General features: G+C 32.4%; 48 protein-coding genes (2 of these 48 only partly in view). 24 read left to right on the top strand and 24 right to left on the bottom strand.

What is annotated here, in order from left to right; genetic code table 11:
- On the top strand, nucleotides 1-181 hold the end of the coding sequence (locus Q0829_RS05325; protein WP_298540755.1) for a conjugal transfer protein TraO. 374 nt of this gene lie to the left of the window's left edge; only the last 181 of its 555 coding nucleotides appear in the window; the start codon falls outside the window, past its left edge; its stop codon occupies nucleotides 179-181.
- A gap of 73 nt (nucleotides 182-254) precedes the next feature.
- Nucleotides 255-2,372: an immunoglobulin-like domain-containing protein gene (locus Q0829_RS05320; RefSeq protein ID WP_298540753.1), complete on the top strand. Its 2,118-nt coding sequence runs from the start codon at nucleotides 255-257 to the stop codon at nucleotides 2,370-2,372.
- Nucleotides 2,373-2,460: 88 nt separating this feature from the next.
- Here the strand turns inward: Q0829_RS05320 and arsC are convergent, their stop codons facing one another.
- Both arsC and prfB read right to left on the bottom strand, forming a co-directional pair.
- A complete protein-coding gene (arsC, locus tag Q0829_RS05315) occupies nucleotides 2,461-2,802 on the bottom strand; it encodes an arsenate reductase (glutaredoxin) (RefSeq protein WP_298540751.1) in 342 nt (113 codons plus the stop codon).
- A gap of 16 nt (nucleotides 2,803-2,818) precedes the next feature.
- Nucleotides 2,819-3,917 (bottom strand): peptide chain release factor 2 gene (prfB, locus tag Q0829_RS05310; RefSeq protein ID WP_298540749.1). Its coding sequence is split into 2 segments (ribosomal slippage): nucleotides 2,819-3,853 and nucleotides 3,855-3,917, totalling 1,098 coding nucleotides; the frame shifts between segments, so codons are not numbered across the junction.
- A 107-nt stretch (nucleotides 3,918-4,024) separates the two neighbouring features.
- Between prfB and Q0829_RS05305 the strand changes: the two genes are divergently transcribed.
- Together Q0829_RS05305 and Q0829_RS05300 are read left to right on the top strand one after the other, a co-directional pair.
- Nucleotides 4,025-6,436 carry a zinc-dependent metalloprotease gene (locus Q0829_RS05305; RefSeq protein WP_298540746.1) on the top strand — a complete coding sequence of 804 codons (2,412 nt, stop codon included), beginning with the start codon at nucleotides 4,025-4,027 and terminating at the stop codon, nucleotides 6,434-6,436.
- A 51-nt stretch (nucleotides 6,437-6,487) separates the two neighbouring features.
- A complete protein-coding gene (locus tag Q0829_RS05300; RefSeq protein ID WP_298540744.1) occupies nucleotides 6,488-7,501 on the top strand; it encodes a GntG family PLP-dependent aldolase in 1,014 nt (337 codons plus the stop codon).
- Between the two features lie 67 nt (nucleotides 7,502-7,568).
- On the opposite strand, the gene Q0829_RS05295 is transcribed toward Q0829_RS05300, so the two are convergent.
- Nucleotides 7,569-7,889 carry a YegP family protein gene (locus Q0829_RS05295; protein ID WP_298540742.1) on the bottom strand — a complete coding sequence of 107 codons (321 nt, stop codon included), beginning with the start codon at nucleotides 7,887-7,889 and terminating at the stop codon, nucleotides 7,569-7,571.
- 234 nt (nucleotides 7,890-8,123) lie between these two features.
- On the opposite strand from Q0829_RS05295, the gene Q0829_RS05290 reads away from it, so the two are divergent.
- Nucleotides 8,124-9,227: an OmpA family protein gene (locus tag Q0829_RS05290; RefSeq protein WP_298540740.1), complete on the top strand. Its 1,104-nt coding sequence runs from the start codon at nucleotides 8,124-8,126 to the stop codon at nucleotides 9,225-9,227.
- Between the two features lie 74 nt (nucleotides 9,228-9,301).
- Here Q0829_RS05290 and Q0829_RS05285 read toward each other — a convergent pair whose 3' ends face one another.
- On the bottom strand, nucleotides 9,302-9,625 hold the full coding sequence (locus tag Q0829_RS05285; RefSeq protein WP_298540738.1) for a YbaB/EbfC family nucleoid-associated protein: 324 nt from the start codon (nucleotides 9,623-9,625) through the stop codon (nucleotides 9,302-9,304).
- Nucleotides 9,626-9,769: 144 nt separating this feature from the next.
- Here Q0829_RS05285 and Q0829_RS05280 point away from each other — a divergent pair, with 144 nt between their 5' ends.
- The 3 genes from Q0829_RS05280 (at nucleotide 9,770) to Q0829_RS05270 (ending at nucleotide 14,372) form a co-directional block, all read left to right on the top strand.
- On the top strand, nucleotides 9,770-11,830 hold the full coding sequence (locus Q0829_RS05280) for a S9 family peptidase (RefSeq protein ID WP_298540736.1): 2,061 nt from the start codon (nucleotides 9,770-9,772) through the stop codon (nucleotides 11,828-11,830).
- Nucleotides 11,831-11,921: 91 nt separating this feature from the next.
- On the top strand, nucleotides 11,922-12,962 hold the full coding sequence (locus tag Q0829_RS05275; protein WP_298540734.1) for a cysteine synthase family protein: 1,041 nt from the start codon (nucleotides 11,922-11,924) through the stop codon (nucleotides 12,960-12,962).
- Between the two features lie 150 nt (nucleotides 12,963-13,112).
- Nucleotides 13,113-14,372, top strand: coding sequence for an aminotransferase class I/II-fold pyridoxal phosphate-dependent enzyme (locus Q0829_RS05270; RefSeq protein ID WP_298540731.1), 1,260 nt, complete (start codon nucleotides 13,113-13,115; stop codon nucleotides 14,370-14,372).
- Nucleotides 14,373-14,454: 82 nt separating this feature from the next.
- Here the strand turns inward: Q0829_RS05270 and Q0829_RS05265 are convergent, their stop codons facing one another.
- The 6 genes from Q0829_RS05265 to Q0829_RS05240 all read right to left on the bottom strand — a co-directional run bounded on the left by Q0829_RS05265 (nucleotide 14,455) and on the right by Q0829_RS05240 (nucleotide 23,447).
- Nucleotides 14,455-14,649, bottom strand: a complete 195-nt coding sequence (locus Q0829_RS05265; protein ID WP_298540727.1) for a hypothetical protein — start codon at nucleotides 14,647-14,649, stop codon at nucleotides 14,455-14,457.
- Between the two features lie 132 nt (nucleotides 14,650-14,781).
- The gene (locus Q0829_RS05260) at nucleotides 14,782-15,900 is read right to left on the bottom strand and encodes a GNAT family N-acetyltransferase (RefSeq protein WP_298540722.1); all 1,119 of its coding nucleotides are present in this window, start codon (nucleotides 15,898-15,900) and stop codon (nucleotides 14,782-14,784) included.
- A gap of 211 nt (nucleotides 15,901-16,111) precedes the next feature.
- Entirely contained in the window at nucleotides 16,112-17,422 is a 1,311-nt protein-coding gene (locus Q0829_RS05255; protein ID WP_298540720.1) for a RagB/SusD family nutrient uptake outer membrane protein, read from the bottom strand.
- Between the two features lie 10 nt (nucleotides 17,423-17,432).
- A complete protein-coding gene (locus tag Q0829_RS05250; RefSeq protein ID WP_298540718.1) occupies nucleotides 17,433-20,585 on the bottom strand; it encodes a TonB-dependent receptor in 3,153 nt (1,050 codons plus the stop codon).
- Nucleotides 20,586-20,868: 283 nt separating this feature from the next.
- A complete protein-coding gene (locus Q0829_RS05245) occupies nucleotides 20,869-21,573 on the bottom strand; it encodes a FadR/GntR family transcriptional regulator (protein ID WP_298540716.1) in 705 nt (234 codons plus the stop codon).
- A 236-nt stretch (nucleotides 21,574-21,809) separates the two neighbouring features.
- The gene (locus Q0829_RS05240) at nucleotides 21,810-23,447 is read right to left on the bottom strand and encodes a transporter (RefSeq protein WP_298540714.1); all 1,638 of its coding nucleotides are present in this window, start codon (nucleotides 23,445-23,447) and stop codon (nucleotides 21,810-21,812) included.
- A 100-nt stretch (nucleotides 23,448-23,547) separates the two neighbouring features.
- Here Q0829_RS05240 and Q0829_RS05235 point away from each other — a divergent pair, with 100 nt between their 5' ends.
- From Q0829_RS05235 to Q0829_RS05220, 4 genes are read left to right on the top strand one after another with little or no spacing between them, the layout of a single operon-like run.
- Nucleotides 23,548-23,817 carry a DUF4834 family protein gene (locus tag Q0829_RS05235; RefSeq protein WP_298540712.1) on the top strand — a complete coding sequence of 90 codons (270 nt, stop codon included), beginning with the start codon at nucleotides 23,548-23,550 and terminating at the stop codon, nucleotides 23,815-23,817.
- Between the two features lie 31 nt (nucleotides 23,818-23,848).
- The gene (locus Q0829_RS05230) at nucleotides 23,849-26,287 is read left to right on the top strand and encodes a YfhO family protein (RefSeq protein ID WP_298540708.1); all 2,439 of its coding nucleotides are present in this window, start codon (nucleotides 23,849-23,851) and stop codon (nucleotides 26,285-26,287) included.
- Between the two features lie 3 nt (nucleotides 26,288-26,290).
- Nucleotides 26,291-27,583 carry a glycosyltransferase family 4 protein gene (locus Q0829_RS05225; RefSeq protein WP_298541212.1) on the top strand — a complete coding sequence of 431 codons (1,293 nt, stop codon included), beginning with the start codon at nucleotides 26,291-26,293 and terminating at the stop codon, nucleotides 27,581-27,583.
- Between the two features lie 9 nt (nucleotides 27,584-27,592).
- Nucleotides 27,593-29,047, top strand: a complete 1,455-nt coding sequence (locus tag Q0829_RS05220; RefSeq protein ID WP_298540706.1) for a polysaccharide biosynthesis C-terminal domain-containing protein — start codon at nucleotides 27,593-27,595, stop codon at nucleotides 29,045-29,047.
- 412 nt (nucleotides 29,048-29,459) lie between these two features.
- Here Q0829_RS05220 and Q0829_RS05215 read toward each other — a convergent pair whose 3' ends face one another.
- Entirely contained in the window at nucleotides 29,460-30,785 is a 1,326-nt protein-coding gene (locus Q0829_RS05215; protein ID WP_298540704.1) for a hypothetical protein, read from the bottom strand.
- A gap of 262 nt (nucleotides 30,786-31,047) precedes the next feature.
- Here Q0829_RS05215 and Q0829_RS05210 point away from each other — a divergent pair, with 262 nt between their 5' ends.
- Nucleotides 31,048-33,450 carry a hypothetical protein gene (locus Q0829_RS05210; protein ID WP_298540701.1) on the top strand — a complete coding sequence of 801 codons (2,403 nt, stop codon included), beginning with the start codon at nucleotides 31,048-31,050 and terminating at the stop codon, nucleotides 33,448-33,450.
- Between the two features lie 64 nt (nucleotides 33,451-33,514).
- Here Q0829_RS05210 and Q0829_RS05205 read toward each other — a convergent pair whose 3' ends face one another.
- The 4 genes from Q0829_RS05205 to uvrA form a co-directional block, all read right to left on the bottom strand.
- Complete coding sequence (locus tag Q0829_RS05205; protein WP_298540699.1) at nucleotides 33,515-34,612, bottom strand: amidohydrolase family protein; 1,098 nt, start codon at nucleotides 34,610-34,612, stop codon at nucleotides 33,515-33,517.
- A 147-nt stretch (nucleotides 34,613-34,759) separates the two neighbouring features.
- Nucleotides 34,760-35,404 (bottom strand): hypothetical protein, encoded by a 645-nt coding sequence (locus tag Q0829_RS05200; protein ID WP_298540697.1) that lies wholly within the window; start codon nucleotides 35,402-35,404, stop codon nucleotides 34,760-34,762.
- A gap of 127 nt (nucleotides 35,405-35,531) precedes the next feature.
- The gene (locus tag Q0829_RS05195; RefSeq protein WP_298540695.1) at nucleotides 35,532-36,176 is read right to left on the bottom strand and encodes a peroxiredoxin-like family protein; all 645 of its coding nucleotides are present in this window, start codon (nucleotides 36,174-36,176) and stop codon (nucleotides 35,532-35,534) included.
- Nucleotides 36,177-36,261: 85 nt separating this feature from the next.
- Entirely contained in the window at nucleotides 36,262-39,042 is a 2,781-nt protein-coding gene (gene uvrA / locus Q0829_RS05190) for an excinuclease ABC subunit UvrA (RefSeq protein WP_298540693.1), read from the bottom strand.
- A 239-nt stretch (nucleotides 39,043-39,281) separates the two neighbouring features.
- On the opposite strand from uvrA, the gene Q0829_RS05185 reads away from it, so the two are divergent.
- Nucleotides 39,282-39,866: a sigma-70 family RNA polymerase sigma factor gene (locus Q0829_RS05185; RefSeq protein WP_298540692.1), complete on the top strand. Its 585-nt coding sequence runs from the start codon at nucleotides 39,282-39,284 to the stop codon at nucleotides 39,864-39,866.
- 73 nt (nucleotides 39,867-39,939) lie between these two features.
- A complete protein-coding gene (locus tag Q0829_RS05180; protein ID WP_162897256.1) occupies nucleotides 39,940-40,089 on the top strand; it encodes a hypothetical protein in 150 nt (49 codons plus the stop codon).
- A gap of 44 nt (nucleotides 40,090-40,133) precedes the next feature.
- Here the strand turns inward: Q0829_RS05180 and nth are convergent, their stop codons facing one another.
- A complete protein-coding gene (gene nth, locus Q0829_RS05175; RefSeq protein WP_298540688.1) occupies nucleotides 40,134-40,784 on the bottom strand; it encodes an endonuclease III in 651 nt (216 codons plus the stop codon).
- A 167-nt stretch (nucleotides 40,785-40,951) separates the two neighbouring features.
- On the opposite strand from nth, the gene bcp reads away from it, so the two are divergent.
- Nucleotides 40,952-41,401, top strand: coding sequence for a thioredoxin-dependent thiol peroxidase (gene bcp / locus Q0829_RS05170; RefSeq protein WP_298540685.1), 450 nt, complete (start codon nucleotides 40,952-40,954; stop codon nucleotides 41,399-41,401).
- Between the two features lie 64 nt (nucleotides 41,402-41,465).
- On the opposite strand, the gene Q0829_RS05165 is transcribed toward bcp, so the two are convergent.
- The 5 genes from Q0829_RS05165 to Q0829_RS05145 all read right to left on the bottom strand — a co-directional run bounded on the left by Q0829_RS05165 (nucleotide 41,466) and on the right by Q0829_RS05145 (nucleotide 45,864).
- Entirely contained in the window at nucleotides 41,466-41,894 is a 429-nt protein-coding gene (locus Q0829_RS05165; protein ID WP_298540683.1) for a DUF1801 domain-containing protein, read from the bottom strand.
- Between the two features lie 160 nt (nucleotides 41,895-42,054).
- The gene (locus tag Q0829_RS05160; protein ID WP_298540681.1) at nucleotides 42,055-42,729 is read right to left on the bottom strand and encodes a hypothetical protein; all 675 of its coding nucleotides are present in this window, start codon (nucleotides 42,727-42,729) and stop codon (nucleotides 42,055-42,057) included.
- A gap of 106 nt (nucleotides 42,730-42,835) precedes the next feature.
- Entirely contained in the window at nucleotides 42,836-43,708 is an 873-nt protein-coding gene (locus Q0829_RS05155) for a LytTR family DNA-binding domain-containing protein (protein WP_298540679.1), read from the bottom strand.
- 100 nt (nucleotides 43,709-43,808) lie between these two features.
- On the bottom strand, nucleotides 43,809-44,270 hold the full coding sequence (locus tag Q0829_RS05150; RefSeq protein ID WP_298540677.1) for a hypothetical protein: 462 nt from the start codon (nucleotides 44,268-44,270) through the stop codon (nucleotides 43,809-43,811).
- Between the two features lie 148 nt (nucleotides 44,271-44,418).
- Nucleotides 44,419-45,864, bottom strand: coding sequence for a TonB-dependent receptor (locus Q0829_RS05145; RefSeq protein ID WP_298540676.1), 1,446 nt, complete (start codon nucleotides 45,862-45,864; stop codon nucleotides 44,419-44,421).
- Between the two features lie 173 nt (nucleotides 45,865-46,037).
- On the opposite strand from Q0829_RS05145, the gene Q0829_RS05140 reads away from it, so the two are divergent.
- Both Q0829_RS05140 and Q0829_RS05135 read left to right on the top strand, forming a co-directional pair.
- Nucleotides 46,038-46,799, top strand: a complete 762-nt coding sequence (locus tag Q0829_RS05140) for an MBL fold metallo-hydrolase (RefSeq protein WP_298540674.1) — start codon at nucleotides 46,038-46,040, stop codon at nucleotides 46,797-46,799.
- A 1-nt stretch (nucleotide 46,800) separates the two neighbouring features.
- On the top strand, nucleotides 46,801-47,319 hold the full coding sequence (locus Q0829_RS05135; RefSeq protein WP_298540673.1) for a hypothetical protein: 519 nt from the start codon (nucleotides 46,801-46,803) through the stop codon (nucleotides 47,317-47,319).
- An 86-nt stretch (nucleotides 47,320-47,405) separates the two neighbouring features.
- On the opposite strand, the gene Q0829_RS05130 is transcribed toward Q0829_RS05135, so the two are convergent.
- Complete coding sequence (locus Q0829_RS05130; RefSeq protein ID WP_298540672.1) at nucleotides 47,406-50,270, bottom strand: esterase-like activity of phytase family protein; 2,865 nt, start codon at nucleotides 50,268-50,270, stop codon at nucleotides 47,406-47,408.
- Between the two features lie 328 nt (nucleotides 50,271-50,598).
- Here Q0829_RS05130 and Q0829_RS05125 point away from each other — a divergent pair, with 328 nt between their 5' ends.
- Nucleotides 50,599-53,001 carry a TIM-barrel domain-containing protein gene (locus Q0829_RS05125; protein WP_298540670.1) on the top strand — a complete coding sequence of 801 codons (2,403 nt, stop codon included), beginning with the start codon at nucleotides 50,599-50,601 and terminating at the stop codon, nucleotides 52,999-53,001.
- Between the two features lie 104 nt (nucleotides 53,002-53,105).
- Here the strand turns inward: Q0829_RS05125 and Q0829_RS05120 are convergent, their stop codons facing one another.
- On the bottom strand, nucleotides 53,106-53,234 hold the full coding sequence (locus tag Q0829_RS05120) for a hypothetical protein (protein ID WP_298540668.1): 129 nt from the start codon (nucleotides 53,232-53,234) through the stop codon (nucleotides 53,106-53,108).
- A gap of 207 nt (nucleotides 53,235-53,441) precedes the next feature.
- Here Q0829_RS05120 and Q0829_RS05115 point away from each other — a divergent pair, with 207 nt between their 5' ends.
- Nucleotides 53,442-54,365 carry a GyrI-like domain-containing protein gene (locus Q0829_RS05115; RefSeq protein ID WP_298540666.1) on the top strand — a complete coding sequence of 308 codons (924 nt, stop codon included), beginning with the start codon at nucleotides 53,442-53,444 and terminating at the stop codon, nucleotides 54,363-54,365.
- A 118-nt stretch (nucleotides 54,366-54,483) separates the two neighbouring features.
- Here Q0829_RS05115 and Q0829_RS05110 read toward each other — a convergent pair whose 3' ends face one another.
- Nucleotides 54,484-55,035, bottom strand: a complete 552-nt coding sequence (locus Q0829_RS05110; protein WP_298540664.1) for a hypothetical protein — start codon at nucleotides 55,033-55,035, stop codon at nucleotides 54,484-54,486.
- Between the two features lie 114 nt (nucleotides 55,036-55,149).
- On the opposite strand from Q0829_RS05110, the gene Q0829_RS05105 reads away from it, so the two are divergent.
- From Q0829_RS05105 to Q0829_RS05090, 4 genes are all read left to right on the top strand, one after another.
- Nucleotides 55,150-55,593 carry an SRPBCC domain-containing protein gene (locus tag Q0829_RS05105; RefSeq protein WP_298540662.1) on the top strand — a complete coding sequence of 148 codons (444 nt, stop codon included), beginning with the start codon at nucleotides 55,150-55,152 and terminating at the stop codon, nucleotides 55,591-55,593.
- A 240-nt stretch (nucleotides 55,594-55,833) separates the two neighbouring features.
- Nucleotides 55,834-56,418, top strand: a complete 585-nt coding sequence (locus tag Q0829_RS05100) for a Crp/Fnr family transcriptional regulator (RefSeq protein ID WP_298540660.1) — start codon at nucleotides 55,834-55,836, stop codon at nucleotides 56,416-56,418.
- Nucleotides 56,419-56,515: 97 nt separating this feature from the next.
- The gene (locus tag Q0829_RS05095) at nucleotides 56,516-56,869 is read left to right on the top strand and encodes a nuclear transport factor 2 family protein (protein ID WP_298540657.1); all 354 of its coding nucleotides are present in this window, start codon (nucleotides 56,516-56,518) and stop codon (nucleotides 56,867-56,869) included.
- Nucleotides 56,870-57,249: 380 nt separating this feature from the next.
- Nucleotides 57,250-57,671: the 5' portion of a DUF1801 domain-containing protein gene (locus tag Q0829_RS05090; protein ID WP_298540655.1), read on the top strand. The gene runs 169 nt beyond the window's last position; only the first 422 of its 591 coding nucleotides appear in the window; the start codon lies at nucleotides 57,250-57,252; its stop codon lies off the right edge, out of view.

Here is a 57,671-nt window from a genome sequence, read left to right as displayed (position 1 = left end):
GGTTTTAAACATTGAAACAAATAATGTAGTCTTTGGGGCATATGCAGGATTAGATGCTGATATATTTTTAATTCCCACAGTAGCCATTAATATCAAAGCACAAGAGATATATCACTTCAATAGCGATATCGGAGAATTTACTCCTTATTTTGGTGTTGGAATTAAATTAATACTAAAATAATTTTTTCGGAAAATAGACTTCTAAAAAAGAGGTTTTGATAATCAGATCATTAAAATAAACAAACATAATATAGATGAAAAAGTTTTATCAATATGTCGTTTCAGGTATTGTTCTTCTATTTATTGGGATTGCCTGTACAAAAGAAATAACAGATGACTTAGTAGTATTTTTCAAAGTAGAATTTAGCGATACTACTATAGAAACATTTGTAGATACCAGAGAAGCATCCCAATTAACAATAACTGGAGGAGGTGATATAGCTGCTGGGGATTATCAGATAAAATATAATGTTACAGAAGGTGCAGGATCATACTTTTTGAATACTGTGGCCATAGCTGAAAATGAATTTGTTGATTTACCCGAAGGTCCTGAATATACTATAGAATACGTGGGAACTGCTGTGGGTACTAATAAAGTAACTTTAACTATAAAAGATCAGTCTAATAGAGAAGAAGAATTTGTGTTAACATATAACGTTAATGATACAGATTTTCTATTTAATGCAGAAGCATCTCCAGAAGCAATTACCTATGTTAATGGAGAAATTGATTTAAATCTTAATATAGAAGAGATCAGTTCTGCAACATATAATGTGCAATATGTTTTTGAAACACCAGATTCAGATGTATTAGGAACTGGAAGAATTATTGCAAATGGAGTTGAAGTAAATCCGGAAACAGCTATTGAAGTTCCAGTTGGCGACATTAGCTGGAAATTTGGAGGACTTACCGTTGGAGTTGTTCAATTTACACTTACAGCAACTAGTAGTTTAGGTATTTCTAAATCAAATACGATTAGAATAGAGGTAGGAGAAACGCCTGATTTTACTTTTGCAGCAACAACTACTGAACCTACACTGGCAACAAATACAGCAGCCGATATTAATTTCGAAATTATTGAAACTGTTGGAAACTCATCGTATACAATGACATACAGTTCTTCTCAAGCTGGAAGTTTTGTGTATGAAGATGTTATATACCAACCTGGAGATGAGATCCCTGTTGTGATAGGAGCTTCTACAGGTCAATATACCGGTACTGTTATGGAAGATCATGACGTGGAATTTGTTGTTGCTAATGCTAATACAACTCCTATTACTAAAACATCAGAGGTCAATCTTACTTTTATCGATGCTGATACAGATGCTCCTGTAATTAATCTTAATGGTTCCGATATGCTTACGCTAACCGTTTTTGATACTTACACAGAAACCGCTACAGCAACTGATGACGTTGATGGTAATCTTACAGATCAGATAGTCTTTGGAGGAGATTTCGTTAACACAGATGCTCTTGGAACTTTTACAAGAACTTATAATGTAACAGATGCGTCCGGTAATACAGCTACAGAAGTTTCAAGAACCATTAATGTAGTTGATGATGTAATTCCGGTTATTAGTGTTGATAGTCCTTCAATAGATATTGGTGTAGGAGAAACGTTTACAGAAACAGTATCCGCATCTGATAATTTTGATGGTAATATTACCGATCAAATAGTATTTGGAGGTACTTTTGTTAATACAAATAGTATAGGGTCTTTTACAAGAACTTATAATGTTACAGATTCCTCTGGTAACGCAGCCGTAGAGGTTACAAAAACAATTAATGTAGTAGATGAGGTAAAACCTGTTATATTATTAAATGGTCCTGATTCAATAACCTTATTAGTTAACGATACCTATACCGAAACTGCAACAGCATCTGATAATGTTGATGGTAATTTGACTAATTCGATTGTATTTGGTGGTACTTTTACAGATACTAGTGCACCAGGTACTTTCACAAGAATATATAGTGTTTCTGATTCGTCTGGTAATGCGGCTGATCAGGTAGTGAGAACTGTTATTGTTGAAGCCATAACAACAGGACCTACTTGGAACTTAAGTACAGGACTTTTAACAGCTAATCCTGGCGATACTGTAGAGATTCGTGTAAGTTCAGGTGGAAGTACCGGATACACTATTCAGGTAGAAGCTAGAGCAGATTCTCCGTCAGGAGCATTACTTGGGAGTCTAAGTGCAGGAACAAGTAACTCTAGTGATTCGGATCTTTTTGTAATGCCAGCAAGTGGGCAGGTGTATATTAGAGGAGAACATAATAGTGTAGGAAGCGGATCTACTTTAACTATTACGGTTGGAGGAGTTACCGTTGTTTCTGAAAATATGGGGCCTTCTTTACCAATTCCAAGATAGTATACTATAGTTGAGGTATATCCTAAACGTAAAAAAGAATAGTATTATAAAAAAAAGACTCGTTTTCAATTGAAAACGAGTCTTTTTTTTATAGAATATCAACAACCTTTTCGGGAGGTCTGCCGATAATAGCTTTATTATTTTTTATTACAATAGGTCTTTCTATTAGTTTAGGGTGATCACACATAATTTTAATTAACTCATTATCTGTAAAATCTTTTCCTTTATATTCTTGTTTCCATATCGCCTCATTTTTTCTAACTAAGTCGATGGGTTTTATTCCAAGAAGATCTATGATTTCTGATATTTTTTTTTCAGTCAAAGGAGTGTCTAAATATTTGATAATATCTAAATCTTCATTTTTTTCTTCCAAAATAGCAAGACACTGTCTCGATTTGCTACACCTTGGATTATGATATATTGTTGTCATATCTATTGAATAATTATTAATCTTCAGCTCTTTGTCCCATCATCATAAGATATGCTTTTAGGAAGGCATCAATATTTCCATCCATAACGGCATCCACATTTCCTGTTTCTTCTGCTGTTCTCACATCTTTTACCAGTTTATATGGGTGCATTACATAGTTACGAATTTGAGATCCCCATTCAATTTTCATTTTAGAGGCTTCAATTTCATCTCTTTGTGCTTGTTGTTTTTTGAGCTCTAGCTCAAAAAGTTGGGATTTCAACATTTGCAGTGCTTTTAATCGGTTTTCTTGCTGTGATCTAGTGTCCGAACATGAAATTTGAATTCCAGTAGGGAAGTGGGTAAGTTGAACTTTAGTCTCCACTTTATTTACATTTTGCCCTCCAGCACCACTGGATCTAGAGGTGATGATCTCATAATCAGAAGGGTTAATGTCGATTTCGATACTATCATCTGCTAATGGATATACGTATATGGAAGCAAAAGATGTATGTCTTTTTGCATTACTGTCAAAAGGAGAGATGCGTACTAATCTATGTACACCATTTTCGCCTTTAAGCCATCCAAAAGCATATTCACCATCGATTTCCAGGGTTACTGTTTTGATTCCGGCAACATCTCCTTCTTGATAGTTAAGTTCTCTAATTTTATAACCTTGTTTTTCTGCCCACATTAGATACATACGCATTAGCATACTTGCCCAATCGCAACTTTCTGTTCCTCCCGCACCAGCTGTGATCTGGATTACAGCACTCATGCTATCTCCTTCTTCACTAAGCATATTCTTAAACTCGAGGTTTTCAATAAGATCTAATGCTATTGTATGGCGTTCATCTACTTCTGTTTCTGTTGCATCTCCTTCCTTATAGAATTCGTAAAGAATTTCTAGATCATCAACAAGAGTGACACTTTTTTCATATTCAGAAACCCACTTTTTTTCTGCGTTAAGAGCACGCATCAGTTTTTCCGCTTCCTGTGCATTATCCCAAAAATCAGGAGCATATGTTTTTTCTTCTTCGTTAGCTATTTCAATAAGTTTGGCATCAATGTCAAAGATACCTCCTTAACGCAACCAGGCGCTCTCTAAGATCTTGTAAAGTCTCAGTATTAATCATATTTCAATTATTTTTAGCAAAAATAGGATTTAACAGTTCAGTAGGAAATAATTTTACTATTATTTTATAGTTTTATTGCTTTTTCAAATCACATAAATCATTTTAAGATGAAAATAAATATTACTTGCCTGTTTTTCATAATATGTCATTTTCTTTCAGCTCAATTTCTAGAAAAACAAAAAGATTTAAAATCTTATAATGGGTATTTTGATTTTCATTATAATGAAAGTAAGGATGAGATATATTTAGAAGTAAATAAGTTAAATACAGAATTTTTGTATGTTCATTCCTTAGCTACAGGTTTAGGGTCTAATGATATTGGGCTAGATAGAGGTCAAATAGGGGATGGTGTGGTTGTAAAATTTCAGAAAGCCGGAAATAAATTATTACTAGTACAACCTAATCAAAGATATAGGGCAATCACAGAAAACAAACTTGAGAAAAAAAGTGTAGAACAAGCATTTGCTAAATCTGTATTGTTTGGTTTTCCAATAAAAGAACAAAAAGGAAGCAGTTATATTATTGATTTAACACCTTTTTTATTACAAGATACTCACGGAGTCATTAATAGATTAAAAAATCTGAATGAAGGTGCTTATAGTGTAGATAAAACCAAAAGTGCTTTAAGTTTGGAAAGAACCAAGGCATTTCCGAAAAATGTAGAATTCGAAGCATTAATAACATATAAAGGATCACCTAAACAAGGAAATATTTGGTCTGTGGCACCAGATGCCAAGTTACTTACTGTAATTCAGCATCACTCTTTTTTAGAATTACCGGATGATAATTATAAAAAAAGAGAATTTGATCCAAGGAGCGGAGCTTTATCAATATCTTATTTGGATTATGCGACACCAATACAAGAACCTATTGTAAAGAGATATATAACCAGACATAGGTTAGAAAAGAAAAATCCAGAGTTAGCAATAAGTGAAGCCAAAGAGCCTATTATCTATTATTTGGACCCTGGAACTCCAGAACCTGTAAGATCTGCATTATTAGAAGGCGCAAGATGGTGGAACCAGGCGTATGAGGCTATTGGGTTTAAAGACGCTTTTCAAGTAAAAATACTACCAGAGAATGCGGACCCGATGGACTTACGATATAATGTGATTCAATGGGTACATCGATCTACAAGAGGATGGAGTTATGGTGCCAGTGTTGTAGACCCAAGGACTGGGGAAATCTTAAAAGGGCATGTGAGTTTAGGGAGTTTAAGAATCCGTCAGGATTTTCTTATTGCCCAAGCTTTATCAAACAAACCTTTTGCTAGTAATGATAACAATTATAAACCAATGCTGGAAATGGCTTTGGCTAGGATTCGCCAATTGTCAGCGCATGAAGTTGGGCATACTATTGGGTTTGCGCATAATTTTGCAGCGAGTACCAGTAATAGAGCATCGGTTATGGATTATCCACATCCGACTATTAAATTAAAAGATGGAGAAATAGACTTTTCTGATGCTTATGATACTAAAATAGGAATTTGGGATAAAGTAACAGTAGCTTATAGTTATTCTGAATTTGACAAGGAAGTAGATGAAAGTAAGCAGCTCAATAGAATTTTAGATAATGCCTATGCTTCCGGATTACGTTTTATTTCGGATAGTGATGCAAGACCTCGAGGAGGAGCACACGCATTAGCTCATCTTTGGGACAATGGAAAAAGCGCCTCTGAAGAATTGAAAAATGTATTAGAAGTTAGAGAAACAGCAATTCGTAATTTCTCTGCAGATAATATTAGAACTGGCGAAACCTACTCTGTTTTAGAAGATGTATTCGTTCCTTTGTATTTTTTTCATAGATATCAAACAGAAGCAGCAGTAAAGTTACTAGGAGGTATTAATTATAATTATGCTACTAAAGGAGATAAACAGACAATTGTTGAAATAATTTCAGAAAAAGAACAAAAAGAAGCATTAGATCAAATACTGAAAACGTTATCTCCAGAAGTTTTAGCTATTCCTGAAGATAAATTAAAATTGTTTCCTCCAAGAGCTTTTGGTTATGGTCGTTCCAGAGAATCTTTTAATAGTAAAACGGGTGTGGCTTTTGATGCACTAAGTGCTGCATCAACTGCCAGTGATATGAGTTTGTCGTTATTGTTACATCCAGAAAGAATTTCTCGATTAGTACAGCAAAGTAGTCTTGATCCAAAACAATTAAATGCGTCAAAAGTTTTAGATAAATTAATCAAAGTAGTTTTCGAGACTACACCAAAAAATAATTATCATAACGAAGTTCAGCATACGATAAAAAGCAATACATTAAAACATCTAATGAATCTGAGTGTTAATGATAATAGTTATCCTCAAGTAAGAGCTTTAGGATATGCTTCGTTAAATAAAGTTAGATCTTTGCTAAGTGCTGAAAAACGAAAAAACTCGAATACAGTTTATAATGATTATTATTTAAAGCAAATTCAGGATTTTATGACCAAACCTGAAAAATTTAAAATAGTATCTTCACCAAAAATTCCAGACGGTTCTCCTATAGGAAGTTTTAGATGTGATTTTTAATTAGTTTGTAAGCATTGATAAAAAATAATAAACTTTTAGTTAAAATAGAATATGACAATAGATCTCAGGAGTGATACAGTTACCAAACCTACTGCAGAAATGCTTGATGCAATGATGAAAGCAGAGGTAGGAGATGATGTGTATAAAGAAGATCCGACAGTTAATGCTTTAGAAGAAAGAATAGCCAATATGTTTGGCAAAGAAAGCGCATTGTTTTTTCCATCTGGAAGTATGGCAAATCAAGCGGCTATAAAATTACATACGCAACCCGGAGAACAATTGATTGCAGATAAATATGCGCATGTATTCAATTATGAAGGAGGAGGAGTTTCTTTTAACAGTGGAGTTTCGTGCAAGTTGATTGATGGGCATAGAGGTATGATTACATCGGATCAGGTTTTAGCATCCATTAATCCGCCTGATTTTTATCATAGTCCTTTAACAAGTTTAGTATGTGTAGAAAACACCACAAATAAAGGAGGAGGCGCTTGTTATGATTTTGAAGAAATTATTAAAATAAAAAAGATTTGTAGGGATCATGACTTGGGATATCATTTAGATGGAGCACGTTTGTGGAATGCTTTAATCGCTATGAAAGAAGAGCCTAAACAATATGGAGAAGTATTTGATACTATTTCTGTATGTCTAAGCAAAGGATTAGGAGCACCAATGGGTTCTGTATTAGTTGGCGATAAAGAAATTATGCAAAAAGCTATACGAATTCGAAAAGTATTAGGAGGAGGGATGCGTCAAATAGGATATATGGCTGCTGCAGGATTATATGCGGTAGAGAATCATATTGATCGTTTACAAGAAGATCATAAAAAAGCAAAAGAAATAGGACAGGTTTTACAAGAATTATCCTTTGTGACTGGTGTTGAGCCTATTGATACAAACATTATTATATTTACTATCAATGGTAATGAAGAGGATTTTATAACAAAAATGGCAGCTAAGAATATTCATTTCTATGGAATGGGGCAGGGGAAACTTAGGTTTGTAACCCATTTAGATTACACCCGGGAAATGCATGAATATTTTTTAGAATTATTACAAAGTCTATAAAAAAGAAAAGCTACTCAGAGTGAAATGAACAGCTTTGCTTTAATTTATAAATACAATAGCACTACATTTAAATTTCTTTAGTGTCAGCTTCTGATGCATTTTCTTTTACAGAATTGATACCATTTTCCATTCCGGATTCTGAAGAGTACATTTGACTACTACCAATTACTTGACCATTCGTGGCTTTTAAATTGAAAAAAAATCTTCCATCTTTTGCGGTTTTTCGCTCATATCTTCCATCTTCAATAGCATTTTTTTGTACAGATGCAATTCCATTTATAGCAGCGGCCTTAGAGTTATATACTTCGCTACTTAGAATTACTTGTCCATTTTTTGCTTTTAAAGTAAAATGATAACTAGATCCCTCTTTATTTTTGAGTTCAAACATATTGTCGAGTTTTAAATAGTTTTAGAATGATTTTGATAAAAATATAGAATAAAAAGGAGAAAGAAAAATATAAAAAAACGCTAATACGGTTTTTTTATGTCTTTTATCGAATAAAAGAACAATACATCGAAAATATGCTTGTTTTGTTAAATGTTAATTTTAACATTTTCTTTTCATCTTTATAATTTCGTATCTTTAAATGTAACATAATAATAACCACAAAAATCATCAACTATGAAAAAACACATTCTATTTGTGCTTCTTGCAATTGCGGGAATTACTGTTCAAGCTCAAGACCTACCAGCTAATCCTGAACCTGGAAAATGCTATGTGCGTTGTACAACTCCTGATGTATACGAAAATCAGACTGTGAAAGTACAAATTACACCAGAGTATAAAAAACTGAAAACATATCCTGCTACTTTCGAAACTGTAACCGAGAAAGTATTAGTAAAAGAAGAAGCAAAAAAATTGACTGCTGTTCCTGCTAAATATAAAAATGAAACAGTAACTTTTATTAAGAAACAAGGAGCTTCAAAATTGGCAGTTATTCCTGCTAAATTTGGTAAAGGTGCGGAAACAGTAGAAATCAAACCAGCTTATGCGCAGTGGGAACTTGGATCTCCAGCTCCAGATTGTGCATCAAGTAATCCAGATGACTGTCGTTACTGGTGTTATAAAGGATATCCAGCAGAATTTACAACGGTACCTGTTCAAACATTAAGTGCTGATGCTACAACAAAAAGTTCCGCGATTGCAGAACAGTCAAGTACGTATACCAAAAGAGTAATCGCAGAACCAGCGAGAGTTATAGAAGAAGTAATTCCTGCAGAATATGCAACTATTACTAAAACGGTTATGGTTAAAGATTCATACACCGAGGAGGTTGTTGTTCCAGCTACTTTTAAAACTGTAAGTAAAGAAGTGCTTACTCAAAAAGGAGGATTAACAGTTTGGAAAGAAGTAGAGTGTTCCTTAGTAGAATATTCTGCTTTACCGATTAATTGGAATTTAGGTAGTGCTTCATTAACTGCACAGGCTAAGAGCATCATCGATACTAGATTAATGCCAGTATTAGCAAATAACCCAGGTTCTAAAATGGAAATTGCTTCTCATACAGATGCCAGAGGTTCTAAATCAAGTAATAAGGATCTTTCTGAAAGAAGAGCGCAAGCGGTAGTTACATATTTACTTTCTAAAGGAGTAAATGGTAGTAGACTAGTTGCAAATGGATATGGAGAGAACAGATTAAAAAACAGATGTGCGGATGGAGTTACTTGTACAGAACGTCAGCATGCATCAAATCGTAGAACAGAATTTAGATTGATTAACAACTAATTCGCGTTGTAGATATAGAAACAAAAAAAGGAAGCGAATAGCTTCCTTTTTTTGTTTCTATATTATTTCAGAACTTATTTAAACATATCCAAACCAGGAATATTCGGCATTCCTTCTTTTGCTACTGCAGCTAGTTCAGCTTCGTTAACAGCTGTGGCGTTAGTAATAGCTTTATTAAGAGTAAGGATTAAGTAATCCTCTAATTGTTCTTTGTCATTTAATAATTCATCAGCAATAGAAATACTTTTGATCTCTCGGTTTGCTGTAATAGTAACTTTGAGAAGGTTATCTGTACTGTTCTCATCTACTAAAACAGTATCTAATCTTTTTTTTGTTTCCTCTACTTTTTTCTGGGTTTCCTTTAGTTTACCCATCATTCCCATCATATCTCCAAACATTGGTAATTTTTTTAATGATTAATTAAGAACAAAATTAGTATTTTACCTGTTAATAAACTAAGAGATTATTGTGAAAAGCATAGCGTTATATGATCGTTAACTATTATTTTTGCAACTTCACGTAACTATAATAAAGAAAGAACATTGGAGATAGAAGTTCAGAACCCAATTGCAGACAGAAAAGCTACACAACTAGAAAAACATAACGATATCCGTGTTGATAATTATTTTTGGCTTAATGATAAAGATAATCCGAATGTGATCGATTATTTAAAATGTGAAAATGACTATAATGACAGAATGACGGCTCATACGAAGGATTTGCAAAAAAATCTTTTCGAAGAGATGAAAAGCCGAATTAAAGAAGATGATGCTTCTGTGCCATATAAACTAAATGGATATTGGTATATTACCCGTTATGAGACAGGAAGAGATTATCCCATATATGCGAGAAAAAAAGAAAGCCTCGATGCTCCCGAAGAAATATTATTCGATTGTAACAAAGAAGCAGAAAATCACGCTTACTTTAAAATGGTTGGATTAAGTGTGAGTCCCGATAATAAGTTAATTGCTTTTGGAGTAGATACGGTAAGTAGAAGGAAATATACAATACGTATTAAAAATCTTATAACAGGTGAAATATATCCGGATGAAATAGAAACTACCACTGGAGGCAGCACCTGGGCAGCAGATAGTAAAACACTATTTTATACTAAAAAAGATAACGAAACATTAAGATCGCATAAAATTTTTAGACATACTCTGAATACGGATTCTGATAACGATGTAGAGGTTTATCACGAAAAAGATGACACTTTTAATACTTTCGTTTACAAGACAAAATCTAAAAAATACATAGTAATAGGATCCAGTAGCACACTAACTTCGGAATATCATATTCTAAAAGCAGATAATCCTATTGGGGATTTTACAGTTTTTCAACCTAGAATTAGAGGTTTAGAATATGGAATTGCTCATTATGAGGATAGTTTCTATGTGTTGACTAATGCTGATGCCGCCAAGAATTTTAAGCTGATGAAGGTTTCAGAAAACGACACTTTAAAAGAAAATTGGAAGGATCTTATTCCTCATCGTAAAGATGTTTTATTAGAAGATGTTGATATTTTTAAGGAGTATTTGGTAATAAGTGAGCGTAGTAATGGATTAAATAGAATCAATATTAAGAAATGGGATGGTACGGATGATTACTATCTTCCATTTGATAATGAGACTTACACAGCTTATGTAAGTACGAATGTAGATTTTGACACTAAAACACTAAGGTATGCGTACAATTCGTTAACCACTCCTAATTCGGTTATTGATTTTGATATGGATACTCGAGAAAAGGAGGTTAAGAAAGAGCAAGAAGTGTTAGGAGGTAATTTTGATAAGAATAATTATATATCAGAAAGAGTTTGGGCAACTGCAATTGATGGAACTAAGGTGCCAATATCATTGGTTTATAAAAAAAGCACTAAAAAAGATGGTACTAATCCATTGTTGCAATATGCATATGGATCATATGGCTCTACGATAGATCCATATTTTTCGACAGTACGTCTAAGTTTGCTGGATAGAGGATTTATCTATGCAATAGCCCACATACGAGGAGGTGAATATCTAGGACGTTCCTGGTATGAGGATGGTAAATTATTTAAAAAGAAAAATACATTCACCGATTTTATTGATTGTTCTAAATTCTTGATAGAAGAAGGATATACATCATCAGACCATCTTTATGGAATGGGAGGGTCTGCAGGTGGTTTACTAATGGGAGCTATTGTAAATATGGCACCAAAGTTGTACAATGGGATTGTAGCTGCTGTGCCTTTTGTAGATGTTGTAACGACTATGTTGGATGATAGTATACCATTAACAACAGGAGAATATGACGAATGGGGTAATCCAAATGAGAAAGCGTATTATGACTATATGAAATCTTATTCACCCTATGATAATGTGGTAGCGCAAGAATACCCAAATATGTTGGTTACAACAGGATTACATGATTCGCAAGTACAATATTGGGAACCTGCAAAGTGGGTAGCTAAGTTAAGAGAGTTAAAGACAGATAAGAATCTATTATTATTGCATACGAATATGGAAGCGGGGCACGGAGGAGCTTCAGGGAGATTTGAAGCACTTAAAGAAGTTGCCGAAGAGTATGCTTTTTTACTAGATTTAGAAGGTATAAAGAATTAATTAAAAAAATTAACGTAACTTCGTAGCGTTTTTGTAACAGTTTGTAGACTCCCCTTTTTTAGTTCTACAGATTTGTGTAAAACACAACCTTATGAGAGAAGATATACAGGCTTATAACAATGTTTTAGAGCTTATAGGTGATACACCACTTGTAAAATTAAACAGAATTATGAAAGGCTATCCAGGAAATTTCTATGCTAAAATAGAATCCTTTAATCCTGGACACTCCACTAAAGATAGAATTGCACTTTATATTATTGAAGAAGCTGAAAAAAAAGGTATTCTCAAACCCGGTGATACCATCATTGAAACTACTAGTGGAAATACTGGTTTTAGTTTAGCTATGGTGAGTGTTATCAAAGGTTATGATTGTATACTGGCAGTTAGTTCTAAATCTTCTAAAGATAAGATAGCAATGCTTAAGAATATGGGAGCAAAAGTATATGTGTGTCCAGCACATGTAAGTGCTGATGATCCTAGATCTTATTATCAGGTAGCTAAGAGGCTTCATGAAGAGATAAAAGGCTCCGTTTATATAAATCAATACTTTAATGAATTGAATATTGATGCTCACTACAATTCTACTGGACCTGAAGTTTGGAATCAAACCAATGGTAATGTAACTCATTTTGTAGCGTGTTGTGGAACAGGAGGCACTATTTCTGGTACTGCAAAGTATTTAAAAGAGAAGAATAGTGCCATAAGAGTGCTTGGAATTGATGCATATGGGTCTGTTTTAAAAAAATATCACGAAACCAAAGAATTTGATAAAGAAGAGATTTATCCTTATCGAATAGAAGGTTTAGGAAAAAATCTTATTCCGAGTGCTACAGATTTTGATGTGATTGATAAGTTCGAGAAAGTAAGTGATGAAGACAGTGCGCATACAGCCAGAGAATTGGTAAAAGCAGAAGGAATGTTTCTTGGGTATACTAGTGGTGCAGCTATACAAGGTGTAAAACAATTAGCAGAACAGGGAGAATTTGATGCAAATAGTAATGTAGTAGTTATTTTACCAGATCATGGATCTCGGTATATGAGTAAGGTGTTTAGTGATGAATGGATGATGGAACAAGGGTTTTTTGATAGTGTTCATGAAGAAGATACTACAAAAGTTCAGTTTGTTAAGTAAAGTTTAATACAAGAAAAATATGAGCATCTGATATTGTACAGGTGCTTTTTTTGTGAAAAAATAGTTTATAGTAGTGATTTTGCATATAATTATGCTATCACGTCAATTTTCTGTATTTTCGCACACTTAAAGAAATCAAATTTGCGGTAGATGAGAGATTTATTTGATAAAATATATGAGGACAAAGGACCTTTGGGAAAATGGGCGGATCAAGCAGAAGGATATTTCGTTTTTCCAAAGTTAGAAGGGCCAATATCAAATAGAATGAAGTTTCAGGGTAGAGAAGTAGTTACCTGGAGTATTAATGATTATTTGGGGCTAGCTAATATGGAAGAAGTTCGTAAAGTAGATGCTGAAGCTGCGGCTGCTTATGGTTCTGCATATCCTATGGGTGCCAGAATGATGAGTGGACACACGGATCTTCATGAACAGCTACAAAATGAGCTTGCAGAATTTGTGCATAAAGAAGCAGCGTATTTATTGAATTTTGGATATCAAGGAATGGTATCTACGATTGATGCACTGGTAAGTAAAGATGATATTATCGTATATGACGTAGATGCACATGCTTGTATTATCGATGGAGTTAGATTACATCAAGGACAAAGATATACGTATCGTCATAATGATATCGAAAGCATAGAGAAAAACCTTATGAGAGCTACCAGAATGGCTCAAAAAACCGGAGGAGGAATTCTATTAATCTCTGAAGGGGTTTTTGGAATGCGTGGTGAGCAAGGAAGGTTAAAAGAAATAGTAGCACTAAAAGAAAAATATAACTTCAGATTATTTGTTGATGATGCTCATGGTTTTGGGACATTAGGAGCAACTGGAGCAGGAGCAGGAGAGGAACAAGGAGTTCAGGGTGAAATAGATGTGTACTTTGCAACATTTGCTAAATCTATGGCAAGTACAGGAGCTTTTATTGCTGCTGATCAGGAAATTATAGACTATCTAAAATACAATTTACGTTCGCAGATGTTTGCTAAATCATTGCAGATGCAATTAGTGGTTGGAGCACTAAAGCGATTAGATATGTTGCGTACCATGCCTGAGTTAAAAGCAAAACTTTGGGAAAATGTAAATGCTTTGCAAAATGGATTACGTGATAGAGGTTTTGATTTAGGGACTACACAAAGCTGTGTAACTCCGGTATATCTAAAAGGAAGTATACCTGAAGCAATGGCGCTAGTTAAAGATCTTAGAGAAAATCATGGGATATTTTGTTCTATCGTTGTGTATCCTGTTATTCCTAAAGGGTTGATATTGTTAAGATTAATCCCTACCGCTTCTCATACAATGCAAGATATAGAAGAAACATTAAATGCATTTTCAGCTATTAGAGAAACATTAGAAAACGGAACTTATAAAAGAATGTCTGCTGCTCTTGCAGAAGCAATGGGAGAATAAGAAAGACTAAAAAAATATATTTAAAACTAAAAAATCCGCTATTTAGCGGATTTTTTAGTTTTAAATATCTAATGCATTTCTTTTAACATCCCGGGTCTAAAAACGCTATAGAAGGATTGAAACATGTTCCCATACAACAAATATGCTGAGGTGTACAATCAAAATCATTAGAACAGGCTAGACGATCAGTGTTTAAAAGATCACCGCCATTAATAGTTTTTTGTTTTTTCTTGTGTAACTTTTGAATTCCATTAATTTTTAAAAGATTGTCTAACATAATATTGAGTTTTAGATTTAGATAATGACCAGAAAAAGATAAACAGACTTATCTATGTATTATGTTGACTAATTTAAAAATTACATTGGTGAATTTTCTCACCCTAAATGGGTAGTTTATTTAGAAAGTACTTTAAATATCTTTTCTATATGTTCTTCGCATTTTGTGTTGCTCGTGTTCATAATCATTCCATAATGCTTGTATAGCTTTATTCTCTTCTAACTCCGGATTGGTTTCTACCATTTCTATACCGTTACGAATAAACGTTTCATTCATTTCTTTGAATATAAGTGCTGTAACTCCTTTGTTTTGATATTCTGGATCAACTCCAATAAGGTAAAAAGCAGCGGTGTCATTTCTTCGTTGTGCTTTAAGAATATGAAGGAATTTTAAAGGGTATATTTTACCATTCATTTTTTTCAAAGCTTTAGAGAATGATGGCATAACAATCGAAAAAGCAATTAACTTTCCATTTTTATCAGCAATACAGGTAATGTATTCTGGATTTAAATATGGTAAGTATTTTTTCTTATACATTTCTATTTGATACTGTTGTATAGGAACAAATGTTTGTAAGCTACTGTACGTTTTATTCAGTAAATCAAACATATCATCTGCATATTTCAATAGCTCTTTACTTTTCTTAAATTTAAGTAATTGAAGTTGGTAGCGTTCTTTAATAATTTTTGCAAACTTGATTACCTTTTCTCTAGTCTCTGTAGGAACTTTTATTTTGTATTCTACCCAGGTCGCTGCATCTTCAAAACTGAGTTGTTCCATATGCTTTTGATAATAGGGATAATTATACCAGGTAATCATGGTATTAAGTTCTTCAAACCCTTTAATTAGTATACCTGCTTTATCCATATTAGAAAATCCTACAGGACCTTCCATATACTCAAGAGAATGTTGTTTTCCAAACTCCGCTACTTTTCCTAAAAGAGCTTTGGTAACTTCTATATCATCAATGACATCAAACCATCCAAAGCGAACTTTTAATTTTTGTTGTTCTTTTACTTCAATCCAATTAATAATTGCAGCTATTCGCCCTACTATCTTGTCATTTCTATATGCTAAGAAATATTTAGCTATCGCATTTTTAAAAACGGGGTTTTTTTTAGGATTCATTACATCTAGCTCTTCTTTAATAATAGAAGGAACGTAATAGGGAGAATCTCTATATAATTCAAAAGGAAACTTAACAAATGTAGTCAAATCTGCTTTGGAGGTAATTTCTTTAATCGTAATCATACAACTTCGCTAGTTCATAACAAATATATGACCCTTTTATTAAACATTTTAATGGAAACGCTTCAATTTATGAATCAATCAATAACTTATTAGTATTAATTGTAACTAAAAGATATGAATAAAAAATACTCCATTGACCAAACTAATGATCAATGGAGTAAAGGATACATAACAAACAATAATTTTACTTATTATTCATACACACACAACTTTAGTATCCAGGATTTTGAGAAATTATACCGTCACTAGCAAGTATTTCCGAAACTGGAATAGGAAATACATGATAATTTGAGTTAATCGTTTCTCCCATTTCTGCATCTACAGTACCAGTTCTAACTAGGTCAAACCATCGTTGTCCTTCAAAGGCTAATTCTAATCGTCTTTCATCAGCGATGGCTTGTCTAACTTCCACTTGTGTATTTGCAGTACCACTTAAACTGGCTAAGCCAGCTCTAGTTCTAATGTTATCTAATAAACCTAAAATAGATGCTGATTGTGAACCATCTGCATTGATATTTTCATTACGTGCTTCTGCATATAACAAAATAACATCTGCTAATCTCAATTCTATCCAATCTTGATCTGGATTTTCTGATAGGTATTTTATTCCTCTTATAGCAACTTCATCAACTGTAAGTGCTTTTCTCGTAACATCACCCGCAGCATCAAAAGCAGCAACTAAATCCAAATCTAATGGTTCAAATGATTTTGAATCATTACCAATATACCATCCCGTAAATTCTGTAAATCCATATTCATCCGGAATTGAACTTGATACTTGGGTTGCAAAAAGAATTTCTGGATTTAAATCATTAGCATCTCCAAAAATGTCTGCAAAGTTGGGTAGCAAACTTACACCGGCTGCTGCTGCACCATTTACTACAGCAGCAAGATGTGATTCTGCACTGCTAAAGTTACCAATTTGCATATATACTTTACCCAATAAGCCTTGAGCAGCTATCTGCGTTGCTCTACCGTTAGATAACCCAGAATTATCTAATGCTGCGATGGCATCTTGTAAATCAGGAATAATGATAGTATTGTATACTTCTGCAGCTGGCTGTCTCGTCGTATCTAAATTAAGATTTCCAGAACTTAAATTTACAGTGACATCACCAAAAACACGAACTAATTTAAAGTAAGATAAGGCTCTTATAAACTTTGCTTCACCAATATCATTCGAATTAGCTGAATTTTCAATAACATTATTTGCACTTAAGATTGATCTGTATAGGGCAATATAAAATGGTTCAAAGAACTGATCTTCCATATCTAACAAATCACTATTAAATCTATCAAAAGAAGGGTAGGGTTCTTCTATCATTAGTGCATTGTCTGCTCTAAAATCTCCCATCACTGCCATTGGCGTTACAGAACCTAACTGGTAATAGTATGCTGCATTTAAAACACCTTCAAAATCTGTTAATGAATCTGAATTTGCGATATTTGATGGCACTTGTTCTAAATCTTCGCAAGAAGTGAAGAATGAAACTATTGCCAATAATAAAATTATTTTTTTCATTTTTCTTTTTTTAAAAATTAACATTTACACCAAACGTAAAACTTCTTACAATAGGGCTTGCTCCAACTTGCACACCGTAGGTTGTTGGTCCAGCATAACCAGAATTCCCTGTTTCAATACCTTCTGGATTATATGAAGTATAATCATCACCCCATATGTATAACAGGTTTGTTGATGCACCATAAATTCTAAAAGAACTTAAACCTATTTTGGATATTAATTTTTGATCTAAGGTATATCCTAAAGTTAAATTTCTTAGTGCTATAAAAGACGCATCTTGAATGCCGTGATCCGTTTGTCTTCTATTACCTATATAAAATTCTCCATTGTGATCTGCAATACCATTATCATCAACATCAAAAGAATCTACTAACCTACCAGACCATTGTGATTCATAGTAAAGAGGGTCAATGTTATATACTTCTGCTCCATGAGAACCTTGAAATTGCATTGATAAATCAAAAGATTTATAGCTCATAGTGCTATTTAATCCCCAGTAGAAATCTGGAGTGGCTTGTCCTATTTTTACATAATCATCACTATTAATAACTCCATCTCCATTTTGATCCACTACATAAGATTCACCAGAAGTATTATTAGGGTGTCTTGTTGGGTCTTCTAAAAATCTCATTTCCACTTCACCAATGGTTTCTAAGCCCCACATTTCGCCTATTTCTCCTCCAACATAATTTCTAAAAATTGGGCCTCTACCGCTCTGACCGTATTGTATTTGTGGTAGTTCATCTACCGAATCTAAATCTGTAATTTCTGTATTAACAGTTGATAAGTTAGCACTAATATTCCAGGAGAAATCTTGATTTTGAATAATACCTGCAGAAAGTTCAAATTCCAATCCAGAGCTTGTCATATCACCATTGTTTACTATTATAGAAGGTTGTCCAACAGTTGTATAAGACACTGTTCTTCCTATTAACATATCCTCAATATCTGAGTTGTAATAATCCACACTTAATCTAAAACGGTTATTTAGGAATCCTAAATCTATACCATAGTTCGTTTCCGTATTGGTTTGCCAGGTTAGATCTGGATTATTTACGTTTCCAGAAATTCCAAACCCAGTACCAAAAACCGTTGGAATAGGATTTAAAAGACTTTGAGCATCAAAATCATTTAAGAATGCACTCGTTCCTAAAGATCCCGTGCTAAATCTTAATTTAAGAAGACTAAATTTCTCTAATTTCCAAAAACCTTCATTATGGACATTCCAACCTAAAGACATTGCAGGGAACACTCCATATTGTTTATTAGCTCCAAAACGAGAATCACCGTCTCTCCTTAAGGATGCAGATACTAAATAACGATCGTCATAAGCATACTGCACTCTACCAAAAACACTTTTTCTTGCTCTGGTGATTTCTGTTTCGGTTGTTGTAATATCTTCTGGATCTAATAGGTTGTAATTGATAATATCACTATTAGGGACATTAGTACCTACAAGAGAAATAGCATTGATGTAGTTATTTAAAAATTCATAACCAATCACGGCGTCGATATCGTGTTTCCCTATTAATTTCTTGTAATTTAATGTCGTAGTACTTAGAATAGAGGTTGCATTCCTGGTACTTTCATCTAAATCTGTTTGATCTGTACGGGCTCTAGAATCTGCCCCAAGACCTTGGTAATAATAATTTTGAGTATTATTATAATCACCACCTAAAACAGCTTTTATATTGAGTCCATCAATAATTTCATACTCTAGGTACGAAGAAATATTAGCAAAATAGGTTTTCTGCCAAGCATCTGCATTATCCAACTTCTGAGCGGGTCCAGCATCTCCTGAGCCTCCAATACCATTATTAGCTCTACCATAATGCCAATCGTCTACTCTATCTCCTGGTGTTAGTTCATATATGCTCGTTGGTCCAATACCGCCTCTATAACCATTATCAAATGCTGCTAATCCTAATCCTTGCGCTTCTAAATCTAATGCTTGTACAAATGCAATAGATTCTGCTGTATGATATACAGGATGAACACCGTAAGCTCTTAATAAATCTCTCATATCATGAGCTAAGATGTCTCTTCTCGAAGTAAAACCATTAAAGCTTACTCCAGCCTTAAATTTTTCGCCTAATTTAGTATCAATGTTTAATCGAGCATTAAACCTTTCAAACCCTTGTGTTATTGCTACCCCTTCTGCGTTTTGATATCCTACTGATGCAAAGTACTTGGCATTTTCAGAACCACCTGCCATGCTAAAATCGTGATTAATGGTAGTACCAGTTCTAAACAACCAGTCTTCTGGACTTATAGCTCCTGGCGAATTTTCATATGCTCTTAATCTATACTCCACAAAAGCTGGGTCCACTTGAGATAAATCCCAATTACCAGCGGCAATTTCTTCTCTTGAAATTGCGGCCCATTCTGGCCCTGATTTTAAGATGTTCTTACGGTATTTATTTGAAAAACTAATGAAAGCATTATAATTAAATTGTGGCTGACCTGATTTACCCTTTTTTGTTGTTACTAAAATAACCCCATTAGCACCATTAGCACCATAAATAGCTGCAGAAGCTGCATCTTTTAAAACTTCTAAACTTTCGATGTCATTTGGGTTTACAGTGGCTAAATTTCCTGAGATTTGATAACCGTCCACTATAATTAGTGGACCTGAGTCACCAGCAAGAGAAGATGCTGCTCTTATTTGAATTTTTGGGTTTGCACCTGGTTCTGGATTTTGGTTTTGAATAAGAACCCCAGATAATTTGCCGGCTAGTGCTTCGTCTACACGGGTTGCTTGTATCGCCGCTACATCACTTCCTTTTACTTGTGCAATGGCTCCAGTATTATGTGATTTTTTTCTAGTTCCATATCCAACTACCACAATTTCATCTAGTGCTTCAGAATCTTCTTCCATAGATACATCTAGAGTAGTCTGTCCGGAGATGGTAACGTTTTTTGTAGTAAGTCCTATATAGGAGAATTGTACCACATCACCTGATTTTACTTTTATAGTATATTTTCCGTCAAAATCTGTTACCGCTCCTGTAGAAGTTCCAACTACAAGGACGCTCACACCGGGAATTGGTGTGTTTGTTTCTATTGATGTTACTATACCAGTTAACTCATAACTTTCTTGCCCATATGAGGTGAAATGATATAATAACGATAGTAGTAAAGCTATAGTTATTTTGTGATTCATGTGTAATTGTTTCAATGATTAGTTTTGTTTCAGATATAAGTCTAACGGCTTTTTAAGCTATTTGGACTTGTGTGTTACTTAACTAAACATTAACAAGAGCAAAATTTCAACCATAATATGAATTGTTATATTTGCTGCTGCATGTTTACTTAGGTAATGATGCGCTATTATTCTTGTTATTTGACTTCTCCCTCTAACTTGAAGTAATTACAGAATAATTGAAAAGGATGGGTTATGCCTGTCCTTTTTTCTTTTAATATTAAAGTTTACATAGGCTGGTTTTTTAATTAGTGTGACAATAATTATATAAGTCTTTAAAATGAATTTTTAGACTCCTTGTTGCTTGGTCCGGATCATTATTTTTTATAGCATTTACAATATCTTGATGTTCTTTTATCAAACTCGAAAAATTTTGAGCATCACAAATTTTATTTGTAACAAAATTGGTAATTATTTCAGGAGTGATTACTAGCATCAAAGAGTTGATAACACTGTTACAACTTGCTTCTGCAACCTTAAGATGAAACAATAAATCTTCGTCTAGCGCATTTTGACCATTAATAGATTTTTTAATGTATGCTTCGTGCGCTTTTTCGATTTGATATAATTGTTTTTCAGTTCTTCTGATGGCCGCTAATTTTACAGCTTTTGTTTCCAGTATTAATCTGGTTTCTACCAGAGATTTAAAATCTGGTGTTTGTAAGTGTAAAATGTTTGCCATCATAGAGTTTAGAGCTCCAACGCCAATCTTAGATACAAAAGTTCCACTTTTGGGATATCTTTTTACTATTCCATAAAATTCTAACTTTTGTATAGCTAGCCGTAGCTGACTTCTACTAGCGTTGAATTTATTGGATAATGTTCTTTCTGATGGTAGTTTATCTCCAGGTTCAAGTTGCCGGTTAATGATAAGGTCTCTAATTTTTGAGATTACGGTTTCAACTTCGGTTTTAGAAGATAAAGGTTCGTTTCCTAGGTTAATTCTCATATTTTTAAATTGGTCAACCAAATTGGTTAACCAAATATAAGAGTTTTATTTTAACCTACGTATTTTAAATGTTAAAAAATGACAGAAATATTAAAAAATTGATGTGTTTTATATGATTTTTTCATTTTCAGACCAAGATGAATTAATACTACAATTGTATATATACAGTACTAAAAAAGGGCTAAACATAATATGTTTAGCCCTTTTTATATATGAAAAGGAGTTATAACTAAGAACTAGCCTTCATTATTATCATCGCCTTCTTTTTCTTCCTGTTTTTTCTTTTTTTCTTCTTCCTTTTTACGCTTTTCTTCTTCTTTTTTTCTTTTCTTTTCTTCTTTCAGGCGTTTCTTCTCTTCTTTCTTTCTACGTTTTTCTTCTTCTTTTTTAGCTTTAGCTTGTTCCTTTTGAAGTTTATCATAAGCCGCGTCTACATCCTCTTCTTCTTCAACTTTTTTCTTCTCTTCTTCTTGCTCTTTTTCCTTTTTAGGATCAACGTCTTTCTCTAGTTCCTCTAGTTTTTTGAGTTCTTCATCAATTTTCTTTAGTTCATCATCTACACCTTCATCTTGTTCCATTTTATCCAATTCGGCATCTATATCCTCGATCATTTTTTGCTTTTCTTTTTCAGCTTTGATTCGGGCTTTTTCTGCTTGCTTAGCTTCTTTTGCTTCACGTTTTAATCTTCTACGTTCTTCTTTCTGAAACTTTTTATCGTCTTTTTTGTCTTGCTTTTCTTTTTCGATTCTTTCACGTTCTAAACGTTGTGCAGTTCTTCTCTCGTCTAGATCTTTTTCCATTGCTTCTCTGATACTACTATCTTCGAACTCATTTATGAATGGTGTTTTCTCTAATTTTAAACTATCATTTTCAATTTCTTCAAATTCCCTATCAATACTTAAACTATCACTTTCTTTTTCATTTAATTCCTCTTCATTCTTAATACCACTTTCAAAACCTGGTTTTTCTATAATTTCGTCTTTTTTGTGCCAGTCAAACCTATAAGATGCACCAACGCTTACCCTAAAAATGGAGGGAGTATCTTTAAAGTTTGTTGCTATATTAGCATCAATTTGCAAGTCATCATTAAATAAGTACGCTCCACCGAGCCTTAATATATTGTCACTATAAAAATCACTTTTCTGGCCTTGATATTCACCAAAGACGGCCCATTTATCATTTAGAGTATGAGTACTGGTAATAATCCATCCATATGCAGGATTATCTGTAGTTATTTTATCTATGATTAAATTTGTAACCAACACCCAGCTTCCTGCATTACTTGTCCACCAGTTATTTTGCGTCATAACTACGATTTTAGGACTAATTGTTTGGTCCGTAGGAAAGGTAAAAGCGTTGTCCGTATTTACGTAGTTCATACCTACATAAGCTGATACAGCGGGTATAAGACTTTTCCATTTAAATCTATAGCGTTCTTTCCAGCTTTTTAATTCATCGTAATTTATTGAATCCTGATCTTTAGGTTTTTTATAGGGATCGTAAATAAGATATTTAACCCCTATGGTATTATATTCAAAATCTGTTCTTCTTATTTTTTCTTCATTAGCCCCTACAGTCTGTTTAATGCCTTCACTTCTAAAACTACCATTCAAGTTAATTTCCAGTTGTTCTATTAATAACCCATATCTAATAGTATAGTCGAAATTAAATGTATTCGTTTTAGTATCAAATAGTTTGTGTTTTTCTTTTCCAAAACCAAAACCACCTTCTAGTTGTAATACATTATTACCAACAGAGAAAGCACCTTGAGAAGTCCCAGGTCTATTTGTGTTAATTTTCTCAGTATATTGTGCAGATGCGGTTAAGCCGAGTAGGAATAGGCTAACCAACAATAGCAAAGATTTAGGGCTCATATTCAATAGATTTGGTTCAAATATAGCAGATTTTATCATTTTTTTAGGATTGACTTCATGTAATTGTATAGAGAGTTCCCTATTTTTGAAAAAAAATAATATGCAAGAGGCTTCATTATCAGGGGTATTAAAGGTAATTCTCATTCTGTTATTGATATATTACGGATTAAAGATATTAACGCGTTTATTTGGTCCTCTATTGCTTAGATATGTAACAAAGAAAGCAGGAGAAAAGTTTCAACAGCAATTTCAGCAATATCAACAACCTCAATCTGGACCAAAAGAGGATATAACTATTGATAAAAAATCTAAACAAAAATCTACTAATAAAGATGTAGGAGAGTACATCGATTATGAGGAAATTGATTAATTTGGCGCTTCATTAGTAAATTGTTTCGCACATGATGGCTTATCTAAAAAGATTCTTACCTCATTTATTGGTTATTCTAGGTTTTATAATCGCTTCGCTTACTTTTTTTAATCCTGTTCTTAGCGGAAAAATGATATATCAGAATGATATTAAGCTTTATGAAGGTATGGCTAAGCAGCAGAAGGACCATCGTAAAGAAACTGGAAAAGAAACTTTTTGGAATAATTCTGCCTATGGCGGAATGCCAACATATCAATTGGGAGCAAGATTTCCTCACGATTATATGGATAAGTTGGATCGCTTGATTCGATTTTTACCAAGACCAGCGGATTACTTATTTCTATATCTAACAAGTTTTTATATTCTATTATTAGTAATGAGAATTCCTTGGAAAATGGCAATTCTCGGAGCATTGGCATTTGGTTTTTCAGCCTATCTCATCATAATAATAGGAGTAGGGCATAATTCTAAAGCACATGCGATTGCTTATTTTCCACTTGTGATTTCAGGGATTTTGCTGGTTTTTCAGAAACGATATGTCTGGGGTTTTATGCTCACAGCCATGGCTATGGGATTAGAAATCCAGGCGAATCATTATCAGATGACTTATTATTTGGGCTTATTAGTATTTGTAATTGGCGTAACTTATTTTATTGATGCCTTTAAAAGAAAAGAGATTCCACATTTTCTAAAATCCTCGGCTATTTTAATTGTAGCTGCTTTATTAGGTTTGGCAACCAATGCCACTACCTTATTATCAACATCAGAATATGCAGAAACCAGCATTAGAGGTAAGAATTTATTAGCAGATACCTCTGCAACGTCTTCAGAAAAGAATGGTTTAGATTATGAATATATTACTGAGTATAGCTATGGTAAGCTAGAATCTTTAAACCTATTTGTTCCTAAGTTAATGGGATTAGGAAGAGCTTCTGATTTGGGTAAAGATTCTGCTTTTTATCAAAAATTGATTGAACTAGGGCAACCACCAGAGCAAGCTGATTATTATGCCAACGTCACTGGATTATATTGGGGAGCACAACCTTTTGTAGAAGCACCTCCTTATTTAGGTATAACTGTAGTGTTTCTGGCATTATTGGGATTGTTATTGGTTAAAGGTAGATTAAGATGGTGGTTACTGGGCGGAATTATTTTGTCCCTAACTTTAAGTTGGGGTAAGAATTTAGATTTCTTGACTCGATTCTTTGTAGAATATGTTCCATTATATAATAAGTTTAGAGCAGTTTCTAGTATTCAGGTTATTTTGGAACTAGTAATACCAATTGCAGCGGTATTTGGTTTATACCAACTGTTTAATGAAAAAACTTCTTTCCAGGAGCGACAAAAGAAATTCCTAATATCACTAGGTGTTTTTGGAGGATTGTGTATTGTTTTTTGGTTATTCGGCGGAAGCTTATTTGGTTTTAAATCTCCAAACGATGTTCAATTAGCTATAGAGCAACCTCATATTTTTGATGCTATTAAGGAAGATCGTATTACTATTATGAAAAGCGATAGTTTACGATCTTTAATCTTTATTCTATTAATTGGAGGTTTACTTTGGTTCACTTTAAAGAAAAAACTTTCTGAAAACGTAATGATTATAGGTGTTGGTCTTCTTATTCTTATTGATTTAGTAGGAGTGGATCGCCGTAGTGTGGATAGTGAATCTTTTATTTCGAAACGCACCTATAAATCATATTTTCAGGCTACCGCTGTTGATAAAGAAATTCTAAAAGATAAGTCTTATTATAGGGTATTGGACCAGGCTAGAGGTTTCAATAACTCACATACCAATTACTTCTTTAATTCTGTAAACGGTTATTCTGCAGTTCGTCCTAGAAAAATGGAAGATATTTTTTTTGGTCATATCGCGAAAGGAAACCTTCAAGTAATAAACATGCTTAATATTAAGTATGTGATACAACAAAATGAAGAAAGACGTTTGGATGTACAAGAGAATCCTTCGGCAAATGGCCCAGCTTGGTTTATAGAAGAATTAAAATTTGTTGATGATCATAAGTCAGAATTTGAGTCATTAAGTATTATTGATACCAAGAAAACAGCAGTTGTTAGGAAGGAATTTAAATCAGCATTAGAGAACTACAAACCGGTTAAAGATAGTATTTCTACAATTTCTATATCTAAAACAACTCCAGATCATCTTGCATATAATTCGTATACAGAAAAGCCGGGATTTCTTGTTTTTTCGGAAACGTATTATAAAAATGGATGGAATGCTTATATAGATGGAAACTTAGAAACAATTTATCCTGTAAACTATATGCTAAGGGGTTTAAAAGTTCCTTCAGGAAAACATACTATAGAGTTTAAGTTCGAACCACAAGTGGTAAAAACCGGAAGTACAATTACTTTGGCAAGTTCTATTATCTTTGGGTTATTATTTTTAGGAGCTTTGTTTTTTGAATATAAAAAACGAAAAACGGAGGTTTCAGAAGAGAATTCTTAAAAGATTTTGAAAGCATTACTCATCACATATTATTGGCCTCCTGCTGGTGGCCCTGGAGTGCAGCGATGGCTTAAATTCGTTAAATATTTTAAAGATTTTGGAGTTGAACCTATAGTGTATATTCCAGAAAACCCTACATATCCTTTAATAGATGAATCTCTAGCATCCGAGGTTCCTGATGAAGTAACTATCATAAAACAACCGATTTTTGAACCTTATCGTTTAGCAGAAGTTTTTTCTAAAAAATCATCCAAAACGATTAGTAAAGGGATTATTGCAAAAAAGGAAAAACAATCTCTTGTTCAAAAACTGTTGTTATATATAAGAGGGAATTTTTTTATACCCGATGCTCGTAAATTTTGGATAAAACCATCGGTGAAGTTTCTACAAAAATATATTATCGAAAATAATATAGATACTATAATTACTACAGGTCCACCACATAGTGTTCACTTGATAGGGAAGGAGTTAAAAGAAAAACTTAATCTTAAGTGGATAGCGGATTTTAGAGATCCCTGGACTACAATTGGGTATCATGATAAATTAAAACTTACGAAACGTTCAATAAAAAAACATAAGCAATTAGAACAAGAAGTTTTAACAGCTGTGGATCGTATAACCGTAACAAGTTATACTACGAAAGAAGAATTCCAGGAAATTACCAATAAGCCAGTCTCTGTAATTACTAATGGATATGATACAGAAAAGGTTTCAGAAGTAAAATTGGATAGTGAATTTACAATTTCGCATATAGGTTCATTATTATCAGGAAGAAATCCGGAAAAATTATGGCAGGTACTTTATGAACTTACACAAGAAAATGATGAATTTGCTAAAGCTTTTAGATTGCGATTAGTTGGAGCGGTAAGTGAAGATGTATTATTTTCTATCAATGAAGCTGGATTATCTGGTTTTTTGGATAAGAAAGGATATGTTTCTCATAAAGAGGCAATAGGGATTCAACGTAGTTCTCAGGTTTTATTATTAGTAGAAATCGATAGACCTGAAACTAAATGTATCATACCAGGAAAGTTATTTGAATACATGGTTTCTAAAAGACCTATTTTAGCTATTGGTCCTAAGGGAGCGGATATTTCGAAAATAATAAAAGAAACAAATTCTGGTCATTTCTTTGAGTATTCTGAGAATAACGAAATGAAAAACACAATACTCAGTTATTTTAAAGAGTTTCAGGAAGGAAAACTAGTAGCAAAAACTGAAAGGATAGAGAAATATAGTAGAAAAATGCTTACTAAAGAGATGTCTTTAGTACTGAAAAATTTAAAAAAAGTATAGACTAAAATAATGGGAATAGTAGTCAATCAATCTATAAAGAATGTAATTATTACCTGTTTGGGTTTTGGGATTGGTGCGATTAATACATTATTTCTGTTTACTAAATTTCTTGAAGAAGAATATTATGGACTCATATCTTATTTATTTTCAGTATCGAATCTGATATGGCCTTTGATGGCTTTTGGAGTTCATAACACATTAGTAAAGTTTTATTCTTCTTATATAAATAAAGGAGAGCAAAATAAGTTTTTAACTATGATGCTTATTTTACCAATGTGTATTGCATTATTGGTAGGATTTATTGGTTCTGCACTGTACGAGTATATTCTTAATTTTTTTAGTGATGACAATACGATTGTACAGCCATATGTATGGACTATTTATATTCTTGCAATTGCATTATCTTATTTTGAAATATTTTTTGCTTGGGCCAAAGTAAAACTGAAGAGCGTATTTGGTAATGTGCTGAAAGAGTTATTCATACGGGTGTGTATCATGATTCTTTTGTTTTTAGTGTCTTTGGGAATGATTACGGTTCAGCAATTTATATATGCCATCGTAATCGTATATATACTGCGATTACTAATAATGGCAATATATGCATTTAGATTGCATGAATTTAAGTTTAGCTTCTCATTGCCTGGAAATTACATTTCGGTTTTTAAATATTCGTTATTAATTTTATTAGCAGGGTCTGTTGCTACTTTATTAATCGATCTTGATAAGACGATGATCGAACGCTATCTTCCTATTGAAAATGTCGCTAAATATGGTATCTGTGCTTACATTGCAAGCGTAATTATTATTCCATCAAGAGCAATGCATCAGATTACATATCCATTAACTGCTAAGCTAATTAATGAGAAAGGTTTCAAGCAATTGAGAGAATTGTATAAAAAAAGTTCTCTGAACCTTTTTACAATTAGCGGGTTGTTGTTTGTATTGATTATTTGTAATGTAAATCAACTTTTCGAATTAATTCCGCAGGAATATGAATTGTTTATATGGGTAGTATTATTGATAGGAGGGACTAAATTGTTTGACAACTTATTAGGAAATAATAATTCTATCTTATTTAATTCTGATTATTATCGATTGATTTTATACATAGGAATTGGAATGGCAATTCTAGCGTTTATTCTTAATTGGATTTGTATCCCGATTTTTGGTGTTACAGGAGCAGCTATAGCTACATTTACTGCTGTTTTTTGTTATAATTTATCTAAGATATGGATTGTACAAAAAAAGTTTAGAATGCATCCGTTTTCCAAAAATACCTTAATAACATTGATACTAATTATTGTATTCTTGTTTGGGTTTTATTTTTGGGATTTCCGATTTCATCCGATAGTAAATATTGGTTTTAAAAGTATTTTGATAGGGATGGGGTATGTATTACTTGTATATTTACTTAGAATCTCTTCTGATATTAATAAATTGATCAACAGATATTTAAAAAAATAAAACCACTCTATGCAATGTGCATAGAGCGGTTTGACGAAGTGAAAGTTGAGTATAGTTCCCTATTTGGAGCTATTTTTTTAGACTACAATTTTATTCTCATTTTTCATAGTCCATTAGATATGTAATAAGTAGATACTTAATAAACAGTTAACTACTATTGATCCCTATATTTTGAACTAAAAAAGATATGTTATTTGTGTTGTTTTGGTATGAATGACGAAATGTTGATAACAGAGTATTGGTTTTAAGATTATGATTTTAAGTGTTTTGTGTTAAATTCTGTAAACTTTTGTAAGAGTGTTTAGACATTTTTAAATAATTTAAAAAAAAGAAAATCCCCCGAGGTGCCTAAGCATACAACTCTGGGGGATTTTCCAACTAACCAACCAAAAAAATAAATTCTTTATATTTTTTAACTTCTACTTCTTGCCGTACGAGATCTAGAATTGTTTGACCTTGCTTTTCTATTAGAAGTATTACTTCTTTGTTTCTGAACTCTTGATCTAGAACTATTTCCTTTACTAGTATATCGACTATTATTAGAACGTTTTGTTACATTTCCAGAACGATTATTTCTATTACTCGTAGTCGTTCTTACTTTATTGTTACTTCTTGTAGAACGATTTGCAACCGTATTTCTACTTCTCTGAGATCTCTGAGTTGACTGAACTCGATTTCTATTCTGAGTGTTTCTTGGTTTAGATACCACTCTGTTTCTATCGTTACGTCTTACTTGATTTCTTGTTTCAGAACTTCTAGTAGAACGATTGGCAACAGTATTTCTACTTCTTTGAGTTGTTTGAACTCTATTTCTATTTTGAGTACCTCTTGTATTAGCTTGTACACGATCTCTTGATTCAACACTTCTTCTGTTTACAGAACGATTTCTTGATATATTTCTAGAAGCATTATCACTTACTCTTGCTCTGTTTCTATTTACAGACGTTGATCTACTTCGATTTACAGTACTGTAATTGCGATCATTTCTGGTATACATCGCTGTTCTTCTATCACGGTTTCTGTAGTCTAAACTTCTAGCTCTACTCGTTCTATTTCCTCTATTATAACTAGTTACTCTACTATTTGGTCTATAATAGTTACGACTTCTATATGGTTTAGCGTAATAGCCACTATAGTAATTATTTCTGAACACGTTATATGAACATCTATATGGGTTATAAAACCTTCTATATGGTCTATTGAATACGATACATCTACTTACAACAGGAACCGTAAAAAATGCGTGAAATGGTCTGTATACGTAGTGTCTATTAAAGTTATTGATATATCCTGTACAGTTTACAAAATTTCCATAGCTGTTATAGTTAATGTATAAACCACCAACTCTAGATACTCTTCCAAAACGATTGTAGTTAATGTATACATCACCAGCTTGACTTATTCTACCATAGTAGTCATAAAAGACAGGAACATTTTCTACCTGTACTACCGCTCCATAATCGTCATACTGTACATAAGCATCATAATTATATCCAGAATTAAAACTTATGTTTACTCCAGGATTATTAATATTTACGCTTACACCACCTCTTGGTCTATTTACGTAAAAATCAAACTGTCCATCTGCGTATACAGAAAACTCTACTCCGTTCTCACTAAAGATGAAAGATTTTCCATAATTATAGTATCGAGATACGGTTTCTGAATTTGTATCAAACGCATTAGCAGTAAAAGATGCTAATAATAAGCCTGTAAAAAGTAAAACAATATTTTTCATAATCTGTGATTTTAAAACAAGTACTAAAATTAATTTTTTGTACTCTCTTTTATAGTATCAAGCAGCGTGCCAAAAACGGATTTTGGAATGAAAAACAAAGATTTTTGTGAGCGTGAAAAGTCGTGTTTAATTCACTTTTAATGTTTAAAATATTAAAAATCAAATATTTAAATATGTTTTTTTGTTTTTAATAAATGCCTAATGTTAACCTTAGGGTGGAAACAATCACAAAAAGATATTAATACATCTTAAAACAAAAAAAATGAAACCTTATTTCTTAAAACCAATGTATTTGATACTGATACTTCTGATAGTATTATCAAATAAAGTACAAGCCCAATGCACAGTAGGGCAACCCAATATTTCTGTACAAGCTGAAGCCTTTTCGAATATTACGATAGTAGAAGGAACATCTACGACCTTAACATCTCCCATATCCGGATCCTCCTATCAATGGACGTTAGACGGTGTAGATATTAGCGGAGCAACATCTTCTACACTCACTATTACTAACTTCGATAGTACGGATGTTGGAGATTATAATGTAATCGTTGATAGTGCAACGCTTCCTAATGGAGTTAGCCTAAGCATTATAAATGCTGGCATAACCGATTATGATAGGGATCGACAGGCATTAGTAGATTTGTATAATAATACTGGAGGAACTTCCTGGACTAGAAATACAAATTGGTTATCTGGCCCCATAGAAACCTGGGATGGAGTGACCGTTACTAATTGTAGAGTTACCGGACTGAAATTGTCCAATAACAACCTAAATGGACCAATTCCGGCATCGTTTTCTAATCTTACAGCTCTAAAACGACTTAATATAGGGAAGAATAACGTATCCGGAATTCTGGATATTTCTACAATGCCTGATTTGCTAGATATCATTGCTCATAATAATAACCTTACTGATATAATTTTTGGGGTAAATCCATTATTGCAAAGAGTATATATTTATCAAACTCCTTCATTTATTGCAGGTAAAATTATTGATATTTCTGCAATGCGTCAATTAACTGACTTTAGAGTACAAGGTATAGGTTTAAGCGATTTGGTAATTTCAGGAACATACAATAACCTGTTATATCTGATTATTCCCGATAACCAAATTTCAGGGACTTTAGATATTTCTAATATGCCAAATCTTAGGCAGTGTAATGTAAGAGATAACCAGTTTACTGATTTTAATTTTGGAACTAATCCCGAGTTAAGCAGATTATATTTTTATAATAATCCGGTAACTCCAGGTAGGACGATGGATATTTCAGGAATGCGAAAATTATTGGATTTTAGAGTTCAAGGATTAAATCTAGGACGATTGATCGTTTCTGGGACATATAATGAGATGTTATATTTTCTTATTCAAGAGAATCAAATTTCCGGTACTCTGGATATATCTAATATGCCAAACCTTAGACAATGTAATGCACGAGATAATCAGTTTACAAATTTTAACTTTGGGAGCAACCCGGAATTAAGGAGGTTATATTTTTATAACAACCCTCTAACTCCAGGTCTGACCATGGATATTTCGGGAATGCGAAAACTACTTGATTTCAGAGTACAAGGATTAGATTTGGGAAGGTTGATTGTTTCTGGGACATATAATGAAATGCTGTACTTTATAATTTCAGACAATCAAATTTCCGGTACTTTAGATATATCAAATATGCCAAACCTTAAACAATGTAATGCACGAGATAATCAGTTTACGGATTTTAATTTTGGGAGTAATCCAGAGTTAAGTAGGTTATATTTTTATAATAATCCAGTAACTCCAGGTAGGACGATGGATATTTCGGGAATGCGAAAACTACTTGATTTCAGAGTACAAGGATTAGGATTGAGTCAATTGACCATGTCTGGAACTTATGATGAAATGCTATATTTTATAATTGCCGATAATCAAATAGAAGGGACATTGGATATATCTAATATGCCAAACATTAGATCATGTAATGCAAGGGATAATCTTTTTGACGGGTTGACTTTACCATCTAATGTATTTGGTGCTGGTAGAACGTTGAATAACCTAAATGTAATAAATAACAATTTACATTTTGATGCTCTTCTGCCTTATAACAGCACTTTTGGTACCATTAATTTTTATTATAATCCTCAACGCGAGGTAAATACTGAATTTAATCCAATAACCAATGTAGTTTCTGTTGATGTTAGAGGAACTGGTAACGATTATACTTGGACGCCTACAGGCCCAAATGTGGATTCTTTTATAGCAACGGTTGATGGGGTATATTCTTGTGAAGTAACAAATACTACTGGTGGAATAACAGGTCTTGGGGTTCCTGGCTTAAGAATACGAAGTGTTCCGGAAACAGTTACTATAACTTCCTCTAGATCCACTAACAATTCTTCTTCATTTGATAAAGAATTTGATCAGGCTAATACGATAAAAACATATCCTAATCCTATACAACGAGGTACACCAATTTATACAGATGTAGTTTTAAATGGAAATAGGTCAATTCATTTTATTCTACATACAATAAGTGGTCAGAAAATAAAGGAATTTAGTTATGAAGGAAAAGATGGGCACAATACTTTTCAATTGGATTCTGAAGGATTATCAACTGGACAATACATTTTGACTTCAGAGTTTGGAGTGAAGAAAGTATCCAGTATGATTATTATTCAATAGATTATTCTGAAAATAATAAGAGAGTATTTTCGAAATACTCTCTTATTATCTTATTTGGGATATATTATTTTGGAAACAAACTCTTGTCAATATTAGGAATCACTTTTAACGCATTTTTGTAATATAGTTTTTTCAACACTTCATCATCTAGGTCTAATCCATACATTTTCCAGAAGGCGTGATATCTTTTGTAATATGGAAAGTATTCGTCATCAGATTCTAATACTCTAAAATAAGTATAGTATTCCTCTGGATTCCAGGAATCTTTTCCGAACATCACTCTATCTTGATATTTGGTTAAAAAAGCTTTAGCATTACGAGGTTGCCTTCCGAGTTCTGCAATTACGGCGCCTATTTCAGAATACATATTTGGTATTTCATCCATAAGTTCAGCAAGTTTGGCTAAATTATTTCCATACCAACCTAAATGTGCATTGATAAATTTGGTGTTTTTATGTTTTCTGAAAATATTGTGTTGTTCTTGTATGATTGTTTCCCAGGAACCTGTTACACTAGCGTCTCTTTTTCTTCTCGAGCGTAATTTTAATTCTAACCATCTCTCATTTTGATTATCGTGTGTATCCCAAAATGGTTTAGGATCGGCAGCGTGAATTAATACCGGAATTCCTAATGCTCCACATTTTTCCCAAACAGGTCCAATACGCGGATCATCAATCTTTATTCGATTACCTTTACTATCCTTATTATCCATTCCTTGGCTTTTATAAATTTTTAATCCATTGGCTCCTGCTGCAACATCATTTTCTATTTGAGAAACTGTTCTTTTAGTCCAGTCCGGATCATCAATTCCTTGTAAGCTAATATTCGTAAAGACAATAAAACGATTTGGTGCATTGGTTTTTACATTTTCCAAAGCACCCTTTAGATGTTCGTCAGATCCTCTTCCTCTTCCGGATAAATTGACCATAACGACCATATTCAGTTTATCCATTTCTTTAACAAGCTCGCTTAGGTCTTGCGTGGGCATTCTGAACTGATGGTTATGTACATCAATAAAAGGGAATTTAGCTTTCTTAATAAAAGTTTCGGGAACGACTAGGGTAGAAGGTGGGTCATAATCTTCGAATTGCATTTTTTGAGCAAAAGACTTATTAACTAATAAAATAAAAGATAGAATGAATAAGGATTTGTAAGAATTCATAAGAAGGAAGCCGTTTTTATATTACTACCATAAATATAAAATAATCGTCTTATCTGGAAGAAGGCTTAACATTTTTAGTTAAAAAAGAAAGCCCGCTACCAAGATAGTAACGGGCTTTCTAACAACTAACCAACTAACTAATTTATACTAATCATTATTTTGATCTCTATATTTCTTTTTTCTTTTTCGGTTTTTATAATCATCATCATCATGATTATCTCCACTATAATGATTTGATCTTCCGTTAAAGTTATAATAAGGGTCATGAGTCATACTACATCCATCAACTCCACAATAACCACATCCTGTATAATGAATATTCCCTTCAATATGTCTAATTCTACCTCTTTTTCCATAATAAACACGTAGTCCTCCTATTTGTGCTAATTTTCCTCTTCTATTATATCTCATTAAGACAGAGCCAATTCTTCTTACCTGATCGAATCGATTATAACCTATAGTTGTAAGTCCTACTCGTTTTAATCTTCCGTAGTAATCATGCCTTACCGTGAATCGGTTATTATATCTAGAACTCCTAGAGTGTCCGGGACTGTTATAATTTCTAGAGTTCCAATCCAAATGATTATAATTTCTTCGTCTTGGAGTTTTAAAATCAATCTCTCCGTTAGGATAGACAAAGAATGTTACACCACCTTCGACAAATACAATAGGTTGTGCGTAACGATAGCGTTTTGTAACCCTATCAAGTTGATCCGACATTTTTTGATCGGCCGCTTGTGCAGCTGTTCCAACTAGTAACATTGCTGCGATAAAAAGTATCATTTTTTTCATAACTAAAATGTTTTGGGTTTTTACCTACTCATTAGCTTTTCGGTTTCCGCTATTTGATTAGTAAGTAACCAAATGGCGTGCCAAAAATTTTTAGGTTATGATAAAATTGATATCGAAAAAGGTGTAACTAATTGTTTTTTAAAAAGTTAATTATTTCTTCTGGATCAGCTCTTTCTTTGTAATCTTCTTTGATAAAGTCGTACAGAATGGTTCCATCTTGATCAATTATGTAGGTTGCAGAGATCGGTAATTGATGCTCTTGATTGCCATTGCTTTTAATTAAATCAATTCCGAATCCTTTGTAAACTTCGATTAACTCTTTAGGAAGTGTAAATACTAAGTTGAATTTTTCGGCTATTTTATTATTTGTATCAGAAAGAACTTCAAAGCTTAGATTGTTTTTTTCTGAAGTGGTAAGTGAATTATCTGGAGTTTCAGGACTTATAGCAACTAATGTTGCTCCCAATTCTTCGAATTTATTTTGATATTCTTGTAATGCTTTTAGTTCTAGATTGCAATATGGGCACCAGCCTCCGCGATAGAAGGAAAGAACTACTTTTTTGTTTAATAGTAATTCTTGTATAGAAATATTAGATCCGGCTGCATTCGGCAACAATATTTCTGGGATTTTATCTCCGGTTTTTAATGCTCTGTAGGCTAGCTGAGTATCTTTAATAGTAGCTATTCCATTATTCATTATTTTATGAATAGTTTCCGGATATTTGGCAGCTGATTGATCAGCACGCGCTTTTAGTTGTTCTGTAAGTGACATTCTTTTAACTTTAGTATTCGAATGTCTTAGCCGAAATGATTTCCTTCTCTTTACAAATTAGTGTATTACAATTATGTTAATATTTCTAAAGCTTCTCCTTTAGGTATTGTCCTGTATATGATTTTTTGTTTTTACTAACTTCTTCAGGAGTTCCCTGAGCAACAATTGTACCTCCATTTTTTCCGCCTTCAGGTCCTAAATCAATAACATAATCTGCACATTTTACCAAATCCAAGTTGTGTTCGATAACTAAAATAGAATGCCCTTTATCAATTAGTTCATTAAATGATTTCAATAGTTTCTTAATATCATGAAAATGTAAGCCTGTAGTAGGTTCATCAAAAATAAAGAGTGCTTTGTCTTTTGTATTTCCTTTTACCAGAAAAGATGCTAATTTAATACGTTGTGCTTCTCCACCAGAAAGGGTAGAAGAGCTTTGACCAAGTTGTACATAGCCAAGTCCCACATCCTGTAAAGGCTGTAGTTTACGTATAATTTTTGCTTGATTGTGAGCAGAGAAGAAATCTATCGCGTTATCGATTGTCATGGTTAAGATATCGTCTATGTTTTTTTCCTCAAAAGTAACTTCTAAGACATCTTTTTTGAATCGTTTTCCTCCGCAGGTTTCGCATTCGAGATGTACATCAGCCATGAATTGCATTTCGATGGTTACTTCACCTTCACCTTTACATGTTTCACAACGTCCACCATCCACATTAAATGAAAAGTGCTTTGATTGGTAATTACGTATTTTAGATAGCTTTTGACTGGCAAATAAGCTTCTGATATCATCGTATGCTTTGATGTAAGTAACAGGATTAGATCTAGACGAACGTCCGATAGGGTTTTGGTCTACAAATTCTACATGTTTGATATTGCTAAAATTACCTTTAAGTTCTGTGAACTGACCGGCTTTTTCACCGTATCCTCCTAATTGTTTTAGAACAGATGGATATACAATTTTTTTAACCAATGTACTTTTTCCACTACCAGAAACACCAGTAATAGCTGTAAAAATACCCAAAGGAATCTTGATGTCAATGTTCTTTAGGTTATTTTCACGAGCTCCTACAATATCTAGATAATATTTGGAAGTTTTTCTTTCTTTCGGAACTTCAATTTCAAGATCACCATTAAGATATTTAGCTGTAAGAGAATCAGATTTTAAGATTTGATCAAAAGTTCCACTTGCAACTAAATTTCCACCAAAAGTTCCTGCTTCTGGTCCAATGTCTAATATTTGATCAGCAGCTTTCATAATATCTTCATCATGTTCTACTACTATTACCGTATTTCCTAAATCTCTTAAAGATTGTAATACTTTAATTAGTTTTTCAGTGTCTTTAGGATGTAAACCTATACTTGGTTCATCTAAAATATACATGGATCCAACTAAGCTACTACCTAAAGAAGTGGCTAGGTTAATTCGCTGAGATTCTCCACCAGATAGGGTATTCGACTTTCGATTGAGTGTTAGATATTGCAGACCTACATTGTCTAAAAACGCTAACCTACTATTAATTTCTTTAAGTAATCTTTTACCAATTTGAGTATCATATTCATTAAGTTCTAAGCTTTTAAAGAAATCAGCAAGTTCATTTAATGGTTTTTCAACTAAGTCCGTAAGTGTTGCTTCTCCAACCTTAACATAATTAGTTTCAGAACGAAGGCGTTTTCCCTTACAGGTAGCACATTTTGTTTTTCCGCGATAGCGAGAAAGCATGACACGATTCTGAATTTTATACGCTTTGGCTTCTAATTCGATAAAGAAATTATCAATACCTTCAAAATATTCATTTCCTTTCCATAGCAACTCTTTCTGCTCCGGTGACAATTCGAAATAAGGTTTATGAATCGGAAAATCAAATTTATAAGCACTATTAACCAATTGATCTTTATACCAACTCATAGCATCGCCTTTCCACGGAAAAACTGCTCCTTCATAGATACTGAGAGAAGTATTTGGAACTACTAAATCTTCATCAATACCAATAACATCACCATAACCTTCGCATTCCGGACAGGCTCCATAAGGATTATTAAAACTAAATAAATGCACGTTAGGCTCTAGAAATGTCATTCCATCTAATTCGAATTTATTACTAAATTGTCGTAGATCATTGTCTTTTAGAGTTTCCACGAAACAAGTTCCTTTTCCTTCAAAAAATCCAGAACTAACAGCATCGGCAAGACGGTTATAGAAGTCTTCTTCATCTCTTTTTATGATCCGATCTATTACAAGATGTACGTCGTCCTTTTTCGTAATATGTGCTTCTTCAATTCTACATACGGTATCATTAATTTTTACACGAGCATATCCTTGTTGTTGTAATACTTTTAGTTTTTCTTCAGTTGTTCTACCATTTTCTACGTGAATCGGAGCTAGTAATAATAGTTTCTCTCCTTCATTAAATGTTTTTACATATTCAATTACGTCAGTTACAGTATCTTTTTTTACCTGATTTCCTGAAATAGGAGAGTAGGTTTTTCCAATTCTGGCAAAAAGTAGCTTTAAGTAGTCATAAATTTCCGTAGTAGTTCCAACGGTTGATCTCGGATTGGTAGAATTTACTTTTTGCTCAATGGCAATTGCTGGAGCTATTCCTTTTATATAATCAACTTTTGGCTTATTGAGTCGCCCTAAAAATTGCCTTGCATAAGAAGAAAGACTTTCTACATATCTACGTTGGCCTTCTGCATATAAAGTATCAAAAGCCAAACTAGACTTACCGGATCCAGATAATCCAGTAATTACTACTAATTTGTTTCTAGGGATGGCTGCATCCAAATTTTTGAGGTTATGCAGCTTAGCTCCTTTAATTAATATATTATGTTTTGGATCTAAAGTTGTAATGTCTTCAATCATAGTAAATATGCGGTGTGAGGGCAAATATAATGATTACTTAAGAAGTATTCTAAAGGATTGATCTGGAAAGTTAAGTTAAAAAAATTAACAGAAAATAGTTTGATTTTCAAGGATTGTTATTATATTAGCCCCAGTAATTAAACCGAAATCTAAAAAAGAATAGCCTATAGCATACCTTTACTTTAAAGTTTAACATAGCCCGAGCCCCAAGCTTGTTGGTACTAAATTAAGTAATAGGTATGAAAGATTACACAATTTCGGATGCTGTTCTAGTGAGCAATTACATCAATGGTGAGGAAAACGCCTTATCTACACTAATCGAACGTCATAAGCAACGTATTTACAGTTTTATTTATTCTAAAGTTTTTGATCGTGATGTATCTGAGGATATTTTTCAGGATACGTTTATTAAAGTAATTCGTACTTTGAAACTTGGAAAGTATAACGAAGAAGGAAAATTTTTACCTTGGGTAATGCGTATTGCTCACAACTTAGTTATTGATCATTTCCGTAAAGGGAATCGTATGCCGAAATTCGAAGATAATGGAGAGTTTAGTATTTTCTCAATTATTAGTGATGGAGATCTGAATGCAGAAAAAAGAATTATAAAAGATCAGGTAGAAGAAGATCTACGTAATCTAATACAAGAATTACCAGAAGATCAAAAAGAAGTATTAGTGATGCGTATGTATCGTGATATGAGTTTTAAAGAAATATCTGATAAAACAGGTGTGAGTATTAATACAGCACTAGGAAGAATGAGATATGCTTTAATTAATTTGAGAAAGGTTATTGAGAAAAACAATATCGTTTTAACAAATTAACATTTCTTTATGCAATAAAGTATATTTTGCCTCGTTATTTATAAAAATAACCCTTAATTTAAGATTAATTAATATGGCAAAATTTTACTTTAAGTCTTCTCAAAAAGAGGAGCAACAACAATTAGTACCGAAGAAAATTACAGTAGATTTTCTACTAAATTACTCAAAGGCTTTAAGTGTTATAGATTATAAAAATATGAAGTTTGAAGCACTTCTAAATTAAAACTAAACTTTGTGAAAGACCTGATATCCTAGATAACAGGTCTTTTATTTTTTAAGGTATTCGTTAATTACCGTTTTTCTTCCGATTGTTTTAGTTATAATATCTTTTTCCAGATTCCATCCTCTAGCTGGAGAATATTCTCGTCCATACCAAATAATTTGCAAGTGAAGATCGTTCCATAGTTCTTTTGGAAATAGACGTTTGGCATCCTTTTCTGTTTGTGTCACATTTTTACCATTACTAAAGCCCCAGCGATACATTAAACGATGGATGTGTGTGTCTACAGGAAATGCCGGAACACCAAAAGCTTGCGACATAACCACACTAGCAGTTTTATGACCAACTGCAGGTAATTCTTCTAAATATTCAAAACTTTGCGGTACTTCTCCATTATGTTTATCTATTAGAATCTGAGACAACCCATGAATTCCTTTAGATTTCATAGGACTTAAACCTACAGGTCTAATAATTTCTCTAATTTCTTCTACGGATAATCTAACCATTGCATAAGGATTATCAGCTCTTTCGAATAGGAGTGGGGTAATTTGATTCACCCTTACATCAGTACTTTGGGCGCTCATTAAAACCGCAATCAGCAAGGTGTATGGGTCTTTATGATCTAATGGAATGGGTATGGTTGGATAGAGTTTTCTGAGTGTTTTGATTGTGAAATCAACCTTTTCCTGTTTGGTCATATGAATAGAATTATTTCTTGCTAAAATATGAATATTTAATAGGTTTTAAATACGGAATTAAAACTTAAATTTTTAATAAAATCGTCATTGAATTATATTTTTTGTTTTAATTTTATCAAAAAAGTTTAAACAAACTTATTTTTAAGTTTTCACATAATTATAAAAGAATGACATCATTAAAAGCAGGAGATAAAGCTCCTAATTTCTCGGCATTAGATCAAGATGGGAATACTATTAGTTTAGAAGATTACAAAGGAAAAAAGCTAGTTGTTTTTTTCTACCCAAAAGCTAGCACGCCTGGTTGTACAGCTGAAGCTTGTAATCTGAAAGATAATTATCAAACTTTTCAGGCTCAAGGATATGAGATTCTTGGTGTGAGTGCAGATAGTGCTAAGCGTCAACAGAATTTCAAAAATAAATATGAGTTGCCTTACCCATTGTTAGCAGATGAAGATAAAAAAGTGATCGAAGCATTTGGTGTTTGGGGACCTAAAAAGTTTATGGGAAAAGAGTATGATGGAATCCACCGTACCACTTTTGTAATTGATGAAAACGGAATTCTTTCTGAAGTTATTCTGAAGGTTAAAACAAAAGATCACGCTGCACAAATACTGTAACCAACTATTTGGGAATTTATAACTATATAAAAGCATCTGTAATAAACACAGATGCTTTTGTGTTTTATATACCTAAAGTTGGCAGATGTTTAACTTTATGATAGGTTAATGCAGCAGTAATACAGTTTTTTAGTTCCTTCTTAGGAATATTAGAATTCATCGGGAAAATTATCGCTCTATTTCCTTCGAATTGAAATGTATCTTTATACAAAACTCTGAATGTGGTAACCAATTTACTTGTGCATTGAAAATACATAGCGTATTGATTTGGTTTTCCTTTTTTCCAGCCAATTCTAATGGTGCTTCCTTTTTCGGTTAGAAAGCTAGGTTCTCCCCATTTTAAAGTCTCTTCTAGATTTGTGATTCCTTCTGTCGCTTTTGCGGTTTCTATAATTAAATTTCTAAGATCCATTATTTTTTCACGAACACTATCCGTGTAGTCCTGATAAACCGATGCTACTTTTGGGTTTGTTTTTAGTTTTATGTCCGACATAAGTTTCAAAAGAATATAAAATTATGAAAAAATGATTTAGTTTTTAATAGAAATCAAAATGTTAATGTTCTTTAAACTTCAGTTTTTAGAAAGATAGATCTTATTTAAAAACTAGACTATTTCGTAAATATTGTAAAATATTTGCCTTATACGAATAGTTTCAACTTTTGGAGTCAAATTTTTTTTCAATTCTTTTTTGCCAAAATAATAAAAGAGGTAAACCTAAAATTGATGGAATCGCAAATGCCAAATAGGGATTCATAAAATCAAATCGTGTAACAATGGTAGATAGGAATGCTGTACATGTCGCGATATACCCGCCCATCATATTGCCTATATGTGATAAAAACCAATGATAAGATTTATCTGGTCTGAAAACAAAAGGTTTTAAATTGGTATAGGAAATTAGAAGCCCTCCAATACCGAATCCAGTAGATAACAATGCACCGCCAGAGACAAATCCATTTTCGATACTATAATAAAAACCTAATCCAATAAAAAAGACATTTGCAACTGCATTTAAAATACCAGCGAACCAGTCAAACCATTCAGGTTTTTGTTGTTTATGTAAATGCTTAAGTTTTAAAGCTCGTACACCTGAGAATACACTGTAATAGCTTAAAAAAGCTATCAAAAATAAAAATCTGTTGAACCTAAATCCTGCAATAATAACACCGGTGATAAATACACCTGTCATTCCATAAAAATATAGTTTACCCGATTGTCTATGCCATTTTTGCCCTTTTTTACTTAGTATTGCTATTAAACCAGTTGTCAATGAAACTGCTCCTGCTAAAATGTGTATGTACAAAATGTTGTTGACTAGTATTTCCATCGTTTTTTTTAATTTAACAATGCAAATCTGTAAAATAAAAACTGCTCAAGAGCCCTATATACAGAGCTTTGGTATTATTAGGACGTATTTGTGATAATTGGGCAACTCATCCATTAAGGTTATAGATAAAATCTGAAATTAAGTTGGCTTTAGCTCTTGAAACAGGAATAGTTTCTATACCATTTTTGAGGTGAAGTAATAAATTTCTAGCGTTGCCTTCTACTTTAATGATAGCATTACTATTAATAATAAAACGATTATGACATCGTAAGAAGTGTTTTTCTGGAAGGATAGCCTCTATGTTTTTGATTCGGTTTCTGATTAATTTTTTTTGGAGTTCATTAGCATTTATAAAATAAACTTCTACATAGTTGCCATCTGATTTCATATAAACCAAATCGTTATAATTAAGTCTTAGCTCAATATCATTCGACTCAGATTTTATCAAAATATGTTGCTCTCCAATTGAACCTTTTAAGAATTCGTTATTACTGTTTTTTAAAGAATCCGTAAGCTTATTGGCTTTTTCTAGTTGATTTTTTTGATATTTATATTGTTCAAAAAGAATTAAAAAGCCAATAGGAAAAACACTTATCGCCATTGTAATTGATGCTGTTTTTAGAATAATAGGAATTAGCGGTGTTGTGTTGGTTTGTATCGCTAATACTGCAATAAGAATTAATATTGTAATAATGACGAGAATAAATAGAACTAATAAAAATTCCTTGCCAAATGTCCAGTTATCCTCAGACATTAGTTTTGGAAATACTCTTTTCAAAAACTTTATTGAAGCATATATACTTAATGCGACTATGATTGAAACAATCAGAGCGAATGAAGCTCTTAAACTAATCTCCAATTCTTGAAAATTAAATGGCGCTAATACTACTATAATTAGAAAAGAGAGTACGCTTGGGATTACAATACTGTAGATATTGAATACAAATGGATGTGGTTTTTTTATAATATTAGAAATCATTAAAAAATATAATCTTTATTTAAGATGTGTCATAATGTTGAACAATATCAAATCTTAGCAAAACAAGAATACATGAACTAATAGATCTATCTGCACATTATTATTTTATATTTTCGAAAATCAAGTTTGCATTAACATTATCATTTAATCCTATTTCATAAATTAAGTCACCATTTTTTTTCATAAACTTAAGTCCATTTTTATGATAAAATGTAAACCAATTAAATGGATTACGGGCTAGATAGTAATCAGATTTAAGGTTGTGAATTAATTCAACATCGAATGGTCTGGTTACTTTTTTATTAAAGAGTTTTATGTTAAACAATTTCTTTTCAATTATAAATTGTTTTTTATCAATACTTAGTTGAATTTTACCAAATAATAACCACATAATATCTATTAAGATTCCTATTATAAATACTACTATCATAATAATTCCTAGAAGCTCAATTTTTTTGTGGTTAGTTATTAAAGCATATAGAAATATTATCAAAAAAACAGAACTATATATAATATATGGCGCAAATCTGTTTACATTATAATAAGCAATTTTAGTTTTCATATTTCTATTTACATAAAAATTGAATTACAGATTTTGAATTAATTGACCATAACAGTCATATATAATTATAAAACATAATTACAATAGTATATTAGCGATTAATTATAATAAATCGTCCGTAATCTAAATAACTTATGTAACAGCTTAATTATACCGTTTCCGTTTCTTTATAACCAAAGAAATTATTTTCTTTAATCATTTCAGGAATAAGATCTGGTAATTGTTCTTCCCATCCAGATTCTCCTTCTTGGATTTTCTGAAGTACTTCTCTGGAATATATGTCCATAATAGTAGGGTCATAATCTACTATATCTTGTAGCTTTCCATTGTGTTTAAAGAATTTATATAATTCTTTCATTCTAGGGTGTACCTTAAGATTTTCACTAGTTGTAAGTTTACCTGTTTTAGGATCTTTTAGTGGATATAAATATACTTTTAAATCTTTAAAGAAAAGTTTACCAAAGGCTTCCAGAATACCACCACTTAGGTGTCGGTAATATTTCTCATCAAAAATATCAACTAGATTGTTTACACCCATGGATAACGCCATACGTTCTTTTGTGTAGTTAGAGAAATACTCCACAACCTTATAATACTCCTGGAAATTAGAGATCATTACCGTTTGTCCGAGAGAACAAAGCAAACGGGCTCTACACATAAAATCTTCTTCATCAATTTCTCCTTCTGCTCTAAGATTAGAAAGAGTAATTTCAAAAATCTCTATTGTTTTTTCTTTACGTACCTTATTTTCATTCAGGAACATATTAAGAGATTTTTTGTAAATATCCATATTTACTTTAGTCACAGGTCTAAAACTTCCTCTAAGTGCTAGGATATTCTTTTTATATAAAACAGCTGCTGGTAACACATTATTACCATCTGGTCCGAACATTACTGCTTCTGTCATTCCATTTTTAACCAACTGCAAACTCATTAATCGGTTATCTACCTTTTTAAATCTAGGTCCCGAAAAATTGATAGTATCAATTTCAATTTGATCTTTGTCTAAATGATCATATAGATATCGTAAAAGTTTTTTTGGATTATCGTATTTGTAGTAAGCTCCATAAATAAGATTTACACCTAATACTCCAAGAGTCATTTGTTGCAATCTGGCATCGTTTTCATGAAAACGAATATGAAGTATAATTTCATTATAATCTTCATCTGGTTTTGTTTGATATCGAATACCAACCCAACCATGTCCTTTATATTTCTTGGCAAAATCTATAGTAGCTACCGTATTGGCATAACTAAAAAATAGTTTGTTTGGATGTTTTTCTCTGGTAATACGTTCTTCTATAAGACGAACTTCATGCCTTAGCATTTTTTTTAATCTAGCTTCGGTAACATAACGCTTGTCATCTTCGATACCATAGATAGCATCACTAAAATCTTTGTCATATGCACTCATAGCCTTTGCAATAGTACCAGAGGCACCACCAGCTCTAAAGAAATTACGTGCAGTTTCCTGACCGGCACCAATTTCCGCAAAGGTACCATAGATATTAGCATTAAGATTAATTCGTAAGGCTTTACTCTTAAGTGAAGGGACAGACTCAAATTCTTTGTCTCCCATGATAGTAATAGGCATAGCGAAAAGGGCTTTTTTTGTTTATGTAAAGTTACTAATACATTAAGTATTATTAAAAAAAACTGGAGGCAAATTTTCGCATTTTATAATAGGTATAAATAATGAGTAGCAGAAATGAATTACTTTTTGAGCAAAAAAATTATAATTACATTTGCTTTCACTCAATATAAAATATGGAGGTTACATTTCTTGGCACAGGCACATCGCAGGGGATTCCTATAATAGGAAGCTCACATCCTGTGTGTTTGAGTAAAGACCCCAAAGATAAAAGATTAAGAGTATCAGTAATGGTAGCTTGGGATGAATATCAATATGTTATCGATTGTGGACCTGATTTTAGACAGCAAATGTTAGCGAATAATGTGGATAGGATAGATGGTATCGTTTTTACTCATGAACATGCGGATCATACCATGGGAATGGATGATATAAGACCATTTTTCTTTAGGCAAGGAGATATCCCGGTTTACGCACATAAAAGAGTATTAGAATCTTTAAGAGTAAGATTTAGCTATATATTTTCTTCAGAGAATAAATATCCAGGAGCCCCCAGTGTTATAGAAAATGAACTAACTAACCAACCATTTTCACTGGGCAACCTGGATGTGATTCCGATAAATTTAATGCATAATCGATTACAGGTTTTTGGATTCCGATTCAAAGATTTTGCGTATTTAACGGATGTAAAAACCATTGAAAAAGAAGAGAGAAAAAAATTAAGAGGTGTCAAGGTATTGGTGGTAAGCGCATTGAGAATAGAACCACATCATTCTCATTTTAATCTGGAAGAAGCATTAGAATTTATTGATGAGATTAAACCAGAAAAGGCTTACCTAACGCATATCAGCCATATGCTAGGATTTCATGAAGAAGTACAACAACAATTACCAAAAAACGTTTTTATTGCCTACGATAATCTAAAAATCAAAATTTAATATGCGAAGTAGAATATTTTTATACTTATTTATTTTTTCAGTGTTGTTCATTTTGTTTCAGTTTATGAATGCCAAAAAGGCCAAGGAATCTTATGATGGTAAGATTGAAAATTTAGTAAAAAAAATAGGGGAGAAGGAAGAAGAATTAAAATATAAAGATCTGGAAAAAGATTCACTAATTGAAAAAATCTTGGATCTTACTTATTTCTCATTAGATAGTGATGAAGAGGCGATTAGCTATTTTGAAGAACAAGGCTATGATGCAAAAAAATTAGAATTAACGATCAGTGATCAAATAGTAAGTCAAAATAAAGCAGGTACAGATAATCCAATTGTTCCTTTTGTAGGAATGGAAGGAAATATGGCTATTAATAAAGTTCGATTACTAAATCATAAATGGATAATAGCCGATTTTACAGATGGTGTTTATTGGGGGCAATTGTTTATAATTTATGATGTTAGAAAGGATGGAGTAGTCGATTTTGAGGTCGAAAAATCATTTTTGTATCCTAGAAACTAAGGTGTTTTAAAAATATATAAAAAGACCTGCTTAAATTAGCAGGTCTTTTTTGGTTTTTATTGATAGAAAGTTGGTTAATTTCTGGCTTATTTTTTTACCAGTTTTTTCTTGAAAAATTCACCTTCTGCTTCTATGATTGCAATGTAAACTCCTTTAGCTACTTCAGTTCCATTGTCTGTTTGACCATTCCAAGTATATTGAAAACCATTCTCATCAGTATTCAAAAAGCGCTCTTTTTTTATAAGATTTCCTGCTATATCAAATATATCTATTGCTATAGAGTTTATGTTTTTATTGGTACTAGAGAAAGTAACTTGATCTGTAAAAGTATTAGGATAGGTTTTGAATTCATGATCCTGGAGCCTTGAGATATTATTACGATGGTTATACCAAGGCGATCCTAATCTTTGATCTAACCAAATAAGAATAAACTCATTATCATCTGGTAACCCTTCACCCACGTGTCGTCCTACGCTAAATGGATAATTGTTATCATTTAAAACACCTATTAGGTAAGGGTTAAATACTATAACACTTTCTATAGTTACAAAAGGAAATGCAAAATCTCTACCGATTCCTATATCTCCAGGTAAACCTGGTTCTGAAATTCTTCTAGGATCTCTGATTTTTAATAAATCAACATTTAATCGTTTCTGAACCATAGTAGAATCGTTATTTAATTCTATTTCATAAATAGCTTTGAACCCTTCAAGATCACCTTGAGATCCATCACGTTCTATAATTACTCCTCTTTGTCCACTAAACATAATAAAGTCACCAATAGCAGAAGCTCTTTCGTTAAGAGGATATTCATACTTTTTATTGGTGTAAGATTTACTCGCCAAACTAAATTCGTGAATTAATAAGTTATTATTTTCACTTCCCTCTAAAGGTTTTTCTAGTAGCGGTAATAATTTGGTGTTGTCAGTAGTTAAAGCCATTCCTTCAAAACCACCACTTTGTTTTACATTAAATGGCGTATCTAGTTTTGTAATTCTATAAGGCCAGTACATTCCTGCTAACCAAGGAGTATTCTCTCCGTTTTGATCTTGTAAGTTGGTACCATCACCAGCATTTCCAACTTTAGGGAAATCACCAAATAAACAAACTGTTCTTATTTCTGGATATTCTTTTTGAGAAATTAGTAATGTTCTAAAATCGAAGCTTTGTATATCTGCTCGATTTGTTAATCCATTTGCAACGATAATATCTGCAATTGCTTTAGTAAATGTTTCAGGACCAAATGTTCTCTCAGCAAAAACATCTCCGCGATCATCGAGATCCGTTCTTGGGTTGATTTTAGTTTCTATATTGAAACGAACTTTAGAGGCATTCATCCAACGTTTTGTTGCTTCTTGATGAGCAGATCCTTCTCCATTTTTATAAAATTCTACATAAAATTCTACAAAATCAAATAATTGCTGTAGTGATGGCATGACGTAAGGATCGATAAAACCTTTTTCATTAGAAAAAGCTACAGACACTGGAGATAGGGAAAGATCATTAGTTTGTGCTGGTCTTCCTGCTAATATTTTATCCGCAATAAAAGTGTTTTGAATAGTAGATAACGTAAGATCCTTTACCAATACTTCATCTTCGAATTCATAAGCAGTTCCATCTGCTTTTCTTGTTTTAGCGGCTTCTATATGTGGATCGTGATCTAATACAGGGATTCCATCTAATGTAATTCCGCAATCTGTTTCTAATGTAGGCATTAAATAGTCTAAGGCAGCTTCCATAGATGGTAGGGTGTTTTCCGGACGTAAATTTCGAGCACCACGATGTCCTTGCGCGTCAAAAAGATTTACATCGATAAGACCATCTGCATCCATATAATCGGCACGCCCATCTTGATTTTTATCAAAATTTTGTACTGCCTCTAATAATAGGTCTGGGCGATCAGAAATAATCCCTTGTAAGTCTAAATCTAATAAACGATTCATGTTTTGAGTATCGTTTACCGTATATACAACTACAGGATGTCCTGCTCGGTTTAATGAAGAAACATTAAATAATTCACTTGATGCTTCTGCTAAACCATTAGAAGGCGTTGTTCTGCTTCCAACCACCGTATTTTCATCATTATCATCTAGCATAACGAACCAAGGCGACATTACTGGTGGTTTACTTCCGTTAGCTTGTGCATGTGATCTCATTGCATTCATAACTCTTATAGCACTTGCTTCTTCACTAAATGGATTTTGTGGTGATCGTAATTCTTTGCCAGGATTATCTAGATCAGGTAACACAAAGGGCGCATCTAATAATACTCCGTTTTTATCAAAATGTAATAAGAAAGGACCAAACTCATCTCCGATCCAATAATCACCATTACTTGTTCTCTGGATAGATTCAATGTCAAAATCAGCACCTGTTAATATTCTATCTTGACTAAAATGATTGGTAATTGTAAATGGGATTAATCCGTTAGGATCTTTTAATTCTAGATATTCTAATATCTGAATATCTCCTTCACCTCTTCTAAAAAGTGTTTCGAATCTTGGTTTGATTTTGTATAAGCGTAAATTGTAATCCGAAGAGTTTTCAATACTCCCGAAACCATTGTCAGACATTGCAGTAAAGGTTCCATCCATATTGTTCAGTACCGCCGAAAACCCTTGAATAGGTTGTTTGTTTGTGAAAGGAAGTTCTTGTTCATTGATTGGCCCATCACCAATAAAAAGACCTGAAGTAGGTCCTTCTGAAAAACTTGAAGCTTTTAATACTGCTCTGGAAAATAATAAATCCCCAAAATTTCTGAAGGATTTTCCTTTTCCTTTTGCGTAGATTTCATTACCATAATGATTGTCTTTTGGAAGATCAAATTGTGATTTCGTTTCATTTTTTTGTGTTTGCGCCATAGCTGAAAAAGAAAAAAACAAGCCTAAACATATTGAGAGGCTTATTAGTTTTCTGCATTGACTGGATAAGGAGTTAGAATGATTTTTCATGTGTAATATGATTAAGATTAAATTGGTTATTGACATCCTAAAAGTATAGCTTCGGTATTACCAAAACGTTTAATCTATCTCAACAAATTATTAGGATAAGGTTAGGTGTTTTATGATACTGTAACTGCTGTATGAATTGTATTACTAAGCAAAAAAAGAAGTCTTTATATTAACGAAATCGTTGTAGTAAACCGTTGTGATTTTTCTTGCGTTTCTCTTGTTTAACTGAAAATTCAATAATTCGGTATTGCTATTTATTGTTATGTCCTTATTCTAAAGGGATTCTAGTATATTTGATTCTTATCTAAATCAGAAACACTTATTATATATGAAGTCAAGTTTTTTTTCCTTTTTGTTTTTCGGAACACTTACTTTTTTAATGCTTTCCTGCAGAACAGCTACAAGCGATTTTATTGTTAATATAGATAGTTACCAAGAAGATCGATTTATAGAGATTTCTAGGGATAATGGGAAATATATAATCAAGTTATATTCTGATAAGATTGTAGAAACTTCTTTTATTCCTACCGGAGAAACGTATAATCCAACTTCGCATGCAGTGATTTTAGAAAAAGGAATAGTATCGCAGTTAACAGAAACCGATAATACTATTGTATATGGCTCTGATGGAATTCAAGTTCGTATCACTAAAGAACCTTTTCATATATCTTATATCTATAAGGATAAGAAGTTAATTTCTGAAAAGTTAGGATATATCAAAACTGATTCTACCGAGATTCTGAATTTTAATCTAGATAAAGAAGAAGTTATTTATGGAGCAGGAGCTAGGGTAGTGGGAATGAATAGAAGAGGAAATAGATTACAATTATATAATAAAGCACATTATGGATATGAAACCCGTTCTGAACTCATGAACTATACCATGCCATTAGTACTGTCTTCTAAGACATATGCGGTTCATTTTGATAATGCACCTATTGGATTTTTGGATATCGATAGTAAAAAGGATAATACACTTAGTTATGAGACTATTAATGGTAGAAAAACGTATCAAGTTGTAGCTGGTGATGACTGGAAAGATTTGATGGATCAGTATACGGATTTAACTGGTAAACAACCATTACCTCCTAGATGGGCTTTTGGTAATTTTGCCAGTCGTTTTGGGTATCACTCAGAAAAAGAAACCAAAGAAACTATTGCTAAGTTTAAGAATGATTCTATTCCACTAGATGCGGTAATCCTAGATATTTATTGGTTCGGAAAAGATATCAAAGGGCATATGGGTAATCTGGAGTTTCTTAAAGATTCATTTCCTAACCCTAAACAAATGATTAATGATTTCAAAGATCAAGGGGTAAAGACAATATTGATAACAGAGCCTTTTGTTTTATCAACATCAAAAAAATGGGATGAAGCCGTTGCCGAAAAAGTCTTAGGAAAAGATGCTGCAGGAAATCCTTTTACCTATGATTTCTATTTTGGTAATACAGGAATTGTAGATATCTATGATCAGAAAGGTGCAGCTTGGTTCTGGAATATTTATAAAACCTATACTCAAGAATATGGAGTGTCAGGATGGTGGGGAGATCTGGGAGAACCAGAAGTTCATCCTTCTACGTTATTGCACGCTACCGGATCGGCTGATGAAGTGCATAATATTTATGGCCACGATTGGGCAAGATTGGTTCAGGAAGGATATAAAAAAGATTTTCCAGAGCAGCGTCCGTTTATCTTAATGCGCGCAGGATATTCTGGATCACAACGATTTGGTATGATCCCGTGGTCAGGAGATGTTAGTAGAAGTTGGGGAGGATTGCAACCACAGACAGAAATTGCTTTGTCTATGGCAATTCAGGGATTAGGATATATGCATTCGGATCTTGGGGGATTTGCTGGTGGAGAAAAATTTGATGCGGAATTATATACACGTTGGTTACAATATGGAGTTTTTCAACCTATTTATAGACCGCACGCACAAGAACATATCGCTCCAGAACCGGTTTTTCACGATAAAAAAACCAAAGAACTTGCTAAAAAGAGTATCGAACTTAGGTATCAGATGCTTCCATACAATTATACCTTAGCATTTGAGAACAATCAGACTGGAATTCCATTAATGAGACCATTATTTTTTGAAGATGACGATACTAAAGAATTACAAACAGTATCTAATACGTATTTATGGGGTGATAATTTTTTGGTGTCTCCAATTGTAAAATCAGGAGTGGTGTCAAAAGATGTATACTTTCCTAAAGGTGCTAATTGGTATGACTTTTTTAGTGGTCAAAAATATGAAGGAGGAAGATATATTACTGTAGAAACATCAGAAGATCATATTCCGGTATTTGTAAAAGAAGGGTCATTTATTCCAATGGTTGAAACGGTTCAGCATACAGAAGCCTATAGTACTAAGGAACTGATCTTACATTACTATTATGATACGACAGTAAAAAACGGTGTAGGTAAATTATATGATGATGATGGTAAAACTCCTAATGCATATGAGAAAGGAAAGTATGAAATACTAAATTTTGAAAGTAAAAATACCGATACTACACTTTCTATAAACTTAAAAGCTAACACAGGGAATGATTATACTAAAACAACTCGTAAGATCTCATTAATTGTGCATAATGTTGAAAAAGCTCCAAAATCTGTTACCGTCGGAAGTAAAACTGTTGGAACTGATTGGAATGAAAAAGACAATAGTTTGTCGATTGATTTTGAATGGAATTCTGCTGTTATTGAGAAGGTAGAGATACAATTATAAAATTGTCTAGTCCTAAATAACCGATACGGATTATTAAAGGATTAAATTTATTAATTAAAGCTGAACAATAATATCATTGTTCAGCTTTTTTGTTTTTTTAAATTTTAGTCATTTTTGTGACAATGAATATAATGCATTTCGGGATCTGCACAAATTCCAGCTCCTTTAATACCTGATTGTTGTTGTTTTTCTAAAACCTTAAGATTTTTTAATTTCAATAAATTTTCTAACATGATATGTAATTTTAAAAGTTAATGATAACTTAAATTATTTATTTAAATTTAAAGAAACTCAATGAAGAGGATGTTGGCTTGTGTTTTGTGGCTAAATGACAGTTTTTTAGGGATTTACCCTTGCTCTTCTAAAGGATATTAAAAATGGAACATAGCGAAAGTAGATTATTGTAAATAAAGAGTATTACTACTAACTTCTAGAAAATAATGATAACCACTAAAGAAAACATAAACAAAGAGTACATACATCGAATTAATTTGGCACTCCAGTTTATTGATAATAACCTTGATGGAGATTTGTCATTAGAAATTGTTGCAAATATAGCTTTGTATTCTCCTTTTCATTTTCATAGAATTTTTAAAGCTGTAGTTGGCGAAACACTGAATGCATATATAAATAGAAGGCGTATTGAAAAAATGGCTTTGGTGTTAATGCACAGAAAAGAAGTTAGCATTACAGCGTTGTCACTGCAATATGGTTTTAATAGCAATTCTTCATTTACAAGAGCATTCAAAAATTTTTATGGAGTAAGCCCAACCGAGTTTAGAAAACAACTTCCAGGTAAATTTAGCAAGATCGGTATAACTGAAAGCAAGATTGGACAAGAACATTTGATTTTTGAAAAATACATTTGCAATAGTATTAATCATATAAATTGGATTGAAATGAATGCAAAAATTGAAGTTACAGAAACACCAGAATTACATTTTGCTAGTATTACTCAGATAGGAGTGAATGGTATGGAACAAGCTTTTGACAAAGTATTAAGATGGGGGCGATCCAAAGGAATATTAGAAAATGACCAGGCAAAAATGGCAAGGGTATTTCACGATAGTTTCAAAGTAACATCGCCAGATAAGGTAAGAATGAGTATTTGTATATTAATGAAAGAACCTGTTGTTTCTGAAGGTGAAATAACTCCTGTTTCTATAAAAAAAGGCAGAAGTATAATAGGTCGTTTTGAAATTACTCCGGATGGTTTCGAAAAAGCCTGGAGTAGTCTTTTTGTATGGATGAGCGAAAAAGGATATACTAAGTCAGAAGAAACTCCTTTCGAAATATATCATAATGATTTTAGAAAACATCCAGAGAATATTTGTATTGTAGACTTTTATATACCTATTTTATAAAAAACAATAGACTAAACCTACTGTGTTTCTTGACGGATTTAGAACAAAAAATCAAATGCATAACGATTAAAATGAGGTAATTGCATCCTTGGCTCCTAAGTTATTTCTTATCGATACATTAATCCATAAATAAATATTTATTATAATTATTAGTGGATAAATATTCTTTTTTGAGTTGTTGTAGAAAAGTTACAATTTCTGCTCTTTTTTCGTAGTCCTCTTTAAGTGGATCCATAAGATCTTTATCATTGACTGTAAGGACTATATACCACTTTCCACTTCTAGAAGTATGGAAATCTTGAAAAGCATAAGTTCCTGTTGTCTGGTATGCTGCTAAGAGAGCGATATCTGCAATAATTGGGGCTATATTGATAGTATTAGAAGTTCTTTCTATTTCATAAAATGAAAAATAATATTCTTCATTATCTACAGTAAAAGGAACATTCCATCCAACATCCTTGTTGTTTAATTTAAATTTAGCATTAATAAAAGCATAAAACTCATTTTCATTTTTTGGATCTTCAAAAATGAATGCAGTTCTTTTTGGTAGTTGTTTTTTGAATTTTTTACCAGATGTTACCTTATAATCTTTAATCCTTGGAGCTATTTTAGTAGGTACGCAAGCAGTAAAAGATATTAAAAATACTATTATAAAAAATAATCTTCCCATGAGTTAGTTGTTTTGGGGTTAATTATCAAATTTTATGCCGTAATAATATTTTGTAGATGTACAGAACATCCTTAATTTAGTAATATACAACTATTATTTATAAAACTTTAAAACATGAAGACTACAGATAAGCATATTGTTGTAGAAGAAACTTTTACCACTTCAATTGAAAAGGTATGGAAAGCGATTACTAATGTAATTGAAATGAGGTTATGGTTTTTTGATAATATTGAATCATTTATACCAGAAGTGGGATTTGAAACACAATTTTTGGTACAAGTAGAGGATAGAAAATATACACACCGTTGGAAAATTATAGAAGTTGTACCTAATAAGAAGATAAGTTACACCTGGAATTATGAAGAATATCCTGGTGATGCTTCTGTAACTTTTGAATTATTTGAGAAACGGGATCAGGTTACACTTAAGCTATCTCTTAACGTAATAGAAGATTTTCCATCGGATATTCCAGAGTTTACTATAGAAAGCTGTCAAGCTGGTTGGAATTACTTCATAAAAGAAAGATTGAAAGGGTATTTAGAAAGTAATCTTTCATAAAATACTTTTTTAGTTTTAAAAATTCGGATATGAATATTAATTGCTAATAATTTTAAAAAAGGAACTAGAACAATTTATGGTGTTAGATATCTAATCAGTTACGAATTGCTGCATTTATAAAAATAGATTTAACCTTGAATAAGGTTTTCAAGAACAGATAAAAAACTATAGAATTAAAAGAAAAAATAAAAAAATGGTTAAACCATAAACAAACACTTTAGACATAAGCAATAAATATAGATGAATCGCAAACCTTTATTGGAGTATATAAATAAGTATATCAATTTAACTATTGAAGAAGAAGACATCCTGTTCTCCAAGATTAGATATAGAGATTATCTCAAAGATCAATATATCGTTCAACAAGGGGATGTATGTAATAGTGTATGTTTTATTTTATCTGGATGTACAAAAATGTTTTATATGGATAAAGAAGGACAAGAACATATTGTTATATTTTCTATTGAAGATTGGTGGACATCAGATTTAGGGAGTTTTATATCCCAAACACCTGCGGATTATAATGTTCAATGCCTGGAAAACACTCAACTTATTCAATTTACTAATAATACGCTCGAAGAATTATATTCAGAAATACCTAAATTAGAGCGCCTTTTTAGAAAGATTGTAGAACGTGCTTTTGTAGCTTCCCAAAAACGAATCATTCGAAATTTTAGTTTGACTGCAAAAGAACGATATCTTATTTTTAAGGAAACCTACCCAAAAATAGAACAACGTGTTCCTCAATACATGATTGCTTCTTATCTAGGTATTACCAAGGAATTTTTAAGTAAAATTAAAAGCCAATTAATACAAAATCAATAAATGTTAATCTAGTTTAACATCATTTCATAATCTACTTCATTTTCTCTTTGCTCCTTGTTTTAGACATTTGTATAATAATATTTAAAACAATAAAAAAATGAATACTCTTTTAGAAAAAATCAGTACAATTAATGACATGATACTTCAAGGAAAAGCCTTAGAAGCTTTTGACCAATTCTATCATAACGATATTGTAATGCAAGAAAACGATAATCCGGTTATTAAAGGTAAAGAAGCCAATAGAAAACGTGAAGAAGAATTCTTTGAAGCAATTACAGAATTTAGAGGCGCACAACCTTTAAAAGTAACAGTCGGTGAAAACACAACAATGGTAGAATGGCATTTCGACTATACTCATAAAGACTGGGGGATTAAAAATTATACACAGATTGCTGTTCAAGATTGGAAGGATGGACAAATAATAAAAGAGAAATTTTATTACGGAGCATAATCTATGTTTAACTAAGTATGAAAAATAATTAACTAAGCGCAAGTCTTTTGACTTGCGTTTTTTTAATTTAAGTAAGCTATAACAAAGAAAAACAGTGCTTATCAGATCGATACTACCTATAATCGAATGTTTTTAATAATTAATTAAGTTTATTCATCAAAGTTTAATAAAGAAACCAATGTATGGTCTTTTAGAGTTATAGTATAAGGACATAAATCCAAGTGAAGAGATCTGATTTTTTTATCATAGTATAACATTAATGGTAAAATTAACTAAAAATCATAATAATGTTTTTATAGATTACATAAAACTTTTCGGAATTATATTGACATCATTTTTGAGAGATTTTTTTACATTAGCAAGTACTATATTTTAAGATTATGCAAAAGAATACATCCGTAGAAGAGTTTATTTCAAAGAAAACTGAGTGGAAAGAAAGTTTAGAATTGTTAAGGTCTATCATGCTTTCTACAGAAATGGAAGAAACGGTTAAATGGGGAATTCCTGTTTATACAATTGATGGAAAGAATATAGTGGGCTTAGGAGCTTTTAAATCTTACATAGGAATCTGGTTTTATCAAGGTGTGTTTTTACAAGATAAACAGCATAAGTTGATTAATGCTCAAGAGGGGAAAACCAAAGGTTTACGACAATGGAGATTCAATACTTTTGAAGAAATTGACAAAGAGCTTGTATTACAATATGTACAAGAGGCTATTCAGAATCAGAAAGATGGTAAGGAAATAAAAATAGAAAAGTCTAAGGATATCAAAATACCTGAAGAATTACAAGCCGTATTAGT

Origin of the sequence: uncultured Aquimarina sp., assembly GCF_947492405.1 — a bacterium.
In the GTDB taxonomy this organism is placed as follows: Bacteria; Bacteroidota; Bacteroidia; order Flavobacteriales; family Flavobacteriaceae; genus Aquimarina.
The sequence above is the reverse complement of the archived record's forward strand: the minus strand, read 5'-3'. Positions and strand labels throughout refer to the sequence as shown.

Coding starts and splice junctions, on each gene's coding strand:
- uvrA (WP_298540693.1), bottom strand. CDS start 39,042: ATGATTGAAGACATTACAACTTTAGATCCAAAACATAATATATTAATT.
- Q0829_RS05210 (WP_298540701.1), top strand. CDS start 31,048: ATGAAACCTTATTTCTTAAAACCAATGTATTTGATACTGATACTTCTG.
- Q0829_RS05305 (WP_298540746.1), top strand. CDS start 4,025: ATGAAAATAAATATTACTTGCCTGTTTTTCATAATATGTCATTTTCTT.
- Q0829_RS05295 (WP_298540742.1), bottom strand. CDS start 7,889: ATGTTTGAACTCAAAAATAAAGAGGGATCTAGTTATCATTTTACTTTA.
- Q0829_RS05105 (WP_298540662.1), top strand. CDS start 55,150: ATGAAGACTACAGATAAGCATATTGTTGTAGAAGAAACTTTTACCACT.
- Q0829_RS05125 (WP_298540670.1), top strand. CDS start 50,599: ATGAAGTCAAGTTTTTTTTCCTTTTTGTTTTTCGGAACACTTACTTTT.
- Q0829_RS05195 (WP_298540695.1), bottom strand. CDS start 36,176: ATGTCACTTACAGAACAACTAAAAGCGCGTGCTGATCAATCAGCTGCC.
- Q0829_RS05150 (WP_298540677.1), bottom strand. CDS start 44,270: ATGAAAACTAAAATTGCTTATTATAATGTAAACAGATTTGCGCCATAT.
- Q0829_RS05320 (WP_298540753.1), top strand. CDS start 255: ATGAAAAAGTTTTATCAATATGTCGTTTCAGGTATTGTTCTTCTATTT.
- Q0829_RS05140 (WP_298540674.1), top strand. CDS start 46,038: ATGGAGGTTACATTTCTTGGCACAGGCACATCGCAGGGGATTCCTATA.
- Q0829_RS05110 (WP_298540664.1), bottom strand. CDS start 55,035: ATGGGAAGATTATTTTTTATAATAGTATTTTTAATATCTTTTACTGCT.
- Q0829_RS05165 (WP_298540683.1), bottom strand. CDS start 41,894: ATGTCGGACATAAAACTAAAAACAAACCCAAAAGTAGCATCGGTTTAT.
- Q0829_RS05100 (WP_298540660.1), top strand. CDS start 55,834: ATGAATCGCAAACCTTTATTGGAGTATATAAATAAGTATATCAATTTA.
- Q0829_RS05250 (WP_298540718.1), bottom strand. CDS start 20,585: ATGAATCACAAAATAACTATAGCTTTACTACTATCGTTATTATATCAT.
- Q0829_RS05285 (WP_298540738.1), bottom strand. CDS start 9,625: ATGTTTGGAGATATGATGGGAATGATGGGTAAACTAAAGGAAACCCAG.
- Q0829_RS05180 (WP_162897256.1), top strand. CDS start 39,940: ATGGCAAAATTTTACTTTAAGTCTTCTCAAAAAGAGGAGCAACAACAA.
- arsC (WP_298540751.1), bottom strand. CDS start 2,802: ATGACAACAATATATCATAATCCAAGGTGTAGCAAATCGAGACAGTGT.
- Q0829_RS05260 (WP_298540722.1), bottom strand. CDS start 15,900: ATGATTACGATTAAAGAAATTACCTCCAAAGCAGATTTGACTACATTT.
- Q0829_RS05145 (WP_298540676.1), bottom strand. CDS start 45,864: ATGCCTATTACTATCATGGGAGACAAAGAATTTGAGTCTGTCCCTTCA.
- bcp (WP_298540685.1), top strand. CDS start 40,952: ATGACATCATTAAAAGCAGGAGATAAAGCTCCTAATTTCTCGGCATTA.
- nth (WP_298540688.1), bottom strand. CDS start 40,784: ATGACCAAACAGGAAAAGGTTGATTTCACAATCAAAACACTCAGAAAA.
- Q0829_RS05255 (WP_298540720.1), bottom strand. CDS start 17,422: ATGAAAAAAATAATTTTATTATTGGCAATAGTTTCATTCTTCACTTCT.
- Q0829_RS05230 (WP_298540708.1), top strand. CDS start 23,849: ATGATGGCTTATCTAAAAAGATTCTTACCTCATTTATTGGTTATTCTA.
- Q0829_RS05155 (WP_298540679.1), bottom strand. CDS start 43,708: ATGATTTCTAATATTATAAAAAAACCACATCCATTTGTATTCAATATC.
- Q0829_RS05135 (WP_298540673.1), top strand. CDS start 46,801: ATGCGAAGTAGAATATTTTTATACTTATTTATTTTTTCAGTGTTGTTC.
- Q0829_RS05120 (WP_298540668.1), bottom strand. CDS start 53,234: ATGTTAGAAAATTTATTGAAATTAAAAAATCTTAAGGTTTTAGAAAAA.
- Q0829_RS05245 (WP_298540716.1), bottom strand. CDS start 21,573: ATGAGAATTAACCTAGGAAACGAACCTTTATCTTCTAAAACCGAAGTT.
- Q0829_RS05265 (WP_298540727.1), bottom strand. CDS start 14,649: ATGTTAGACAATCTTTTAAAAATTAATGGAATTCAAAAGTTACACAAG.
- Q0829_RS05235 (WP_298540712.1), top strand. CDS start 23,548: ATGCAAGAGGCTTCATTATCAGGGGTATTAAAGGTAATTCTCATTCTG.
- Q0829_RS05290 (WP_298540740.1), top strand. CDS start 8,124: ATGAAAAAACACATTCTATTTGTGCTTCTTGCAATTGCGGGAATTACT.
- Q0829_RS05300 (WP_298540744.1), top strand. CDS start 6,488: ATGACAATAGATCTCAGGAGTGATACAGTTACCAAACCTACTGCAGAA.
- Q0829_RS05095 (WP_298540657.1), top strand. CDS start 56,516: ATGAATACTCTTTTAGAAAAAATCAGTACAATTAATGACATGATACTT.
- Q0829_RS05275 (WP_298540734.1), top strand. CDS start 11,922: ATGAGAGAAGATATACAGGCTTATAACAATGTTTTAGAGCTTATAGGT.
- Q0829_RS05130 (WP_298540672.1), bottom strand. CDS start 50,270: ATGAAAAATCATTCTAACTCCTTATCCAGTCAATGCAGAAAACTAATA.
- Q0829_RS05215 (WP_298540704.1), bottom strand. CDS start 30,785: ATGAAAAATATTGTTTTACTTTTTACAGGCTTATTATTAGCATCTTTT.
- Q0829_RS05220 (WP_298540706.1), top strand. CDS start 27,593: ATGGGAATAGTAGTCAATCAATCTATAAAGAATGTAATTATTACCTGT.
- Q0829_RS05185 (WP_298540692.1), top strand. CDS start 39,282: ATGAAAGATTACACAATTTCGGATGCTGTTCTAGTGAGCAATTACATC.
- Q0829_RS05115 (WP_298540666.1), top strand. CDS start 53,442: ATGATAACCACTAAAGAAAACATAAACAAAGAGTACATACATCGAATT.
- Q0829_RS05160 (WP_298540681.1), bottom strand. CDS start 42,729: ATGGAAATACTAGTCAACAACATTTTGTACATACACATTTTAGCAGGA.
- Q0829_RS05205 (WP_298540699.1), bottom strand. CDS start 34,612: ATGAATTCTTACAAATCCTTATTCATTCTATCTTTTATTTTATTAGTT.
- Q0829_RS05270 (WP_298540731.1), top strand. CDS start 13,113: ATGAGAGATTTATTTGATAAAATATATGAGGACAAAGGACCTTTGGGA.
- Q0829_RS05200 (WP_298540697.1), bottom strand. CDS start 35,404: ATGAAAAAAATGATACTTTTTATCGCAGCAATGTTACTAGTTGGAACA.
- Q0829_RS05240 (WP_298540714.1), bottom strand. CDS start 23,447: ATGAGCCCTAAATCTTTGCTATTGTTGGTTAGCCTATTCCTACTCGGC.